Consider the following 57,671-nt stretch of genomic DNA (forward strand, 5'->3'; position numbering starts at 1 on the left):
CGCCTACTGCAAGATCGCCAAGGTCGTCGCCGTGGAGAAGAAGGTGCGCCGCCGGCGCGACGACATCATCGCCGCAGTCGAGCTCGGCATCAGCAACGGGCGCGTAGAGGCCATCAACAACAAGATCAAGGTGGCGGTGAGGATGGGCTACGGCTTCCGCAACACCGACAACCTCGTGGCCCTGCTCATGCTCAGGTGCGGCGACTGCCAGCCCCAGCTCCCGGGTCGCCCGGTGAAGGCGAGGAAGAAGGGCGTGAAGGGAGCGAAGAGCGTTGCTGCCTAGGCTAGCCCCTTGTCACACAAACTACCGAAGCCTCAAATTTTGTGCAGCGCCGCTTCTGGCGGGTGGCAGATGGGGCGGCCGGGCGGGCGGAGGGACCCAGGCTGCCCGGCCTCCAAAACTGCGGCTTAATTGCACCTCTCAGCGGAGCCCCAAGCCCGCTGCCTGCGGTTCTTCTCAGCAGACCCCGCCTTGGACTGCAATTAAGCCGCAGTTTTCCATTTCGGGGGAGGGGGGAGCAAGGGCGAGGGGAGGCGAGGAGAGGAGAGGGGGCGCCCCCCGCTTGGCCTCAGAGCACGATCGCCAGCATGATGCACAGCTGAGATATGGCGTTTACCGCCTGTTCCTTCCAGTTTGCCTTTGCGTTGCGGCCGTCAAGGTGACTGGCGAACCAAGCCATGAAGAACATCCCTGCAAGTCCCATGACGAGAAACAGCAACGAGGGCATTGCTGTTACGTGCGCTAGGACTGCGACGGGCGACCACTTGGCGCGGTCGACCACGAGCGACGCGAGCGCAAGCGAAAAGCCCACGGGCATCAGGTAGCGCAGCTGCCGGTTGAGGAAGCGCACGTCCCTTCTCGCCAGCGACAGCACAAGCTTCCAGCACACCTTGAGCGTGCCGGCAAGCACGACCAGCGCGACGCCAACGCGGAACAGAGTGCTGTCAAACCGCGTCGCCAGGACGCCAGCCCCCACACAGAAGAACGCCACGGGTAGGCAGTCCATGAGGGCCATCGAGAGCGTGAAGCCCTCCGGGATGGAATCGCTCTGTCTGTCTACGCGGGAACTCATGCGACCAGCCACGTGTGCTCCTTCACGGAATAGAGCGGGACGAGGGGAATCATGATCGGCGTCGTGGACTTGTACCTCCGGTATTCCGGGTCGTCTCCGTAGTTCTTGTCCTGCCTAATCTCCAGGCGGCGCGCCCCGCCAAACATGACGTAAATGATGCCCAGATAGCCGAGGATGGCGCAGATCCATTGGGCGGCGTTGGCGTACACGGAGAGTCCGGAGACAAAGACGCCGGTCCAGAAGACCATCTCGCCAAAGTAGTTGGGGCAACGCACCAGGCGGAAGAGGCCTGTGTCAACAAAGCGCTTGGGGTTTGCCTTCTTCGCGCGGTTCTTCTGGAGGTCCGCCGTCGTCTCGAGGACAAGTCCCGCCGCTGAGACAACCAGGCCAACTACGCAAAGGACATCGGTGCCTTTGCCGTCTGCCAGGCGAAACAGGACGGGCGACGTCTGCAGCACATAGAGCAGCGACGCAGAGACCCAGATGCCCACCTTGGCCACGACGGAAACGCCCTCGTTGGACTTGACCTCGCCCTTCATTCGCCTGTTGTACGCGGTCTTCATGTCACGGTACAGCAGGTACCCAGCAAGCCGGCACCCATAGACAACGAGCAGGACGCACTGGAGCGCGGTTCCCACGGTGAGGGAGCCCCCGAAGATAACCAGAAGGCCGATGCCTATGAGGGCGATGGCCGCGCCGTAGCCCAACGAAATGAACCACACGTACTTGCGGAAGCCGCAGGAGCTGGCGATAAGGGCCAGGACGAGAAGGATGAGGAAGCTCTGCATGTTTGTGCCTCGATGCTGAATTACGTAGGCCTGTAATGTGAAACCACCCCATTCTAGGGCCCGCCCGACCGGTGCGCCACCTTGCGGCGAACGGGACGTTGGACAGCGGCCGCATCGACGCCTTAGTAGAGGACCTTCCTAGCCAGGGCGACAAGGGGCTGACAGTCGTCTTGCCCAAGCACCAGGAGGACCACCAGCTGCTGGGTCACCAGCTCTGCAAAGCCTTCCCTGGTGAGGCCTCCCGTGAACGCGTCTTCTCGCACGCGCATGTCTGCATCCAAGGCATGAAGTATGTCATCCTCGATGTGCCCAAAGAACGAGTGCATCATCTCTCGGCCTTGAGCTCGTGGGCCCTGGTCGGCTGCAAGGTCCAGCACATGAGAGGGGAGAAACCCCGGGTAGCGCGACATGCCTGCCCGTGCACTATTGAAGGTCTTCTCGACGTGCGCGGCAAAGTCTTTCTCGGCGTCCGTGCCCTTGCGCGGGCCAAAGCTGAAGATGTCCGACCAGACGTCGGCGGTTACGGCAAGTACCAGCGCGTTCTTGCCGGGATAGTAGTTGTAGAGCGTTCCCGGCGCAATGCCGCAGGCCGAGGCCACCGTACGCATGCTTATGCCGGAAAGCCCCTGTTCCCGGACGATGCCGCGACACACCTCGAGGATGTCTTCTCTCGACGTTGCCTTTTGGTTCATCGCTATCCTTAGAGGACGTTGAGGAGCGAGAGCCCCATGCCAATGACCCACATGTACATGACGGTCTTGGGAAGCATCAGCGCTCCCACCGAGGGCTTACGCTTGGCAAGGAAGGTCACGGGAAGGTAGAAGCCAAAGCTCAGCGCGATGGCTATGCACATGCGCCAGAGGCCGTACCCACCGGTGTTGCCGGAGATGGCAAACAGGACAATCACCAGGATTCCGGTGATGGCAAAGGGGACGTTCCTGTAGAGCGACCAGCGGATGTTCTCCTTGCCAGAGAACCAGTCGTTCTGCGGGAAGAGGCAGAGGACAATGCGCACGGCTGCGGTGATGAAGATCAGCGTGGGAATGGCGGGGGAGACCTCGATGCTGGGGAAGATCTCTCTCCAGATGAAGTACAGCAGCACATAGAACACCGTCATGGTCACCGAGGTGATGGCAGTGCCCAGGCCAAGCTTCTTCTGGGTGTCTTCGCGTACCCCAAAGAGGTGCATCTGGACCCTGGGAATGAGGTGGAAGGCGTCGCCGCCCCCAAGGCACAGCGTGAGCCAGCCGTAGAGGACAAACACCAGGTGCCCATTGGAGTTTGCAAAGAAAATGATGGCTGCGACCAGGTCGAACACAAGGTACGCAATGTCAAAGACGCTCTCGCCGATGCGCATGCCGCGCGGCATGCCCTCCTGCTTTGGCGGCACTGCTTCCTGACTCATGAGTCTCTCCTCCTTGGCCGCGAAGTGCTTCCGCTGGACCATTTGACGCAACATGAACAGTGTTCATGTTTGCGCTTGATGCACGCCCCGTCAAGCCGACACGCGAGATGACTACATTATCCCTGCGACTCCCAGCAACGTTGAGTTCCCAATGATTCGCAACAAGGCAGCCGAGAAGCTCATTCTCCGCGCCTTTCGAATACCGGTGAGCCGTCCTGGGTCGCGATATTCCTTATTGCAGCGTCAAGCGCGCGCTGGAAGGGAATGCGGTCCAGGCTGGTCTCTACCTCGAGCCGCAGCGTGTCTCCTGCTGCGTGAGTGCCTCTCACTCGAGTGAGAGGCATGGTGTCGACCGCCTCAACGACCTGGCAATCGTTCGTGTTGGCGGCAGGGGAGAGGGAGAGCGAGACGTGGGCCGTCCACGCCTCGGATGTGGCCCAGAAGCCGTCAAGCGCCTGCGCCATGCCAGCCACGTTGTGGACTCGAAGGACACGGGCGCCACGAGCCACCGCCGCAAGAGAGATGCCAATTGTCGCGTCGTCGCGCGCCGCGGCATCTGCGACACCGCTCACGGTGCCCACAAAGCGCTTGCGCGACACCGCGCACATGAGGGGATATCCCAGGCTGGCAAGCTGTTGGGTGGCACGCAGGATTACAATGTTGTCCTCGGGACTCTTGCCAAACCCCACGCCCGGGTCCAGGCAGATGCGCGAGGCGTCGACGCCCTGCGCCTCGAGGTCCTTCGCACGGTCGAGAAGGTAGCCCTCGAGCAGCCCCAACACATGGTCAACCTGCGGCAGAAGCGGCTGGTCTTGCTCGTTCTCCCATGCACGGTCGCCCGCGGATGCGACGTTCATGAGCGTGGAGAGGTCGTCTCGGCCGGAGCTAGCCATAACAGCGGAGCTGCGCGTGGCCGCGCCAGATACGGGACCGGAGTGCATGACCACGCATCCGCAGGTTGAGTTTGCTGCTACCTGCACCATTTGGGGATCCGAGAAGCCCGTCACGTCGTTAATGATCTGCGCCCCAAGCTCAGTGCATCGCTGCGCGACCGTGGGGTGGCGCGTGTCGATCGAGACGAGCGCTCCTTCCTTTACGAGCCAGCGAACCACCGGCTCGAGGCGGTGGTACTCCTCGTCTGGCTCGACGGGGGTGAAGCCGGGGCGCGTGGACTCACCGCCCACGTCGATGAGGCCGGCGCCATCGGTGAGCATTTGCGCAGCAGTTGCAATGGCTGCCTTGGGGGCGTTGTGGGCGCCACCGTCCGAGAAGGAGTCTGGCGTGACGTTGAGCACGCCCATTACGCGAGGACGTGACAGGTCGAGTGCGACGTTCGAGCAGTTCCATGTGGATGCGATTGGCATAGCGGTCTCCCTGGGCGCGCGGCCGGACCGCCCCAGCCAGGCTGTTCGGCATGCGTGTGCCGGCCGGGCGCGGTTGGCCCAGCGGTGCAGATGATACAGGATGCGCGAGTGTGGGCGCAATGGAAGGCCTGAGACCGCGTGCCCTAGATGTCCTGGACAGCCTGCGATTCAGTCCAGATAAGCGCGCTAAGGCGGCTCCCAAGGTCCCCGAGACGGGAGAATCCGACCTTGGCGGCATTGCAGCTGCTCTTGCGGTTCTCGGTGCTGCAGCCCTGGCTGGCGTAACCGGCATTCGCTTCTCGTCTGATCGATGCTAGCCAAGCGTAAACGTCCTTAGCGCGTCTTTGTGGGGGATGCCCTTAGGGACATCCCCTTTTTGTGCAAGGGGGAGCCAACCGGGTTCTGCTGTTATCTGCGCACATAACAAAGCAGGCCACATGGCAAACACCATGTGGCCTGCGAAGTCTCTGGCTCCCCGGGCAGGGTTCGAACCTGCGACACGCTGATTAACAGTCAGCTGCGCTACCACTGCGCCACCGGGGAATGTTCAACGCGAGAAATAAGTATACGAATCGGCTCGAAGGATGCAAGTCTCATTTTGAAATTATCTCGCAACTTGGACGGCACTGGTTCGCTCGCTTGGTTTTGTCCTGAGTTTATAGGGAGATGGGGTTGCTGTCGCATGGATTCGCTGCGTCTTGGGTTCGCGGGGGTTCGCCGAGGGGTTGCTGCTACACATTCGGCACCCAAATCTGTATCGACCAGCGCGGGATACAAATTCGTTAACGAACCTGTGGCGAGCGGACACACGTTCGGCACCCGAATCTGTATCGGCCTCAGCCCTCTGCCTTTTGTGTGAGTGCGCGAGCCCTGTGCTAGCATCTTGAGGATATTCAACACAGGCGGGCGCCGCATGCCCGTACACTCCTTCGACGGGAGGAACCTTGGCATCAAACACTGAGCCTGCAGAGAAGGACGCGGCTTTGGCTGCACAGGAAGCATCGGCTCCCGCGACCCCCGTGCACACCACCTCGGCGCGCGACGCGTGGTATCCCGCCGGCAAGCGCGACCTTTTCATCCTCCGCGAACTTGTCACGAAGGACTTCAAGCTCAAGTACCGTCGCAGCGTCCTCGGCGTCATTTGGAGCGTGCTCAACCCGCTCCTCATGATGATTGTCATGTCGCTTGTCTTCTCGTTCTTCCTTCGCTACGACAACATTGAGCACTATCCGCTCTATCTCATCGTGGCCAACATCACCTGGCAGGTCTTCTCGGACTCCACCAATGCCGGCATGATGTCGATTATCGATGCGGCGCCCTTGCTCAAGAAGGTACGGGTGAAGAAGTTTGTCTTCCCTGTTGAGAAGGTCTTGTTCTCACTAGTGAACTTCCTCTTCTCGCTTATTGCCGTCTTTGTTGTCATGCTTTGGGAGGGCGTGGCCCCAACGCCCATGATGCTCCTTGCTCCTTTGTGCATCGTTCTGCTCATGTTCTTTTGCGTTGGCCTATCGCTGTTTCTTTCTGCACTTGCCGTCTTCTTCCGGGACCTCGTTCACTTGTGGAGCGTCCTCCTCATGGCTTGGATGTACGCTACGCCGCTCTTTTGGCCGGTCTCGATGATCGAGCAGGTGCCATATGCGTTTGTCCGTACGCTCATGTATGTAAACCCCATGTATAACTTTGTGACATTCATGCGCGACACCGTTGTCTACGCAACCATGCCCCCATCCTCGGTGGTCCTGAGCTGTGTCGTATGGGCGGCTGTGTCGCTGGCACTCGGTTACTGGGTGTTTCGCGCAAACGAGCGCAGGTTCATCCTCTTCATCTAAGGCAGATACGAGTTGGCTCTATCGTGCAATGGCATGAGAGCCGCAGGTTTAAGGGTCAGGTGGCACAAGTGCAGGACACGCTCAATCTGGACGGCGGTGGCAGCGTATTTCTCGGCCTCTCCTCGACCTCCATTCGTGTGGGCGATAAGGTCGTGGTAACTCCCAACTTCCGCGATGCAAACAAGGAAGACTTTCTATTCAACTATGTCTGGAATATCGACGGTAACTGGGAGGAAGGGCAATGGGGCTCTACCGTCAAAGAGCTTGGCCATCCCGTGGCGGATGGGTCATGGACTTTTGCCCCAGAGTCCCCAGGTAGGTACTGCATCATTGTTGACATAGAAGACCAGCAGGGCAACCTCCTCGGTAACGTCGAACGATGGCTCATCGTAGCTGGTCAGAACAGCTTCATGCGGCCGCCCGTGCCCCCTGCGGATGCCCCAACGGCGGTTCTCGCCGATGACGTGTCGATGATCTTCAACATCGCGTCCGAGCAGTTCAACTCCTTGAAGGAGTACTTCATCGCTGCCGCCAAGCACGAGCTCACCTTTAAGGAGTTCCGCGCGCTTGACCACATTTCGTTTGAGGTCAAGCGTGGTGAGGCGTTTGGCTTGGTGGGAACAAACGGTTCCGGCAAGTCGACCATGCTCAAGATCATTGCAGGCGTTCTCGAGCCCTCTGCTGGAAAAATCAGCGTCTCCGGCACCATCGCGCCTCTCATCGAGCTTGGTGCGGGTTTTGATATGGAGCTTACGGCCAAGGAGAACATCTACCTTAACGGAGCGCTGCTGGGCTACCGCAAGGACTTCATCGACGAGCACTTCCAGGACATTGTCGACTTTGCCGAACTCGACGGCTTCATGGATATGCCCCTCAAGAACTACTCCTCGGGCATGGTCGCGCGCATAGCCTTTGCCATTGCCACGGTGACCGAGCCCGACATCCTCATTGTCGATGAGACGCTCTCGGTTGGCGACTTCCTCTTCCAGCAGAAGTGCGAGCGCCGCATCAAGGAGCTCGTTGAGTCCGACAACGTGACCGTGCTTCTCGTGAGCCATGACATCAGCCTGGTGGAGCGCATCTGCGACCGTGTGTGCTGGATTGAGAAGGGCCATATGCGCATGATCGGTGAGACGGACGAGGTCTGCGAGGCGTACCGCTCCCTCAAGCGATGAGACAAAGGGAGTTTCCCTTTGTCTCATCTGTGAATCGCGCGGCCTTCATCAAAGTTGGCGCTCGTGCCACAGGTTCGTGGTAAAGTGTCCACGACCTTTAAGCGCGCACGAGATGCCCGCAAGGCTCAGGGGAGTTCGCACAGCCAACGCCTGCGACCAACCCAGACACATGGCCTTCCATCATGGGATGTCTCGTGCCGGCTTACGTCGGTTCGGGCATTTTTTTCTTGAAGGGAGTCCCATGGGAGAGCCAAGGCTCAAGGCCGTCATCATGGACGAGCAGGCCATGGAGCGTGCCATCACACGCATCGCTCACGAGATCATCGAGCACAACGAGGGCTCGGAGAACATCCAGGTGATTGGCATCATTCGCCGCGGAGAGACCCTCGCCAACCGCCTTGCGACAGAGATCGAGAAGATCGAGGGCAAGCGTCCCCCGGTGGGCTCGCTCGACATCAGCTTCTACCGTGACGACGTCATGCGTCACATCCAGCCGGTGGTCCACGGCACCAACATCCCCTTCGAGATCGACTCCAAGGACATCATCCTCGTCGATGACGTCCTCTACACCGGCCGCACCGTGCGCTCGGCGCTCGACGCCCTCATGGACTACGGTCGCCCCAAGTCTGTCCAGCTTGCCGTGATGGTCGACCGCGGCCATCGAGAGCTGCCCATTCGCGCTGACTACGTTGGAAAGAACGTCCCCTCCTCGCACGAGGAGGACGTGCGCGTGTGCGCGCGTCCGCTCGACGACCACGACGCCGTCGAGATCTGGGGCATCGAGGGAGGGGAGAGGTAATGCTCTCGGTCAAGCACCTCATTGACACCTACAGCCTCACGGCGGATGACATCACCCAGATTCTGGATACCGCCGCGTCGTTCGAGTCGGTGAACAACCGCGCCATCAAGAAGGTGCCGGCTCTGCGCGGTCGCACCATCGTGAACCTGTTCCTGGAGCCCTCCACGCGCACCAAGAGCTCCTTCGAGCTGGCCGAGAAGCGCCTCTCGGCAGACTCGCTCTCCATGGGTGGAAGCACCTCCTCGGTGGTCAAGGGCGAGAGCCTCGCCGACACCATCCAGACCATCTCCGCCATGAACGTCGACATGTTCGTGTGCCGCGCCAAGCTCGCGGGCACCCCGCAGCGCATCACCGAGAACACAGACGCTGTGGTCATCAACGCCGGCGATGGCAAGCACCAGCACCCCACGCAGGCAATGCTCGACCTCTACACCATCCGCAAGAACTTTGGCCACCTCGACGGCCTCAAGGTTGCCATCGTTGGCGACCTGGCGCACAGCCGCGTGTGCGGCTCGCTGGCCCCCGCGCTCAAGACCATGGGCGCCGAGGTCACGCTCGTTGGCCCTCCCACCTTCCAGGTGGACGACCCTGACTGGTTTGGCTGCCCGCAGACGGCGAGCCTCGATGACGTGATCGAGGACATGGATGTCGTCTATATGCTGCGCGTGCAGCTCGAGCGCATGGAGGGCGCGGCAATCCCGTCCCGCCGCGAGTACAACCGCCTCTACGGCCTTGACATGACGCGCGTGAACCGCATGAAGCCGGGCGCCATCATCTGCCACCCGGGCCCCATGAACCGCGGCATGGAGATCAACGCCGACGTTGCCGACTGCGCGCGCTCGCGCATCCTTAACCAGGTCAACGCGGGTGTCCTTACGCGCATGGCCGAGATGTACCTGCTTCTGGGAGGAGAGAACAATGGCCTTTCTGCTTAGGGGTGCGCACGCGGTCGATCCGCAGGTCGACCTCGATAGCGTCTGCGACGTGCTCATCGACGACGGCAAGGTCGCTGCCGTGGGGGAGGGCCTAGAGCCTCCCGAGGGCTGCGAGGTCATCGACGCCCGCGGCAAGTACCTGGTGCCCGGCCTTGTGGACATGCACGTGCACTTCCGTGACCCCGGCTTCGAGTACAAGGAGACCATCGAGACCGGCGCCCGCGCGGCAACGCACGGCGGATTCACCGACGTGGCGACCATGCCCAACACCGACCCGGTGACCGACACCGGCGCCGAGATCCGTTACCAGCTCGACCATGCCCGCCAGGCAGGCCTGTGCCACGTGCGTCCCATCGGAGCGCTTACGGCTGGCGAGAAGGGCGAGCAGCTCGCCGAGATCGGCGACATGGTCATGGAGGGCGCCTGCGCCTTCTCCGATGACGGCCACGGCGTGCAGAGCGCCGGCATGATGCGTACCTGCATGGAGTACGTCTCGCAGTTCGACCGCGTTGTCTCTGCCCACTGCGAGATCGAGACGCTCACCACGCACGGCGTGATCAACGAGGGCAAGGCCTCCACGCGCCTGGGCATGTTTGGCTGGCCCGCGCTTGGCGAGGAGCTCGAGATCTACCGCGACATCGAGCTGTGCCGTCTTACCGGCTGCCCGCTGCACATTGCGCACATCTCCACGGCCAAGGGACTTGACCTCGTGCGCAAGGCAAAGGCCGAGGGTCTGCCCGTGACCTGCGAGGTCACCCCGCACCACCTGTTCCTGAACGAGGACGACATCACCCCCGCCTACGACACCAACCTCAAGATGAACCCGCCGCTGCGCACCCCCGATGACATGGCCGCACTCGACGAGGGCATTCTCGACGGCTCGATCGACTGCGTGGTCACCGACCACGCGCCGCACGCCCCGCACGAGAAGGACTGCGAGTGGGAGATCGCTTTCTTTGGCACCGTGGGCCTCGAGACCTCGCTGCCGCTCATGCTCACCAAGCTCGTGAACCCGGGCCGCATGAGCTGGAAGCGTCTCGTGGAGGTCATGGCCGTGAACCCCAGGCAGATCCTGCGCCTTGCCCCCGTGCGCATCGAGCGCGGCTCTGCGGCAGACCTCACGCTCATCGACCCCACGGCAGAGTTCGAGGTCACGCCGGACTACCTGGTGGGCAAGTCCAAGAACTCCGCCTTCATGGGCTGGCACCTCACCGGCCAGGCGACCGACGTCTTCGTGGACGGCCGCCGCACGTTGGCCGACGGCGTGGTGGCCTAGGTGAAGGCGACAAGGGACAGCGCCCGCGCCCACCTCTTCGACTATGCCGTTGTCTCTAACGAGCAGGTCGCCGAGGGCGCTTGGTGCATGGTCTTCAAGAGCGAGGTGGCCGCACTTCTCGCGCCGGGCGAGTTTGTCGAGGTCTCGGTGCCGGGTGACCCCTCGCAGATGCTGAGGGTGCCCCTCTCGTTCTCTCGTGCAGACGCCGAGGCGGGAACCGTGCGCATCGAGTACGCCGTTGTGGGCGACGGCACGCGTCGGCTCTCGCTCATGCGGCCGGGTGACACCTCCACGCTGGTTGGCCCCTGCGGCCACGGCTGGAGGCTCCCTGGCGGAGAGGGACGCGCGCTTCTCGTTGCCGGCGGTATTGGGCTTCCGCCCGTGCTTGCCGCGGCAGAGATGCTGGCGGCTGCAGGGCGTACCTTCGACGCGGTGGTTGGCGCCCAGCGCGGCTCCAAGCTGGTGGGCGTTGACGTGGACCTGCTGAAAAAGGCCGCCTTAGCAGACCCCGCGAGCCGCGTGGTTGTGTGCACCGATGACGGCAGCCTTGGGCGCGCCGGCTTCACCACCGACGCGATGGCGGAGCTTCTCGCCGAGCGCAGCTACGATGCCGTGCTCACCTGCGGTCCTACCGTCATGATGGCGGGGGTGGCCCGTCTCGCCGAGGGTGCTGGCATTGCCTGCCAGGCCTCGCTCGAGCGCATGATGGGCTGCGGGTTTGGTGCCTGCAGCTGCTGCAACGTGGCCATGCGCGACGGCACGAGCCGCTCGTGCTGCATGGACGGGCCCGTCTTCGACGCCGGGGAGGTGGCGTGGTGAGCAATGTGAGCATGGCCGTTAACCTGGGCGGCATTCGCATGAAGAACCCCGTGAACACCGCCTCGGGAACCTTTGGGCACGCCTGGCAGTTCGAGGGGTTCTACGACGTGGCGCGCCTTGGCGCCGTTACCTGCAAGGGCGTGGCGGCCGAGTCCTGGCCCGGCAACCCCGCGCCCCGCGTGTGCGAGGTCTCCTCGGGAATCCTGAACTCCGTGGGCCTCGAGAACCCCGGCGCTCGCGCCTTCGCCGAGCAGTACGGTGACTACCTGGGCGAGCTTTCCTCGCGCGGATGCGCCGTGATCGTGCAGGCCGTGGGCCACTCGGTTGACGAGTGCCGCCGCTCTGTTGAGCTTCTGGACGAGGTTGCGCCGTGGGCCGCGGGCATCGAGGTCAACATCTCGTGCCCCAACCTTGCGCGCGGCGGCCGCCTGCTCGGCGGCACTCCCGAGGACGCGGAGGAGGTTGTCTCCGCGGTACGCCCGCTCACGAAGAAGCCGCTCCTCGTGAAGCTCGCGCCCGCGCGCGTGGGCGAGATTGCCCGCGCTTGCGAGGCTGCCGGCGCAGACGCGCTTTCGCTGGTCAACACCGTGAACGCCATGTCCATCAACGTACATACCCGCCGCTCAAGGCTCTCAAGGCCAACGGGCGGCCTCTCCGGCCCCGCCATCCATCCCATTGCCGTTCGCATGGTGTGGGAGGCCGCGCAGGCTGTGAGCATCCCCATCAACGGCATTGGTGGCGTGGCCACGGGCGAGGACGCCGCGGAGATGATCCTTGCCGGCGCCACCACGGTCTCTGTTGGCACCGCCAACCTCTACGACCCCGCCGCGGCCTCACGCGTCCTCGACGAGCTCGAGGCATGGGCTGTCGAGCAGGGCGTATCCGACATCAACGAGCTGATTGGAGCCTTCGAATGCTAAGCGAGAACGAGGCACGCGACGCCGTCATCGTCGCGCTGGACTGCGACCGCGACCGCGCCATCGAGCTTGCGGACACCCTCTCGGGCGTCGCCTCGTGGGTAAAGGTGGGCATGACGCTCTTCTTCCGCGAGGGTCCCTCCATTGTGCGCGCCATGCAGGACCGCGGGCTCTCGGTCTTTCTCGACCTCAAGGTCTTTGACATCCCATTTCAGGTGAGGGGCGCCGTGGAGTCCGCATCGCTCTCTGGCGCAGACATCCTCTCTATCCACGCACTGGGCTCCTCGACCATGGTTGCGGCCGCGCGCGAGGGCGCCGAGGCTGCAGCAAAGGAGCGCGGAGGCAAGCGCACGCAGCTTGTCTCGATCTCTGTCCTCACGAGCATGGACCAGTCCTCGCTCTCCGAGATTGGCATCGAGCGCCCGCTCAAGGAGGAGGTCGCACGCCTTGCGAGCTTGGCCATGGGCGCTGGCTCGGACGGTATTGTGTGCTCGCCGCAGGAGGCAGCCGAGATGCGCGCGCTTCTCGGGCCCCAGGCCCTTATCGTGACTCCTGGCGTGCGCCCTGCCGGCGCTGCTGTGGGCGACCAGCGTCGCGTTGCCACACCCGCCGCCGCCATTGCCGCCGGCGCCTCGAAGCTTGTGGTAGGACGCCCCATCACGCAGGCAGATGACCCGGCGGCCGCGATGGAGGCAATTGTCGCCGAGCTTAGCCACTAGCTGGGGCTATGCCTTCCCATTCGCAATACGACGTTCGTGCCATCTGATCTACCCTTTGTGTCGCTCTGATTGTGTGTAGGCTGCATTCCTGCTGCTAGTAGTCACAAAGGGCTTGTAAACTAGGCAAGGAATTGGCAAACTAGCTAGTTGTGTCGCTGGGGCGGCCCATAGGTTCCCTCCCAGCCCCTCACAGCAGTTTGTCTCGATGTTTGGAGGAACAATGGCTCTACCCCAGCTTACCGATGAGCAGCGCAAGGAAGCCCTCGAGAAGGCCGCCCAGGCTCGCCACGAGCGCGCCGAGCTTCGCGAGAAGATCAAGAGCGGCAAGGTCACCCTCGAGGAGGTCCTTGACTCGGACGACCCCATCGCCAACCGCATGAAGGTCTCCGCGCTCATCGAGTCCCTCCCTGGTTATGGCAAGGCCAAGGCAGCCAAGATCATGGACGAGCTTGGCATCTCTGCTACCCGTCGCGTTAAGGGCCTTGGTGCCCGTCAGCGCGAGCAGCTCATCGAGGCGCTCTCCAAGTAGTGGAGCGCTCCGCTAGGCTCTTCGTCGTATCTGGGCCGTCAGGCGTGGGCAAGGGAACGCTCGTCGCGAAGGTTCGCGGCGACCGCCCCTCGCTTGGCCTGACGGTTTCCGCTACGACAAGGCCTCCCAGGCCCGGGGAGGCCGATGGCGTTTCGTATTACTTCATGGATGACGCCGAGTTTTCTCGCCGGGTGAGCCAGGGCGAGTTCCTCGAGTGGGCCAATGTGCATGGGCACCGCTACGGCACGCTTGTCTCCGAGGTGAAGAGGAACCTCTCTGCGGGGAGGTCGCTTATCTTGGAGATTGATGTCCAGGGTGGTCTCAACGTACGTCGTATCCATCCGGATGCTGTGCTCGTCTTTATCGAGCCGCCCTCGATGGAAGAGCTGGAGCACCGGCTTCGCGGTCGCGGTACCGAGGACGAGGCATCTATCGAGTGCCGCCTCGAGAACGCGCGGCGCGAGATGGAGATGGGTGAGTCCTACGACGTGAGGATTGTGAACGACGACCTCGCGCGTGCCGCACAAGAGCTGGAGCGCACCATAGACCTGTACGAGTCAAATGGAGGATCTACCAAAGATGTCAGTGATTAAGCCCGAGATCGACACCCTGCTCGAGAGGACTGAGCACAACCCGTTCCTGCTCTGCTCCGTTGCGTCCAAGCGCGCCTGCGACATCAACAACATGCTGCGTGGCCAGCACCTTCGCGTGACGGCCATCCAGGATTTTGACGACATTACCACCGTCGCGTCCGGCAAGGACTCAGTCTCCATTGCCATGGGCGAGATTGCCGACGGCACCCTGGGCTTTGTTCAGGATGACTTCGACGAGGCTATCCGCGGCGAGAACGCGGGCATTCAGTAGGCCATGACCGAGAGACTCTGCCTGGTCCACTACCACGAGATTGGCCTCAAGGGAAAGAACCGCTCCACCTTCGAGAACCAGCTCGTGACCAATTTACACCGTGCGCTCAAGGCGTTTCCCATCGCCAACATTCAGCGCATCTCCGGCTACATTGTGGTCGAGTCCGAGGACCGCATGGCAACGCCGGAGATGGCGCATGCCATTGCCAAGGTGCCCGGCGTCGCTCGCGTCTCGCTTGCCTACAAGTGCGGGCTTGACGAGGGCGAGTACAACGCAGCTGCCATTCGTGCGCTTCGTGAGGCGGGGGACTTCTCCACCTTCAAGGTGCATGCACGCCGCAGCTCCACCACGTACCCGGTGCACAGCATCGACATGAACCACATTGTGGGGTCTGCACTCTGCGAGGCCTTCCCCGACAAGCTCGTGCAGATGCACGACCCCGACGTCACCGTGGTGGTGCACGTGGTGCAGGGGTCGACCTTCGTCTACGCCGCGTCCATGCCGGGTGTGGGCGGGCTTCCCGTAGGAACGGCCGGCAAGGTTGTGACGCTCCTCTCGAGCGGCTTCGACTCGCCGGTGGCCACGTGGATGGTGGGCCGTCGTGGCGCCACCTGCATCCCCGTGCACTTCTCGGGCAGGCCCATGACGTCGGACACCAGCGAGTACCTGTGCCGCGATATTGTTGATGCGCTGGCGCCGTCTGGCGTGGTGGGCCGCATGTACGTGGTGCCCTTTGGCGAGTATCAGCGGCAGATCTCCCTGGTGGTGCCTCAGAGCCTGCGCATCATCATGTACCGACGCGTCATGTACCAGGTATCCGAGAGGATCGCGCAGCTCGAGGGTGCAAAGGCCATCGTGACCGGCGAGTCTTTGGGCCAGGTGGCGTCGCAGACGCTCGACAATATTGCGGCGGTGAACCAGGCCGTTACCATTCCCGTGCTGCGGCCGCTCATTGGTTCTGACAAGCAGGAGATTATTCGTCGCGCGCAAGAGCTTGGGACCTACGATATCTCGTCCCAGACGGCGCCCGACTGCTGCACGCTGTTTATGCCCCGCCGCCCGGAGACACACGCGCGCATGCGCGAGGTTCTCGACGCCTGGGAGCTCTTTGACCACGAGGCCATGGTGAACGCGCTGGTGGCTTCCGTCGAGTACGAGGACTTCCCGCAGTGCCCGAGCTACCATGCGCCCAAGGGGCCGCTGCGCGCGCACCACTCATCGCTTGAGCCGAGGGATGACGCGCCCACCGAGTGACGACGTGCTTCTCTGCAAGAAATGCCGCTTCGGCGAGAATTTGGCGCCGAAGCGGCATTTTTGTACGTGGTTGCTGCGGTAACGCGCCCTACGGCGCCAGGGCGACGCCCGAAGGCCCGTCCCGTACGGGATCGCTGCGATAACGCGCCCTACGGCACCAAGTTCTCGCCTGAGGGGAAGTTTCCGTTGCCACCCAGACGTCCACGTGTGTCTCGCAGGAGAAAGGGACGTTGGTCGAGGACATCGTTGTACGCCAGAGGACGCGCCAAACCACCCCTTTTGTACTGTGGTGGTTCTCGACCGCTCACGCCTGCGCAAGCGCTGTGAACGGCGCCTTCAGATAACAGGAATCAACCAGGGCTCACCCCAATATTCATGCAGTAACAATGAAATCCGTCAGACGTGTGCCTGTGTCCTGTCAGAAGCCTGCAGGACTTTCTTAAATAGGCAGCCTGCCAGCACAATCACGCCTCCATCATTGGAATAGGGGGGTGGCCGTTATGGCACAGGTTTCTACAAGGCGCGGCGGCGTGGGCGCTAGTGTTCGGAGAAAAGCACGTGAGTTGGGGAGAAGGGTTGGCCTCTCTCCTGTTTCGAAGGCTGTTGCCGCTGGGCTTGTTCTTGTCGGTCTCTTTGTGACGCTTGCCTGTGTGCGCCTATTGTCTGGCCAGCCCACGCCCTCATTTTCCATTGAGCGTGGGGAGGCCGCCCCCGCTGCGGAAAGCGCGACTGACGAGGCCTCGGCTCAAGGCGAGAAGGACGCCGCGGAAGAAGCACCCTCCAATGGCCCTCCCGTTGTGGTGGTGCACGTTGACGGCATGGTCGCCAATCCAGGCGTCTATCAGCTACAAGGCGAATCGCTACGCATGAACGATGCGGTTGAGGCGGCTGGTGGGCTTGCGGATGGCGCAGACACTTCTCGCGTAAACCTTGCGGAGCCGCTCTCCGATGGTCAGAAGGTCCACGTGCCTGCCATAGGGGAAGAGGATGCAGGCACGGGAGGCGCCTCACCCTCATTGGGAACGATGCCCTCTACTGAGACCTCCGCTGCAAGTTCAGATGGCATCGTGAACATCAACACTGCGACGGCAGCCGAACTTACGACGCTTCCCGGAGTTGGCGAGGCAACTGCAGCGGAGATCGTTCGTGACCGAGAGGCCAATGGGGCGTTCGCGAGCATCGAAGACCTCATGCGCGTCTCGGGCATAGGAGAGAAGAAGTTCGCCAAGCTCAAGGACAAGATCCGTGTGTGAGGGAGAGGAGGGGGCCACGCGTGTCGCAAGCGTCTCGCGCGTGCCTGACTCAAGCGCTACTCGCATGCCCACGCGGCCAGCTATCCCCGTGACGCTCTGGTGCCTTGCGGCGGTCATCCTGGCAGAGCGCGCTGTCCTGCGCCATGGGATGTCGCCATCGTTTGACCTGCTTGTGACGCCGACGGGAGTAGCGGCGAGCCTCTGTCTGGCGGCGGTTATCATCACGATGCTCTTCAGAAAGCGGAGAGACCGTGGTCGAGACAAGCATCACGTGCCGGTCGCGGCATTGTTTGTCCTTGCAGCTGGCCTCGCCGGTGCGCTCCTGGGGTGGCTCGCGCTCGCGCGTGTAACCTCGGCAGCAGAGGCGCTTTCGACGTCACCTGTCTCGGCGTGGAGCCTCGAGGTCGAGGGTGACATGGCAGAGGGAGGTCGTGGCTGGTGGGGTCGAGCGGGCGTGTATGGCGAGAACGGTGCCAACGTTGGTACCGTCTGGCTCAGTTCCCCAAGCCGCCTCGAGTGTGGCTCCGTGGTCTCGTGCGTGGGTCGATTCAAGCCAAACGGCGATGACGAAAGGGGCGTCTCATCGCGCATGCAGGGGCTTGCGGGCACGGTGTCAGTCGTGCATGTGATTGCCTCGCGCGAGGCGGATGGCCCGCTCGGCTTCGTGCTTCGCGCGAGAAAGGCGGTGCTCGCGTCCTTCTCGCCAGACGAGTCTGACGGGGCGGCGGTGCTTGCCGGAAGCGTCTGCGGCGACCGGGCGCCGATACGCTCTCGCGGGCTGGATGGCGTATTTGCGACCTGCGGCGCCTCCCACTTGGTGGCAGTGTCTGGGGGACACCTGGCGATTCTTTCCGGAGCCCTTGCGGCGTTGCTCGGCAAGACGAGGCTGGGACCAGGCGTGCGGGGCTCTCTCGCCCTGGGTGTGATTGTGCTCTTTATCGTCTTCTGCGGGGCACCTGCGTCCGCCGTGCGCGCTGGCATAATGAGCTGCGTCTCGTTTGGCGGCTCTCTTGTGGGGAGAAGGTCCCATGCTCTCTCCTCCACATGTGCGGCTGCCTTCGCCATGGCCCTTCTCGATCCCTACGTTTCGGGACAGCTGGGGTTTCTCCTCTCGGTTGCCTCCGTGGTAGGAATCTGCCTCTTTGGGAGCTATGCCAGCTATGCGCTTGACGTGCTCACGCGATTGCCGAGGCATTCTGGTGGGCGCTCGCTTGCTTTGGCGCACGGCCTAGGGCGTTTGCGCTCCAATGCCTGTGACGCTTTGGGCGTCTCTCTGGTGGCTCAGCTCTTCACGCTACCGCTGACCTGTCCGACGTTTGGCGAGGTGTCGCTCATCGCGCCAATTGCAAACCTGGTGCTGGCCCCGCTCTTCGCAGGCCTCGTCTCCTTTGGGTTGGGGGCGGCTGTGCTTACGCCTCTGCCTGCCTTACAGTCCCCGGTGCTCGCTGCGGCAGAGGGCGTCTCACAGGCGTTCTGCAAGGTGCTTTCCACCCTGGCCAGGCTCCCCTTGGCCTGTCTGACCATGGAGGCAAGTGCAGCCCCCATGCTCGCAGTTCTCTGTGGCGCATGCGTGGCACTCTACGTGGTTTGGCCTGTACCGCGGCGACGTCTCCTCGTTCGTTTCGCTGCGGTTCTTGCCTGCGGAGCCGTCGCCCTCCTGCTGGGGCTTCGCCTCCTGCAACCTGCAAGGGTTTGCGTGTTCGACGTGGGACAGGGCGACGCCATTCTCGTGGCTGATGGGAGCGCGGCAGTGCTTGTGGACACGGGCCCAGACGAGGCGATTTCGCTGGCGCTGACGCGGCAGGGGGTCATCCACCTGGACGCGATTGTCCTTACGCACCTTCATGACGATCACGTGGGAGGCATGGATGACCTTGTTGGCCGCGTAGCCTGTGAGCGGGTGCTTGTGGCCAAAGGTGTTGCGGAGAAGATCCCTGCGGAGCTCTCTGCAAGCGTCAGCCGGCTCTCGGGGCATGAGGCAGAGGAGATTTCTTATGGGGACACCATTCGTGCCGGATCGTTCTCGCTACGCGTTGTCTCGCCAACCGAGCCTGTCGACGGCGGCGACAACGCGGACTCTCTGATGCTGGCGGTCTCCTACGAGCACAACGGCGACGAGCTCTCAGCCCTTCTCACAGGAGACGCCGAGAAGGACGAGACGGCTGCCTGCCTGGCGCGTGGCGATGTGGGGGACATCGACTTCCTCAAGGTGGGGCACCACGGCTCTGAAGTATCTCTCACGGCGGACGAGGCCGCGCTTCTCGACCCAGAGGCCTCCGTTGCAAGCGCCGGAGAGGGCAACAAGTACGGTCACCCGCGAAAGGAGTGCGTGGATGTGCTGGAGGCTGCAGGCTCGGTCTTTCTCTGTACCAAAGACGTGGGACCGGTCACGGTGAGGCCCGGCGCAAGGGGCCCTGTTGTCTCTGCGGAGCGAACGCCCGGTGGGGGCGCGGCGGCTCTGGCATCTGGCCTGTGAGGTGGTCCGGTTTGTGGCAAAGTAGGGAGGTCAACATGATGGAGGGAATGCATGGCAAAGACGGCAAAGCTGCTGCCAGCATATCTGGTGGTTGGTGCGGACGAGCTCAAGCGCAAGAGCGCAATCACGCGCCTCAAGGGCTACCTGGACGAGGGTCTGGCTGCCTTCAACCTGGACGAGATTGTGCCTACGGCAGACACCGACCCAACCAGCGTCATCTCGTCCCTCAACACGATGCCCGTGGGCAACTCGCCCCGCATCGTGATCATCAACCCTGCAGACAAGCTTCCCAAGCCCGTCTCAGAAGCCCTCGTTGCGTACCTGAAGGACCCCAATCCCGCCTGCACGCTGCTTCTCTCGGCAACCACGCTGGCAAAGTCGACGCGTCTCTACAAGGCGGTTGCGAAGGTTGGCCCTAAGGCGGTCATCGACTGCACGCCGGCAACGAGAAGGGACCTCCCCGGTTACGTGCAGAAGCTGGCGCGCTCGCATGGTCTTGCCATCGACCAGGATGCCGCCCGTGCGCTCGTGGATCGCGTGGGGGAGTCGACCACCATGCTCGATACGCAACTGCGCACGCTTTCGGCGCTCAAGGGAGGGCAGGGCCAGGTGACTCTTGCGGACGTCGAGGCTAGCGTCGCTCGCGTGGCGGAGGTCAAGCCGTGGGAGTTTCTCGATCGCCTGAGCGAGAAGGATGCCTGCCGTTCCTTGGAGCTCTACGCGCTTCTCAGGGGATCTTCGCAGGTGGGGCTCCTCACCCTTGTGACCATTCGTATCCGCGAGCTCATATGCGCACGGGCGCTTGACGCCCGCGGTGAGGGTAGTGGCGTTGCATGGGCGCTTGGCAAGCAGGACTGGCAGGTGAGGAATTACGTGCGCTGGGCTCGTCGCTTTGCTCCAGGCGAGCTGGAGCGTGACCTTGCGGCCTGCGCGTCTTGCGAGCGAGCCCTCAAGGGGTCGGCAGACTCGGATTCCGCGTTCCTCTCGCTTATCGCGACTATCTGTGGTGCTGCCCGGTAGAGAGCTCGTGGTTCCCGCCAGGGCGTCCGGTCCCCTTGTCGGCAAAAGAAAGAGCCCGGCGCATGGTCGGGCTCCCAAAGTTCAGTTCATCTCAGAGAGAGGCAACTCTACTTCATGGAGTTGACAAGCTTCTGGACGCCGGACTTGCGGTCGGCGGCCTGGTTCTTGTGGATGATGCCCTTGGCGGCAGCCCTGTCGAGCTTCTTGCAGGCGGCGTTTGCGGCAGCCTGGGCGGCATCAACGTCGCCAGCCTCGACGGCGGCGTGAACCTTCTTGACGTAGGTCTTCAGCTCGGAGCGGACGGCCCTGTTACGCATACGGGCCTTCTCGGCGGTGATGATGCGCTTCTTCTGAGACTTGATGTTTGCCACGGTGCGGATCCTTTCAAAAATCTTGTTCCTAGAGGCCTCTTAAGAACTAGGTAGGTGGGAAGTGGGGGTTCCGCACCAGACACGGCGAGGTCAACTAGAGCAGTATAGCAGAGCAAACGCCCATGGAACCATCTATTTGCCCCGATGTGCCCGCTTCGAATTTTCCACGAGCAATTTTCATATACGCATTGACGCAGGCAAGACGCACGGGGCATGCGCTATTATGTCTCGCATGAAGACGACAGACACCTCACACATCCGCAACTTCTCAATTGTTGCGCACATAGACCATGGCAAGTCGACCATCTCGGACCGCATCCTGGAGCTCACGCACACGGTGGACGAGCGCGACATGGCCGACCAACTCCTCGACACCATGGACATCGAGCGCGAGCGCGGCATCACCATCAAGTCGAACGCCGTGCGCGTGGTCTACGACGCCGACGACGGGGAGTCCTACCAGTTCAACCTCATCGACACCCCGGGGCACGTGGATTTCACGTACGAGGTGTCGCGCTCGCTCGCCGCCTGCGAGGGTGCCGTCCTGGTGGTTGACGCAACCCAGGGCGTGGAGGCCCAGACCGTCTCCAACGCCACCCTGGCGATGAACGCCAACCTGGACATCGTTCCCGCAATCAACAAGATCGACCTTCCCTCGGCGCACCCCGAGGAGGTTAAGAAAGAGATCGAGGAGGACCTTGCCATCCCCGCCGACGACGCCGTGCTCGTCTCGGGCAAGACCGGCGAGGGCATCCACGACCTTCTCGAGGCCATCGTCTATCTTGTCTCGCCGCCCAAGGGAGACGCAAAGGCGCCGCTCAAGGCCCTGATCCTGGATTCATATTTCGATGAGTACCGCGGTGTCGTGGCCACGGTGCGCGTCTTTGATGGCAGCATCAAGAAGGGCGACCACCTGCGCATGATGGCGCTTGGCGACACCTTCCTCTGCGACGGCGTGGGCTGCAAGCGCCCCCTCGAGACCCCGCTGGACGAGCTTGGCGTGGGCGAGGTGGGCTATGTGGTGACAGGCCTCAAGGACCCGGCCCTTGTGAAGACGGGCGACACTATCACCTACGAGGACCGTCCCTGCGCGGAGGCCTGTCCGGGCTACCACGAGGCAAAGCCCATGGTCTTCACGGGGCTTTTCCCCATCGACAACAAGCAGTACGAGAACCTGCGCGATGCGCTCGAGAAGCTCAAGGTGAACGACCCCTCGCTTATCTGGACTCCCGAGACGAGCGTTGCCCTGGGCTTTGGCTTTCGCGTGGGATTCCTTGGCCTTCTCCACATGGAGGTCGTGAAGGAACGCCTCGAGCGCGAGTTTGGCCTCGACCTTATCGCCACGTCCCCCTCGGTCGACTACCACGTCTACAAGACTGACGGCGAGATGGTTGACATTACAAGCCCGCAGGACCTGCCCGACGTCACCCGCATCGATCACATTGAGGAGCCCTACCTCAAGGCCAAGGTCATCGTGCCCCCAGACTTCATGGGCGCCGTGATGCAGCTGGTAATTGATCACCGCGGCGAGACCAGCGACATGGTCTACCTCTCGGAGAAGTCCGTAGAGATTCACTTTGACATTCCGCTGGCAGAGCTCATCCTCGACTTCTTTGACCAGCTCAAGAGCCGTACCAAGGGTTACGCCTCGCTTGACTACGAGATTGGCGACTACCGCACGAGCGACCTCGTGAAGCTGGACATCCTTCTTGCTGGCGAGGAGGTGGACGCACTTTCGTTCATCGTTCCGCGTGACCGTGCCTACGACATGGCCAGGAGCCTCTGCGACAAGCTCAAGGAGATCATCCCGCGCCAGCAGTTTGAGGTTCCCATCCAGGGGGCAATCGGCAACAAGATCATTGCCCGCTCCACGGTGAAGGCAGTGCGCAAGGATGTTCTCGCCAAGTGCTACGGCGGTGACATCTCGCGCAAGCGCAAGCTCCTCGAGAAGCAGAAGGAGGGCAAGAAGCGCATGAAGTCCATCGGCTCCGTCGAGGTGCCTCAGGAGGCCTTCCTTGCCGTCCTCAAGGTGGACGACGAATGACGCCTTCCCAAGTCCTGGCTGAATGGGGGCCGGCTGCGGGACTGCTTGCCGCACCAGCTGCTCTGCCAGCGCAAACAGATAGGCTTAATCTCAAGTCAAGGTTCAGACTTAACCCTTTCCTCATGGCTCCCATGGCGGGCGTCTCTGACGCCGCGTATCGCACCATGGCCCGTGCTGGCGGTGCTGGCCTTGCCTACACCGAGATGGTCTCCTGTGCGGGGCTTCATTACGGTGGCGAGAAGACCTGGGAGCTCGTCGAGCCTGCGGAGACGGAACCGGACATCGCGGTGCAGTTGTTTGGCTCCAAGCCCGAGCTCTTCCGAGAGGCTGCGGCAAGCGTTTGTGAGCGCCTGGGAAACCGTCTTGCCCTTATCGACATCAACATGGCCTGCCCCGTACCCAAGGTGACCAAAAAGGGGGAGGGGTCTGCGCTGCTCGACAACCCAGAGCTTGCGGCCTCGCTTGTGCAGGCATGCATCGAGGGCTCTGGTGCACAGGTGCCGTTGACGGTGAAGATTCGCCGTGGCAGGCGCATGGGCGAGGAGGTGGCGCCTGAGTTCGCCAGGGCAATGGAGGCCGCTGGCGCCTCGGCAATCGCCGTCCACGGGCGCTTTGCCAACCAGCTCTATCATGGCGAGGCGGACTGGGGGTGCGTGAGCCGCGTGGTCAAGGCGGTGAGCGTGCCGGTCATTGGGTCTGGCGACGTCTCGTCTGCCCAGGCGGGGGCACGCATGCTTGCGGAGACCGGTGCCTCCGCCGTCATGGTTGCCCGCGGGAGCTATGGTAACCCCTGGATTTTCCGCGATGCGGTGGCGCTGCATTTGGGCGAGAGCCCTGCGCCGCATGACGCGCGCGAGAAGATCGCTGCGTTCCGGTGCCACGTGCGGCTACTTTCCGCTACGGGAGCGAACCTCAAGCGGGCCCGGAGCCTTGCCGGATGGTACTTGCGTGGCATGCCGGAGGCGGCCCGCCTGCGTGGCATGGCCGTCACCTGCCTCACCCTTGAGGACTACCTAGCCGTTGCCGACGAGGCAGAGCGGATGCTTTGCGATGCCGAGTAGCGGTTCGGGTGGCATTGGGTCCGAGTGGCGGGCTCGCCTTTCTGCAAGCGGCGCGGATGCCCTGTACCTGCACATCCCCTTCTGTGCAAGGAAGTGCGCATACTGCGATTTTGCCTCGTGGGCTACAGCGCGTGGGGATGCGCTGTCTAGGCACTATGCCGAGGCACTGGAGAGGCAGGTTGAGGAGGTCTCTCACCTTGGGCTTCTCGCAGAGTGCGAGACTGCCTACATAGGCGGTGGCACGCCCACGTTTCTGGGAGAGGCGCTAGGTGGGCTCGTCCGCTGCGTTACGAGATGCGCGCCGAGGGTTTGCGAGCTCACCTGCGAGGCCAATCCGGATTCGCTGTCGGACGCCGTGCTAAGCGATGTTGCGGCGGCTGGCTGCACAAGGCTCTCAATCGGGGTGCAGAGCCTGTGCGACGCCGAGCTATCCGAGCTGGGCAGGCTTCATGACGCGGCGCGCGCACGCGAGCGTGTCTCTGTGGCAGTCGCGAGCGGGCTGGACGTCTCGTGCGACCTCATGTGCGCCATCCCCCTCCAGACGGCCGACTCATGGCAGGCAACGCTTGAGGGTGTGGCGTCTCTGGGTGTAGGACACGTGAGCGTCTACCCCCTCCAGATCGAAGACGACACGGCGCTTGCGCGGAGGGTTGGAGACGAGCAGCCCTTATGGAACTCTCCGGATACGCAAGCGTCGCGTATGGAACAGGCTCAATCTGTACTTGAGAGTTATGGGTTCCGCAGGTACGAGGTGGCGAGCTACGCTCGCCTGCCCGAGAAGGAATGCAGCCACAACAAGATGTACTGGACCGGACGGCCATACCTTGGATTGGGAACCGGTGCCGCATCAATGCTTACGGCAGAGGGTTACAAGAGGCTTCTTGAGGCTTGCCCTCAGCTTGGACCTCTACCAGAGGGTATGGCTCGTGCGCGTCTCAAGGTCGTCTCTGGTCGAGAAGAGGTTGCAAGGGGTGCCACCCTTTCGTCTTTGGCGTTCGAGGAGGAGTTCCTGACTGAGCGGCAGGCTGTCGCCGAGGACCTCATGCTGGGTGCTCGCCTCGCCTGTGGGCTTGACGCTGGGCTTGGTACCTATGCGCGCGAGCTTCTCGGCCCATGTGTTGACAAGACGCTCGACCGCCTTGTACGGGAGGGATACCTCGACGATGCCCTTGCGCCCACCCAGAAGGGCTGGCTTCTCGGCAACGAGCTTTATGGGGAGCTGTGGGACCTTGCGGGCGACACCGGGACGGCCACGAGGCGAAGCACGTAGCCTTGCCACCTGCTGCGATTCCCGCACCTCCACTCGCTACCAAAACCCGCCTTCGGGCGAGAAAATGCCGCCCGAGCGAGGGTTTCCGACGGAATCCCGTACGAGACGCGCGCCCCGGCGCCAAAACGGCGCCGGAGGGGCCGTTGCAGCAGCAACCCCGTATGAGACGCGCCCTTCGGCATCGCACGGGCGGCAACTACGTTTGCCCTGTCACATCACGGATGGGCGCGAAACATCTTGATTTGTTGCGGCGCGCGCGGCATGCTAGCTGCAGCTGCGCAGACATGCGCCTCAGCGGGAGACGGGTCAGGAAGGGGAGAACATGGCTGGTGAGCGCACCGATGTCATCTCGTGGGACGAGTTCTTCATGCGAGTTGCCATTGCGGCAAGCCTGAGGAGCAAGGACCCCAACACGCAGGTGGGAGCCTGCATCGCTGACACCAACCATAGGATCCTTTCTGTGGGCTACAACGGCACGCCGTCCGCCCTTGCCGACGCGGATTTCCCCTGGGGTACCTCGAACGACCCGCTCCATGACAAGCACAGCTACGTCATCCATGCTGAGGCCAACGCCATTCTCAACTACCGCGGCTCGCTCAAGGACATGGCCCATGCCACCGTCTACGTGACGCTCTTCCCGTGCCACGAGTGCGCGAAGACCCTTGTTCAGGCGGGTATCGGCGAGGTCGTCTACCTGGACGACAAGTACGAAGGCACCGAGGACAACCTCATCTCCAAGCATGTTCTCGACGAGTGCGGCGTGACCTATCGTCCCATCGGCATCGACCTCTCGGCCGCGTCGCAGCGATGAGACAAAGGGACTGTCCCTTTGTCTCACGTGGTAAATGCGTTGGGCTGGGAGGCACGCTGTATAGAATTGCTGCCTTCCGGCTACAATCGTGCGAAGTCGGACCCATGGAGGGCCCGCCCCAAGCATCGGCAGGAGACTTCGCATGGCTTCGATGAACGACAAGGATTATTACGCCATTCTCGGCGTCGAGAAGGACGCCTCCACAGAGGACATTCGCAAGGCCTTTCAGCAGAAGGCTCGCAAGCTTCACCCCGACGTCAACAAGGCGCCGGACGCAGAGGAGAAGTTCAAGGAGGTCTCGGAGGCCTACGCCGTCCTCTCTGACCCCGAGAAGCGCTCCCGCTACGACGCCATGCGTTCTGGCTCTCCGTTTGCCGGCGCAACTGGCTCGGCCGGCTCTCCGTATGCCGGCGGCTACGGCGGCGGAGACCCCTTCGGCTGGGGCTTCCCCTTTGGCTCCAACGGATATACGCGCCGCACCTCGACCCGCGGGCGCTCTCGTTCCTACAATCCGCGCGTTGGTGCGGACGTCGTCTTTGACCTCACGCTCGATGCGGCAACCGCCGAGAAGGGTGTCAGCCGTGGCGTCACCTACCAGCGCTACGCCGCGTGCGAGGTGTGCCACGGCAAGGGCTCCGTCCAGGCAGAGCACTCCGAGACCTGCCCGACCTGCCACGGAACGGGTCGCATCTCCGTTGACCTTACCGGCCTCTTTGGCTTTGGCGTCATGGATATGGAGTGCCCCGAGTGCGAGGGCACCGGTCGCGTTGTCGCGGACCCCTGCGACGCATGTGGCGGCTCGGGTCGCGTGCTTACGGCAAGCGAGGTTGTGGTCAACGTTCCTGCTGGCTCCCACGACGGCGACCTCGTTCGCGTGAAGGGCATGGGTAACGCCGGGACAAACGGCTCGGCCGCCGGTGACTTTGTCTGCAGAGTTGTAGTCCCTGAGGAGCGCCTTAACCCATACCAGGCGAACGGCTTCCAGATTCTCGGCTTCGACCTGCCGTTCCTAGTCTTTGGTGCGCTCTCGGGCACGCTCACCGGGCTTCTCGCGTTCATCATCGTGATTGCCGCGGTGGGCATTGCGTTCGTGGTGCGCGGCGGTGGCCTCAAGAGCAACTCGCGCTGGTGGAGAAATGCGCTCGGCTCCCTTGGCAACGGCGCTGCAACAGGCCTCATCCTGGCGCTGCTCATGGTCTCGATGTTCTCGTGCACGGCTGCTGGGCCCGGCGTGAGGTACTACGGCTACGTTTGGTAGCTCAAACATCGAAGTGCGCCTGGCTTTTCTCGCGTTCGCTTGGCGTGCCTTTGGGTAGAGAAGACCCTTGTACGTGCCGCTATGGCGGCGCCTTGTCTGCAGGTTGGCCCCGTGGGGTCGGGGCGATTTCGGGAGTTTGGTGAGAGTGGAATCGAAGAAGGACTACTACGAGGTCCTTGGCGTGCCTCGTGACGCGGACGCAAAGACGATAAAGCGGGCGTTTCTCAAGAAGGCACGGGTGCTCCATCCCGACGTTTCGGACGACCCCAACGCAGAGGAGAAGTTCAAGGAGGTCAACCAGGCTTACTCCGTTCTCTCCGACGAGCGCAAGCGCGCAAACTACGACCGCTATGGCGATGAGAACGGCCCCGCAGGCTTTGGCTCCGACTACGTCGATATGTCCGATATCTTCAACGGCTCGGGCTTTGGCATCGATGACATCTTCGACTCGTTCTTCGGTGGCGGCGCCTCTGGCAGTGCTGGCGGGCGTGCTGCTCGCACGCGCGGTCGTGACATGGGCATCCGCCTTACGGTCACCCTCGCCGAGGCTGCAGCTGGCGTCACCAAGACGCTCGCCTACGATCGCCTTGCCCCCTGCGATGACTGTGGCGGCACCGGCGTCGCCGAGGGTGGCCATGAGCGCACCTGTGACCGCTGCCACGGCACCGGCCGCGTCATCGAGGTCCAGCGCACCATCTTTGGCCAGATGCAGACCCAGACAACCTGCCCCGTGTGCCACGGATCAGGCAAGGTTGTCGACAAACCCTGCGAGACCTGCGAGGGCCAGGGTCGCACCCCCTCGCGTGAGACCGTCGAGGTCAAGGTGCCTGCCGGCGTCCACTCGGGTCAGACCATCCGCATAGCCGGCAAGGGCGAGGCGGGCGTGCGCGGCGATACCTCTGGTGACCTCGTTGTGAGCATCGAGGTCGCGCAGGACGAGCGCTTCGAGCGCCAGGGCGACGACCTCTACACCACCGTGCGCGTGGACGCGCTCCAGGCAATCGTGGGCACCACAGTGACGGTCGACGGCATCATGAGGGGCGAGCGCGTTAAGGTCGAGATTCCCGCGGGCTGCCAGTACGGCCAGCAGATCAAGGTGGAGCGCCGCGGTATGCCGCGCCAGGGCATGATCTCTCGCGGCAGCCTGATTGCCGTGGTGCAGGTGGTTGTCCCTACCGACCTCGACAAGCGCCAGCTGCTCGACATCGCAGGCATTGTCGCGGAGCGCACGCTTGGCGAGGAGGGCAACGCCTCCGAGGGCGAGACGCTCGCCGACGAGGAGGGCGACTCTCCCGCCAGGGACGAGGAAGCCGAGCACCTTGCCGGCGAGCGCTGGACCGCACCCAAGAACCCCTTCAAGGACGCCAAGCGCAAGTCGCGCTCCCGCGGCAGGGGCGGTCGCAGGTGAGCGCCGGGCCCTCTCACTCCGTGCGGCGTGGAGCTGCGGGCGCTGCCGGTGAGCAGAGCGCCCACGCTGGCCTCCCCTCCGTTGCCTACGTGAACCTTGGCTGCCGCGTCAATCGCGTCGAGACGGACCTCATTGCCGACGAGCTTACCCGCGCCGGCCTTGCGGTCTCGCCCGAGGAAGAGGCCCAGGCGGTGGTCATCAACACCTGTGCCGTGACGGCTGAGGCCGAGGCAAAGGCTAGGAAGGCCGTGCGCCATGCAGCGTCATTGCCCCAGGCCCCGCTCGTGGTGGCCACCGGATGCGTGGCAAACCTCTTTGCCGACGAGCTTTCCGCCCTTGCGCCCAACGTGACGGTCGAGCGGGACAAGTCGCGCGTGCCCGCCACGGTCCTCGAGGGGCTGGGTGCAGGAGCGCTGGCGGTGGGGGATGATGGCGAGCTTCTCGGCGGCGCCTCGGCATCGTCGGCCTCAACCCCCACGCCCACTGGTCGCACGCGTCCCGGCATCAAGATCCAAGACGGCTGCGACAACCGCTGCACCTACTGCATCGTGTGGAAGGCGAGAGGGGCTTCTCGCTCCGTGGACGCCGCTCGAGTGCGCGAGCTTGTGCTCCGCTCGCTCGAGCGCAAAGCCAGCGAGGTCGTGCTCACGGGCATCAACCTGGGCGTATATCGCTCCCAGCTGCCAGATGGCCGTGAGGTTGGGCTTCCCGGGCTTCTCGCCTGGCTGCTTGAGACCACGCCTGTGGGCCGCATAAGGCTCTCTTCCATCGAGCCGCCCGACGTCACCGACGAGCTCCTCTCGACTATGGCAGCATCCAGCGGCCGCATTGCGCCCTTCCTGCACATCTGCCTGCAGTCTGGCTGTGATGCAACGCTTGGGCGCATGGCGCGCGCCTATGACACTGCTTTCTTCCGCTCCGCCGTCGAGCGCGCCCACGAGCTTCTGCCCCAGGCGTCCCTGGGGACAGACCTCATCGTGGGATTCCCGGGCGAGACGGACGAGGAGTTTGAGCAGTCGCTCACGTTCTGCCGCGAGATGGGCTTCTCGCGCATGCACGTCTTTAGGTACTCCAAGCGCCCGGGTACGCCGGCCGCCACCGAAGAAGGCCAGGTAGACCCCCATGTGATGGCCGAGAGAAGCGCCCGTGCCCGCGAGCTTGCCCATGAGCTGCGCGCACAGGAGGCTGCTCGTCTTGTTGGCATGGAAGACCTCGTCTGCGTGCAGGCGCCGTTCCGCGGAGTCTCCGGTGGGCTCTTCGATGTCACGCTAGATGCCGAGGCTCCCATTGATGCCATCGTCCCCGTGCGCCTAACGGGTGTCTCGCCTGACGGGACCACCCTTCTGGGCCATGTGTGCTCGCAGGAGGAACGCACCCTGTGACGTGCCCCGAGCCATCCGTTTGGCTATGATTGGTTTCTGCGGCCGCGCACCCTAGCGCTGCGTGCCGCGCTTGACTGTCTGCACGTTCGCCTGCGTCTAGCCCGGAGGAGCATGGAACCCACCCGCGTCCGCCTCACGATACCCGATACTGTTGACCCCACGGCCCTCATGGGCCCGGCCGACAGCCATCTGCGCCGCATCGAGAGCGCGTTTGACGACGCCATGGTCGTGGTGCGCGGCAACCAGGTGCTCATTGTTGGCCCGGCAGATCAGGTCGAGCAGGTAACCTCCGTCTTCTCGCAGCTCATCAAGGCAGTCGAGGGAGGGGAGATCCCCACCTCCGATGAGGTCGACATCCTTCTTGGTCAGGTAACGCACGGCGTGCGCCACGACCGCGGGCATGCAGGCGACGTCATTCTCAGCCATCATGGGCGCCCCGTGCGGCCAAAGACCGCAGGGCAGCGTCGTTACGTGGAGGCCATACGTTCGAACTCCATCACCTTTGGCGTGGGGCCGGCCGGCACGGGCAAGACCTACCTGGCCATGGCAATGGCGGTTGCTGCCCTCAAGCGCCACGAGGTGAGTCGCATCGTGCTCACAAGACCTGTTGTTGAGGCGGGGGAGTCTCTGGGCTTTCTCCCTGGCACGCTCGAGGAGAAGCTCGACCCCTACGTGCGGCCGCTCTACGACGCCCTTCTCGACATGGCAGACGCCGAGAAGGTCGCCACCTACATGGAGCAGGGCACCATCGAGATCGCTCCTCTCGCCTTTATGCGCGGGCGCACGTTTAGCGACGCCTTCGTAATCCTGGACGAGGCGCAGAACACCACACCCCAGCAGATGAAGATGTTCCTCACCCGCATGGGCTTCTCGTCCAAGTTCGTGGTCACGGGCGACGCCACGCAGCGCGACCTGGTGGGCCCGGGCGGTCTTGACCAGGCGCGCGAGGTACTCGCGGGGATCGACGGTATCGAGTTTGTGGACCTCGATCGCAATGACATAGTGAGAAACGCCCTGGTAGCCCGCATTGTGGACGCATACGACCGCGCAGCGGCCGAGCGTGGTACAAAGGCGGCTGGAAAGGGGGCCAACCATGGCAAACGAGTATGACATCACTGCTGAGGAGGGCATGGACGCGCCCATTAGCGAGGACGAGATTCGCTCCGACCTCGACCGCGTGCTTGCGGAGGAAGGCGTAGACCGCGACTGCCTGGTCTCCGTCTCCATCGTGGGCGATGAGCGCATCCGCGAGCTCAATGTCGAGTGGCGCGGGCGTGACGTGGCAACCGACGTCATCTCGCTTGAGTGCGAGCGCCCGGATGACCCGGACCTTGCTCCCGGCGAGCCCTGCGAGCTCGGCGACATCGTCCTTGCCCCAGACTACATTGCTCGTCAGGCAACGCGCTTTGGAACTACGGCGGCAGACGAGTTCCGCCTGCTTCTTGTGCACGGAACCCTGCACCTTCTTGGCTACGACCACCTTGAGGACGATGAGGCTGAGGTCATGGAGGCGCGCGAAGATGCCCTTCTCGCCCTGCTCCCGCATGACGGCACCACGCGACCCGTCACGCTCACCAGGCACCGCGAGGGGGTAGACGAGTGATTCCCGGGTCGAACAACGACCATCCGTCGTTTCGCAAGAGCTTCCTCTTCGCCATCCAGGGCTTCAGGACGGCGGTGCGCACCGAGCGAAACATCAAGGTGATGATCGGCGGTGGCATCGGCGCCATCGTGGCTGGCTTTTTGGTTGGTCTCGACCCCCTGAGCTGGGCGATTGTGCTTGTGTGCTGCGGGGTGGTTATCTCGGCGGAGCTTCTCAACACGGCGGTCGAGACCGTGGTCGACCTGGTGTCTCCCGAGTTCCACCCGCTTGCCGGCCGCGCCAAAGACATTGCAGCAGCTGCGGTCTGGATACTCTCGGTGCTCGTGGCTGCGGTGGGCATCATCGTCTTTGCAAACGCAATCTTTTTCTAGAATGAGACAAATAGAAACTCCCTTTGTCTCATTGAGGAGCAGCACGTGGAAAACAACAACGACAGCAACACGCCTTTCAGGAGCGGCTTCGTGGCACTTGTCGGCAGGCCCAACGTGGGCAAGTCGACACTGGTCAACGCCTGCATGGGCGAGAAGGTCGCCATCACGAGCCCCGTGGCGCAGACCACGCGCAAGCGTCTTCGCGCCGTGGTGAACACGCCCAACTCGCAGCTCGTTATCATCGACACGCCGGGTCTCCACAAGCCCCAGGACAGCCTTGGCAAGGAGCTCAACCAGGCTGCCCTGGCCGAGCTCGCCGATGCGGACGTGGTCGCCTTTCTCGTCGACGCGACCAAGCCGGTGGGCACGGGCGATGCCTGGGTGGCGCGCCACGTCGACGGCTCCGAGGCAGACTTCAAGCTCCTGGTGATCACCAAGGCCGACAAGGCGACGCCCGAGCAGGTCACCTCGCAGCTTGCTGCCGCCCGCGAGCTTGCGCACTTCGACGACGAGCTGGTCATCTCTGCGCGCGAGGGCTTCAACGTGGACGCATTCGTCAAGCTCGTCTCGTCGCATCTGCCCGAGGGCCCCAAGTGGTTCCCGGATGACATGGACACCGACGCCACGCCAGAGGACCTCGTGGCGGAGTTCGTGCGCGAGAAGCTCTTCCTCAACCTTCGCCAGGAGGTGCCGCACTCGATTGGCGTTATCTGCGACGACATCGAGTACGCCAAGGACGGCCACGCCTCCGTCACGGCGACGGTGCTCGTCGAGCGCGAGGGCCAGAAGGGCATCGTGGTGGGCAAGGGCGGCTCCATGATCAAGCTCGTGGGCACCGAGGCGCGCCGCGACATCGAGCGCCTGCTTGGCTGCAAGGTCTACCTGGATCTCTCCGTGCGCGTCCAGCCCCAGTGGCGCCGTGATGCCAACGAGATCCGCCGCCTTGGCTACAGCGCCGAGGACTAGGGGAGCAGGCCACCCATGCCCGGCCGGCGTACCCACCGCACGCGCGGCATTGTGCTCGACCACGTAAAGCTGGGCGAGCAAGATCTCATCGTGACGCTGCTCACGGCCGATGGCGCCCGGGCGCGGGCCGTCGCCAAGGGTGCCCGCAAGCCCGGCGGTCGTCTGGCGGCGCGTGTGGAGCTCTTCTCCGAGACGGACCTCCTTCTGGCCTCGGGGAGAAACCTCGACATCGTCTCCGAGGCAACCCTTGTGGACCCGCACGAGCGGCTGCGCGGGGACCTGGAGCGTGTGAGCGCCGCCTCGGCCGCCTGTGAGGTGGCGCGCCTCACCTCTTTCGAGGACGCTGAGGACCCCTTCGTCTATCCGCTACTGTCTCGAGCGCTTAGGGCGTTGGAAGAGGCGGCTGACCAGGCGCACCTCGACCTCTCCGTTGCCGCTTACGTGTTTAAGGTGCTGGCGCATGAAGGCTGGCGGCCAGAGCTTGACCATTGCATTGCCTGTGGGGACCCATCCCCGCTGTGGTTCTCCGCAGCGGCCGGTGGCGCCCTCTGCGAGAGCTGCGCACGCGAGGTCCCAGGGGCAGAGCCCGTCTCGCCGTCTCAGCTTGCCTGGATGCGCGCGCTTATCGGCTTGACCTTTGACCAGCTCCTTGCCGCAGACGTTAGCGCCGAGTGCGCGCTTTGGCTTGTGGGGTGTGCCCACATGTGGGCGGCCACACACCTTGACGCACGTCTAAAAGCGTTTGAGTTCATGCTTGCTCTGTAAGGAACAAGGACGATGCTGCCACTCACGTCATCAACGCGATTGTTGAGAAATTATGCAGGTTTGAGTGCTTATACTTTCGTTCAGCTCGATGTCTGGCCATTTGTGACCCCGGAGGTAGCCCCAATGAGATCTGCGGCGAGATGCAAGAACGCGCTACTTGTCTTTGCAGTCATCTTGACCTGTGTGCTTGCGGTTCCTTCCATGGCGCTTGCAGCTGATTCTGTAGACGCGTCGGGAAAAGAGGCTTCGGTATCCGAAAGCGCTGATGCGACCAAGCCTATATGGGAGTTCTCCGGCGTCGAGCTCTCCTCCTCCAGCGTCACCTCCGGCGAGGCCGTGACGGTCACCCCGCAGGTCACCGGCGACCTCGGCGGCGCCGAGTACAACTACGTGTGGTCCTACGGGGGCGGCTGGGACCTCTGGGGCTCCACCGTCAGGGACACCGGGAGGGGCACCAATGAGGCCACGGGGACGCTGACGCTGACCAAGCCGGGCGCCTACACGGTCTACGTGGACGTGACCGACCGCGCGGGCGAGAAGAGGACGATGTCCGCGACGCTCGAGGTGGCCCCGCCCGAGTGGTCCTTCACCGGCGTGAGCCTCTCGGCCTCCAGCGTGACCTCCGGCGAGGCCGTCACCGTGACACCCGTCACCTCGGGCGACCTCGGCGGCGCCGAGTACAACTACGTCTGGCAGCGGGACGGCTCCTGGGCGGAGGGCGAGTGGGGCTCCACCGTGCTCTCGGGCGGCTCCGGCACGCCCGACTCCTCCGCGACCCTCTCCTCCGAGGTCTCCCGCCCCGGCACCTACACGATCTACGTCGACGTCACCGACCGCTCGGGCCAGAAGCGCACCATGTCCGCCGACTTCGAGGTGGCCTCGCCCGAGTGGTCGTTCTCCGGCGTCGAGCTCTCCTCCTCCAGCGTCACCTCCGGCGAGCCCGTGACGGTCACCCCGCTGGTGACCGGCGACCTCGGGGGCGCCACGTACAACTACGTGTGGCAGCGCAACGGCTCCTGGGCGGAGGGCGAGTGGGGCTCCACCGTGCTCTCCGAGGGCTCCGGCACGCCCGACTCCTCCGCGACCCTCGCCTCCGAGGTCTCCCGCGCCGGCTCCTACACCGTGTACGTCGACGTGACCGACCGTGCTGGCGAGAAGCGTACCATGTCCGCGACGCTCGAGGTCGCCTCGCCCGAGTGGTCCTTCACCGGCGTAGAGGTCTCCTCCCCGCGCGCCAGGGTCGACGAGCCCGTGACGGTGACGCCCGTCACCTCCGGCGACCTCGACGGCGCCGAGTACAACTACGTGTGGTCCTACGGGGGAGGCTGGGACCTCTGGGGCTCCACGGTGAAGGACGAGGGCAAGCCGACCGCAGACGCCACCGGCACCCTCTCCTTCTACCGCCCCGGCCGCTACGTGGTCTACGTGGACGTCACCGACCGCTCCGGGCAGAAGCGCACCATGTCCTCCGAGGTCGAGGCCTACGACGACTCCTGGTCGCTCGACGGCGTCACCGCCACGCCGGCGGAGGTCGTGGCCGGCGACGAGGTCACCTGCGCGCCGGTTGTCTCCGGCGACGCCTCCGGCCTCAGGTACAACTACGTCTGGCAGCGCGACGGCTCCTGGGCCGAGGGCGACTGGGGCTCCACGGAGCTCGACGAGGGCTCCGACACGGACGAGGCCTCCCACAAGGGGGCCCTCGGGACGCCCGGCCGCTACACCCTCTACGTGGACGCCGTCTCCGCGCGCGGCGAGAGGCGCACCGCCTCGGCGCAGGTCGTGGCCTGGGGCGTGACGGGGGTCTCCGCCTCCGGCTCCGCCGCCTCCGGCTGGACGGCCTCGACCGACCTCTTCGAGGGCCACGAGGTCCCCGGCGCGCTCTACCGCTTCCGCTGGGCCTCCGCCGACGGCTCCGCCTCCGGCACGCTTCAGGATTGGTCGAGCACGACTTCGGTGAGCTTCTCGCGTGACACCCTCAACTCCAGCTCTACGGCCTATGAGGTCTACCTTGACGTGAAGTATCCCAACGGCACGCAGCCGAGCTTCTCTGCCGATGTCCACAAGTCTGGCTGGTTCACCTCTGGTGGATCCTGGCATTATGCGTATGACTCCGGTGCCGAAGCAACCGGTTGGGCAAGCATCAACGGTTCCTGGTACTACTTCAATGGCTACGGCGCCATGCAGACGGGCTGGCTCAACTGGGGTGGGAAGTCGTACTACCTCGACCCATCAACCGGGAAGATGGCAACCGGGTTTGCTGCTGGGAGTTACTTTGACCCGGATGGCGCTTGGCTGTGCTACTCCTGGGAAGCCAGTTCTGCCGTGAATATTGCCAGGTCCGTGGGCAGCCCAACTAACTACCTTCTCCTCATTGACAACTCGAACTGCACGACATGGGTCTTCAAGTGGGTCAACGGCGATTGGTGCGCCATCTACAAGTGGGTTTGCTCGCCCGGAAAGGCATCGACGCCTACGGTCCGCGGCACCTACTACATTGGTTCTCGCGGCTATAGCTTTGGACAAGGCTTCACCTGCTACTACTGGACCCAGTTCTATGGAAACTACCTGTTCCACTCCGTTCTGTACTATGAGGGCTCTCGTACGGTGATGGATGGAACGCTTGGTGTCCCGGCCTCGCATGGCTGCGTCCGTCTCGACATCAACAACGCGTACTGGATTAACCAGAACATTCCCTCGGGGACCAGGGTCTATAGCTACTAGTCGGTAGCTTCACGCACCTCGTATGCGGCGATTGTGTGGGCACGACCGCCGCTGCGAAGTGCGTGCTATCATACCTAGGTCATTACCCCGCACCTAGCGGCCCGCCAACTGCCTGGCGACCGTCCCGGTCCGGGGCGTATCCAAAGAACGAAAGGGGTTCCACATGGCAGTCACCAAGGAGCGCAAGGCCGAGCTCATCAAGCAGTACGGCAAGGACGAGAAGGACTCCGGCTCCGCAGCCGTCCAGGTTGCCCTGCTCACGGAGCGCATCAAGGGCCTCACCGAGCACATGAAGAGCCACAAGAAGGACTTCCACACTCGTCGCGGCCTGCTCATGCTCGTCGGTAAGCGTCGTCGCCTGCTTTCCTACATCAAGGCTCAGGACATCGAGGAGTATCGTTCCCTCATTAAGAGCCTCGGCATCCGCGACAACATCCAGTAAGTGTTCTAAGGGGGCGCCTGCGGGCGCCCCTTGCTTGTGCGCCCGAGAGAAGCGAGGGCGCGCCGCGGGCGTGCGATGCGTCGCACACGCTTTTATCGTCCCCGCGCGTGGTGCGGGGGCCCGCAAGACGGCCCGTCTGCAATGGGGCAGGCGGAGATAAGAGGAAACGTATGACAAAGGTTACACACGAGTTCGACCTCTACGGAAAGCACTACGCTCTCGAGGCGGGCGAGCTCGCAAAGCAGGCCACGGGCGCCTGCCTGGTGAAGTGCGGGGACTCCACCGTCCTCGTGACCGCCGTGGTCTCGAAGGAGCGCAAGGACTACGACTTCTTCCCCCTGACGGTCGACTTCATCGAGAAGATGTACGCCGTGGGCCGCATCCCCGGCGGATACCTCAAGCGTGAGGCCAGGCCCTCCGAGAAGGCCACCCTCACGGCCCGCATGATCGACCGCCCGCTGCGCCCGTCCTTCCCCGACGGCTTCCGCAACGAGGTGCAGGTTGTTGCCACCCCGCTCGTGGCAGACCAGATCCACTCCGTCGACACCATCTGCGTGATGGGCGCCTCTGCAGCCCTCACCGTCGGCGGCGTGCCCTTCGAGGGACCGCTTGCCTGCGTGCGCATTGGTCGCAACCCCGAGACGGGCGAGTTCCTCGTGAACCCCACCTACGAGGAGCGCGACACCTCCGACCTCGACCTTGAGCTTGCCGGTTCGTCCACGTTCATCTCCATGCTCGAGGCTGGCGCTAAGGAGATTAGCGAGGAGGACATGCTCGCCGCCATGGCGTTTGGCCAGGAGGCCATTGCCGCCTTCTGCGAGGAGGAGAAGAAGTTCTTCGCCAAGTGGGAGGAGGCCAACGGCCCCATCGTCAAGAAGGAGTACGTCCTCGACGAGCCCATCCCCGAGGTCCACGACCGCATCTTCGCGCACTTTGACGAGATGAGCGCCGCCCTCAAGGACGCCGACAAGCTCTCCCGCATGGGCAAGGTCGAGGCCCTCAAGGAGTCCATCAAGGCCGAGTTCACCGAGGACGAGCAGGCTCAGTGGAGCCGCGCCATCGCCGTCGAGCTCAAGGGCCTCGAGAAGCACGCCATGCGCAAGATGGTCGTTGAGACCGGCGAGCGCGTCGACGGCCGTACGCCCACCGAGATTCGCCCGATCATGGTCAAGCCCGACTACCTGCCCCTGGTCCACGGCTCCGGTCTCTTCCAGCGTGGCCAGACCCAGGTGCTCTCCATCTGCACCCTCGGCATGCTCAACGAGTGGCAGCGCCTTGACACCATCGAGCCCGTCGATGGCAAGCGCTACATCCACCACTACAACTTCCCGCCCTACTGCACGGGCGAGACCGGCCGCATGGGCAGCCCTAAGCGCCGCGAGATTGGCCACGGTGCGCTGGCCGAGCGCGCGCTGCTTCCTGTGATTCCCTCCGAGGAGGAGTTCCCCTACACCATCCGCGTGGTCTCCGAGGTCATGGAGTCCAACGGCTCCAGCTCGATGGCTTCCACCTGCGGTTCCACGCTGGCGCTCATGGATGCCGGCGTGCCCATCAAGCGCCCGGTCTCCGGCGTTGCCATGGGCCTCATCCAGGAGGAGGGCAAGACCGTTGTCCTCACCGACATCCAGGGTCTCGAGGACTTCCTCGGCGACATGGACTTCAAGGTGACGGGCACCACCAAGGGCATCACCGCCATGCAGATGGACAACAAGGCCACCGGCCTCACGCCCGAGATCCTGCGCAAGGCGCTCATGCAGGCTCACGAGGGCCGCATGTTCATCCTCGACAAGATGCTCGAGCAGATCCCCGCACCTCGCGAGCACGCCAAGGACACCGCTCCCCAGATCATCAGCCTCCAGATCCCCACGGACAAGATCCGCGACGTCATCGGCTCCGGCGGCAAGGTTATCCGTGGCATCCAGGAGGACACTGGCGCCACCGTCGACATCCAGGAGGACGGTACCGTCTTCATTGCTGGCACCAACGGTGCGGGCGAGGCTGCTGCCGAGCGCATCAAGGCCATTGTCAAGGTCCCCGAGGTGGGGGAGGAGTACACCGGTCGCGTCGTGGGCATCCAGCCCTTCGGCGCCTTCGTCGAGCTGCTGCCCGGCAAGGACGGCCTGCTCCACATCTCCCGCGTTGCCAAGGGTCGCGTCGACAAGGTCGAGGACGTGCTCAACATTGGTGACGAGGTCCGCGTGAAGGTCCTCGAGGTCGATGAGAAGGGCAAGATTTCCCTCGACCGCCTCGACAAACCCGAGGCTCCTGCCGGCTCCGGCCACAACGGCCACGACGAGGGCAACGGTCACGAGCGTTCCGAGCGCTCCGGCGAGCGCCGTCCCCGCGCGCGTCGTCACCCCGGCGACCGTGGCGAGGGCTCCTCTCGCACCAACAACGGCGGCGAGAATGGCGAGAAGCGCCAGCCGCGCCGTCACCACGAGGCTCAGTAGGCTTTTCTCGGTTCATTGCTTTACGTGGCGGGCGGTGCTCCTTTGAGTGCCGCCCGCTTTTTTTGTGGCTGGTGCTACTTCCCATTGCGCTGTGGGGCTGAATCTAGACATTTCATTGGCCTGGGTCATCGGAAAATGTCCAATTTTTGCCCCATAGACGCGGTGAGCGCCTGTAGGGTGTGACACCACGCGCTGGACTGTTGTCGGCAGTCCACTTGTCTCACTCCGCAATCATCGTGGAGCCTCGTCACGCCTTCATCGTCTTGGTTACAATAGGTAGGCTAGAGTGCCAATGCGCCTTCTTCCCGCATTGGCTCACAAATTCGTAGCTGTTGCGGCTGGTGGTATTCGGCCACCAGGACCGCTCACTAGATAACGGCGCAAGCCGCACGTATAGACCACGAGGAAAGGATCCCTCCAGCAATGCCAAAGAAAGATACCGCCCTCAAGATCATCCCGCTTGGTGGTCTTGACGGGATCGGCAAGAACATGACCGTTTTCGAGTACGGAAACGACATGGTCATGATTGACGCCGGCCTCATGTTCCCCGATGACGAGCAGCCAGGCATCGACCTCATACTCCCTGACTATACTTACGTCCTGGAGAACGAGGACAAGCTGCGCGGCATCATCATTACCCACGGCCACGAGGACCACACGGGTGCGCTTCCGTACTTGCTGCAGGATCTCACGCACAAGGTGCCTATCTACTCCAGCAAGCTCACACTTGGCATCATCGAGGGCAAGCTCGCCGAGCACAACATCAAGAGCCCCAAGTTCCGCGAGGTCCAGGACGGCTCTACCATCACGCTTGGCGCCTTCAACATCACGTTCTTTGCCATGACGCACTCCATCCCAGCCGCGTTTGGCGTCTTCATGAACACGCCTGCTGGCAATGTGATGCACACCGGAGACTTCAAGCTTGACCAGACGCCCATCGACGGCGTGCGACCCAACTATGCCGCCATCAACCGCTTTGCTGCCGAGGGCATTGACGTCCTGCTCTCCGATTCCACTAATGCAACGCGTCCTGGCTTCACCCCTTCCGAGGCGGCCGTGGGACCGGCGCTGCGTCACATCATCAAGAACGCACCCGGCCGCGTCTTTGTCGCCTCGTTCTCCAGCCACATCCACCGTCTGCAGCAGATCTGCGATGCCTCCGTGGCGGTTGGCCGCAAGGTCGTCGTGACGGGCCGCTCGATGGTCACCAACACCAAGGTTGCTCGCGAGCTTGGCTACCTGCGCATTGCGGACGAGAACATCATCGATGCCTACGACCTCGAGAAGCTTCCGGACGAGCAGATCGTGGTCCTCTGCACCGGCAGCCAGGGCGAGCCACTCTCGGCACTTGCCCGCATGGCCAACGGCGAGCACAAGAGCCTCTCCATCCACGAGGGCGACACGGTCATCATCTCCGCCAACCCCATTCCTGGCAACGAGAAGAGCGTTCAGGCCATCATCAACTCGCTTTCCAAGCTGGGCTGCGACATCTACGACAAGAGCCAGGCCCTTGTCCACGTCTCTGGGCACGGCTCCCAGGAGGAGCTCAAGCTCATGCTCGCCATGGTGAAGCCTCGCAACTTCATGCCGGTCCACGGCGAGGCCCAGCACTTGCGTGCGCACGCCAAGCTTGCCCAGCAGGTTGGCATTCCCGAGAGGAACATCTTCATTCTCGACAACGGCGATTCCCTCGAGGTGCGTCACGGCAAGGCACGTCGCGGTCCCTCCGTCGACTCCGGCGTGGTCTACGTCGATGGTCTTTCCATAACCGATGCCAACCCAGTTGTACTTCGCGATCGCCAGCGCCTCGCACAGGATGGTGTCATCACGTGCGTTGTTGCTATCCGCTCGAGGAACCACTCCGTCGACACCATCGACCTCTCTGGGCGCGGTGTCTCCTTTGCCACGGACGAGGTACTCATGGGCGATGCCCGTGACCTTGTGCGATCGCAGGTCGAGCGTCTTGAGAAGGGTAACGGCGCGAGCATTGACACCGTTCGCAAGGGAGTGAGAAACTCGCTCTCTAATTTCCTTTGGAGCAAGACGCACACGCGACCGATGGTGATACCGGTCGTGATGGAGGTCTAGGCACATGCCCTCGAATCGCAGATCAAACGCAGCAGGCAAGGCAGCAAAGAAGGGGTCAAAGTCGCGGGGTGCCGGCGCACGCCAGGCATCGCGCGGCCGTGCCGCCGACAAGGCCGCGCAGGGTCTCTCATCCACGCAGAACGACATCCTCGGCGTGGTCTTGGCCGTTGTTGCCGTTGCCATGTTCGTTTCGCTGGTTGCACCAACCTCGGCCATCGTGACGAGCATGGTTGGCCATGCGCTTACGCTGCTCTTTGGCACCGGTGCGATTCTTGCCCCCATAGCCCTCTTCATCTTTGCGTGCACGTTCTTCATGGACGAGGACGGCCCCATCTCCGGTCGTGTGGCGGCTGGCCTTGTGCTCATTGTTCTTGCCATCTTGGCGATGCTCTCCCTCAATCATCCTGGCGTTGCGGATAATCCCCAGATTGCACTGGCGGAGTACACGCTTGAGTCCGCCGGCGGCTATGTGGGCGGCGGCATTGCCTATGTGCTCGTGCGTCTTGTGGGCCTCATCGTTGGCAACGTCATTCTCGTTGGCGTCATCATTGCCGGTGCCGTGGTCTGCGGATTCTCGATCTCTGGTGCTGTTGCCAGGATTCACCTGCGTGCCCAGGAGGCGTCCGAGAGCCGCCGCATTGCCCGCGAGGAGCGCGCGGCCGAGCGTGAGGCTGCCCGCGAGGTAGAGCCGGCGGCACCGCAGGCAGCTGTCCCCGCAGCGCGAACGCAGGGCTCGCTCTTTGACGAGACGGGCGAGGGTGAGACGTCCTTCATTGGCGCGCGCAAGACCAGCGTTCTTCGGCGTGGACGCTCCAAGAAGCCTGACGCCGCGGCAACCGAGGCGGGGGAGCTGGACAGCGGTGCCACGACGCTTCTTGACGCTGCTCCCACGACCCTCCTCGACATCCCCGAGAAGGCCCCAAAGGCGCGCGCTTCTCGTGCGCCTAAGGAGAAGGGAACAACCCCAGCGTTTCTGGCTGGCGGCAATGTCGCATCCAAGCGCGCGCAGGCGCCCGAGCCTGCCGTTGCCGAAGATGGCAAGGAGCTTCCGCCCGCAGACATGCTCAAGGTGAACCCCAACTCCGGCGTGAGCGCCGAGTCCGACGAGGAGCTCTCCTCCGTTGCGGCCAAGCTCCAGGGCACGCTTGAGGAGTTCGGCCTCACCTCGCGCGTGGTCGGTTGGGTTGCCGGTCCCTCGGTCACCACGTTCAAGATCGAGATGGGCGAGGGCGAGCGCGTAAGCAAGATTACCAACCTCCAGGATGACATTGCGCTCTCGCTTGCCTCCCGCTCGGTGCGCATCTTCGCACCCATCCCGGGCACCTCGCTCGTGGGCATTGAGATTCCCAACAAGACAACGCAGCCTGTCTATCTTGGAGACGTGCTGCCCTACGTCAAGGGTGGCCCGCTCGAGGCTGCGTTTGGCCGCGACTCCGAGGGCAACCCCGTTGTGGTGGACATTGCCGGCCTGCCGCACCTTCTGGTTGCAGGAACCACGGGCTCCGGCAAGTCTGTGCTGCTCAACAGCATCGTCATGACCATCCTCATGCGCGCAACACCCGAGGAGGTCCGTCTCATCATGGTGGACCCCAAGCGCGTCGAGTTCACCTACTATGCCGGCCTGCCCCACCTCTACGTGCCTGTGGTGACCGAGCCAAACAAGGCAGCAAGCGCCCTCTCCTGGGGCGTCACCGAGATGGAGCGCCGCCTCAAGGTCTTCGAGCACTACAAGGTCCGCGACATCAAGTCCTACAACCGCGACGTTGACGGTGACAAGTACGCCGACATGGAGAACCCTCCAAAGCACATGCCGTATTTCGTCATCGTGATCGACGAGCTCTCTGACCTCATGATGGTTGCCGGCAAGGACGTCGAGGCCTCGATTGTGCGCATCGCCCAACTGGGGCGCGCTGCCGGCATACACCTCATCGTTGCCACGCAGCGCCCCTCGGCAGACGTCGTGACGGGCCTCATCAAGGCAAACATCGACAACCGCGTGGCGCTTTCGGTCGACAATGGCATGAACTCTCGCATCATCCTCGACCAGACGGGTGCCGAGCGCCTCCTTGGCCACGGCGACATGCTCTACAAGCTTCGCGGCAAGCGCCCGCGCCGTGCCCAGGGCTGCTTTGTCTCGGAGGAGGAGGTCGAGCGCGTGGTTAACTTCATCAAGGAGCACCACGACACCGACTACCACGACGATATTCTCACTGCCGTCTCGCCCATGTCACCCGGCGGCCCCAGCGAGGCTTCTGCTCCGGCGGATGACCCCCTTCTCTGGGAGGCTGCCGATATCGTTGTGAACTCTCAGCTTGGTTCCACCTCCAGCCTTCAGCGAGCGCTCTCGGTGGGGTACGCTAGGGCGGGGAGAATCATGGACATGCTCGAGAACAAGGGCGTCGTGGGGCCCGCAAACGGTTCGAAGCCGCGCGAGGTGCTTCTCGACAAGGAGGGCCTCGAGGACCTTAAGGCCGCCGAGCAGGATTTTGAGGAGGTGTAGCCCACCATGCCGTCGCGTCCGCGCTTCAGCGAGATGCTGCTTGACCGCCGTCGCCAACTTGGACTCACGGTGGGCCAGGCCTCTCAGGTCCTAAAGCTCAAGGAGCAGGTCCTCATTGCCTTCGAAGAGGGTGACTTTGAGAACATCCCCCAAAGCGGCTATGCCCAGGGCATGCTTTCGTCGTATGCCCGCTACCTGGGCCTCAATCCCCGTGAGATTGTTGACCTCTTCCAGGAGGAACTCTACGAGCACGTGCATGGCACCTCCTCGCACGAGCTGCGCCGTCGCACGCGCGACACGCAGTCTGGTCGCGGAGTCCAGGGCTACGACGTAGTCAACGAGGCCGAGTCGCGGCCCAAGGCATATGTGCAGTATCGAGGGCTGCTTCCCACCTCCGGCGGACCCGCGGGTGACATGGGTGCCTTTGCCACTACCTCTGGGCCCAGGCCCCGCACGCCATCCTCGGTGCCGCTCGCTGGCTCGAGCTACCCCGCTGGCTCCCGTAGCCAGTCACCGTCCTACTCTCATGCCGAGTACGTCTACGGCAGGCCGTACAACTCCACGTCCGAGCGCGAGCGCGACGACAGCCGCGAGCGCGACAGGGACCGTTACGCCTCGCGCCAGCGTGGCAGGTACGCCCAGCAAAGGCGCCGCGTCGACGATCCGGCGAACCGCCTCTTGCGCGAGGGGCAAAACGGCGTGGAGGAGAGGCGCGAGACCGCGCGGGCTTACCGTCGCGATACGTCCCGAGCCCAGCGCCTCTACGAGCGAGACAGCGTAAGCACGAGGAGCGTGCGCGCCGGCGAGTACACCGACGACCTTCGCTACGACGACGGGGCCAGGCCCTATGATCGCGCGTCGACCATCTCCGGCAGACGCTCGTCGAGAAACATCGCCAGCGTTGACAGGCCCAAGGTACGTCGCCGCGATGACCAGCGCGGTCGCCTCTCCGGGCGCGCCCGTGGATGTGCATCTCAGGACAACCGCCGCACGACGCTCCTCGTGATCTGCGCTCTTGCGCTGGCGCTCACCCTCATCTTGGTCTTCTCAGTGCGCTCGTGCGTGAGCAACCGGTCAACGTCTCAGGAGAACAAGACGACAGTTCCCGTGAGCACCACGTCCACGGACTCCAGCTCGACCAATTCGACGTCCACGGACACCTCGTCAACGCCAACCACTACGACGACCACCCAGGGGACGGCGAGCTCTGACACCACCGCAAGCGATTCCACCACGACAACCGAGACGGATGTCACGGTCTCCGTTGCCAGCGGGGAGACCTCGTGGCTCGAGATCACAAACGATGGCACCAGCGAGGTCGCAAGTACCGTTACGGGGCCATGGGAGCAAACCTACACTGTCACGGATTCGATTACCATCCGAGCTGGCAATCCTGGGGCAGTCACTGTCACCGAGAATGGCACGCAGAAGAGCTTTGACTCTAAGGCGTCCGGCATTGGCTCTCTCACCATTCAAGGAACGCCTGCCGCCACAATCGACGGCAGTACCAAGGACTCCACGACGGGCACCACCGGCGACTCATCGAGCAGCACGAGCACTACAAGCTCCACAGGCAGCACGAGCACGTCAGGCTCGCGGACGTCTGGGGGCACCACCTCGACGTCATCCAAGACGTCTGGCACTACGAGTACTTCCACGAGCAACTAGGGCAATGGGCCTCATGCGGGCCCATGGTTACGACAATCGTTTGCTGCGGGCAGAATGGTTGCGCAGCGAACGGGGGAGGATATGGCATGGCCAAGGATTCGAGCTTCGACGTCGTCTCTGTCGTTGACATGCAGGAGGTCGACAACGCCTACCAGCAGGCTACCCGTGAGATCTCGCAGCGCTACGACCTCAAGGGAACCGGGGCATCGCTCACGCTCGCTAAGGGCGAGGGTACGTTTACGGTTGAAGCTCCGTCTGACTTTGTTGCTGGCCAGGTGCGCGATATTCTCGGCTCCAAGCTCGTGAAGCGTGGAGTAGACCTCACGGCGCTGCGCTGGGACAAGCCCCAGGCGGCCTCCGGCATGAGCGTTAGGCAGCAGGGCCACCTCGTGCAAGGCATCGATGCGGATCTGGCAAAGAAGATCTCCAAGGACATCCGTGACTCCAAGATCAAGGCAAAGGCCGCAATCGAGGGCGACAAGCTTCGTGTGAGCTCTCCTTCCAAGGACGCGCTGCAGCAGGTCATCGCCCTGCTTCGCGACAACGACTACGGCCAGCCCCTCCAGTACGTCAACTATCGATAAGGTCAATACATGCCCAGCATTCTCTTCATTACCCGCGGGTGCGCCAAGAACGAGGTCGACACTGACCGCATGCGCGCCCTTCTCCTTGGTGCCGGATACGACGAGACGGACGATCCGGACAAGGCAGATATTGCACTTATCAACACCTGCTCCTTTCTCGTCTCTGCTACGCAAGAGTCGCTCGATACCACCCTCGAGCTTGCACAGCAGGAGGAGGGGGAAGGGCATGCGCTTCCCATCGTCATGTGTGGCTGCGTGCCATCCCGTTACGGTGCCCCCCTCGCGGAGGAGCTTCCCGAGGTATCCGCCTTCGTGAATGCCGACGACGAGGACGGGATCGTGGACGTCGTTGATAGCGTGCTGGGGCTCGAGCGCGACGTTGCGCCAGGCGTCCCCCAGGGCGTGCTGCGCACCGTGGACGGTGCCAGCGCCTACGTGAAGATTTCCGAGGGCTGCGATAGGTTCTGCGCGTTCTGCGCCATCCCGTACATTCGCGGGCGCTACCACTCACGTGATGCAAAGGAGATCTGTGAGGAGGTCCACTCCCTCATGGAGGGCGGCGTGCGTGAGGTCGTGCTCATTGGGCAGGACACCGGCATCTGGGGCTCTGACTTCGCCGAGCCGCGCACCCTGGCATCGCTCCTTCGCCAGGTTGCCGAGGTCGTGCGTCCCTACGGTGGCTGGGTACGCGTGCTGTACCTGCAGCCCGAGGGCATGACTGAGGAGCTCATCTCCACGATTCGCGACGTCCCCGAGGTGCTGCCCTACATCGACATCCCCATTCAGCACTGTTCGGCCACTGTGCTCGAGCGCATGGGCCGCAAGGGTTCGGCAGAGGAGTTCTCTGCTCTCTTTGCGCACCTGCGTAAGGAGATTCCCGGCATGGTCCTTCGCACGACGGCCATGGCGGGCTTTCCCGGCGAGACGGACGAGGAGGCTCAGGAGCTGCTCGACTTCCTCCAGGACGAGGAGTTCGACTACTGCTCCGTCTTCACGTACTCCCCCGAGGATGGCACGCGTGCTGCAACCATGCCCAACCAGGTTCCCGACGAGGTCAAACTCGAGCGCACGCAGCGCCTCATCGACCTCACTGAGCAGCTTGGCTTTGCCGCTGCCGAAAGGCACGTTGGGGAGCGTGTGCGCGTCATCGTTGATGGCATTGAGGACGGACCCGATGGTGCCGAGTTTATCGGCCATGCCTGGTTCCAAGCTCCGGACTCTGACGGCGTCGTTCATATCGCGAGTGGCGAGCTCTCCGTTGGCGACATTGTGACCTGCGACCTTGTCGACTCCTTCACGTACGACCTTGTCGGTGAGGTTGTTGATGGCAAGGAGGGCGTGCGATGAGCGCCGCAACCTCCAAGGGGGACGCGCCATCCATCTGGACCCCAGCTAACGTTGTGACCTGCATCCGCGTGGCCGCTGTCCCCCTGTGGCTTCTCGTCGCCGAGATGTCTCCTGCTGCTGGCGTGGGTTCCGGGTGGTCGCTTGGCGTCTTTCTCTTCTTTGTGGCGCTTTCGCTCACCGACAAGCTCGATGGCTACCTTGCGCGCAGCAGGAACGAGGTCACGACCTTTGGCAAGTTCCTTGATCCCATAGCTGACAAGCTCGTCGTTGTGGTTGCCCTCTGCTTTCTCCTCGAGCGGGGAGAGGTCTCCTCGTGGGTTCTGCTCGTTATCGTTGCGCGCGAGTTCCTCGTTTCTGGGCTGCGCATGGTTGTGGCCTCGTCCGGCACCGTCATCGCGGCCTCTCCTCTGGGCAAGGGAAAGACCGCGGTTACGATGGTTGCCATCTCCGCGCTGCTCCTTGCCATGGCGCTTCCCACAGGTGGCGCAGCGGACGCCTTTGAGCTGCTCGGGCAGGTGCTTATGGTCGCAGCGGTTGTACTGACGGCTTGGTCGGGCATTGACTACTTCGTAAAGGCATGGTCATACGTAGTGGGGGAGCGATAGCCATGGCACCTTCCGTGATTTTCGACGGCGAGACGCTCGATGCGTGCGAGGCACTTGTCGCTGCGTGCCGGGCATCTGGCATAACAGTTGGCACGGCAGAGTCCTGCACCGGTGGGCTGGTGGCATCGGCTATCACGGCCATTCCGGGCTCCTCCGAGGCCATACGTGGTGGGGTCGTTAGCTATGCGATACCCGTCAAGCACGAGGTGCTGGGGGTCTCGAACGACATTCTCGATGCCCCTGGCGTTGGTGCCGTTTCAAGCGAATGCGCGGCAGCCATGGCAGAGGGGGCTCGTCGCGTGCTTGGGTGCGACGTTGCCGTCTCTGTAACCGGTATAGCGGGACCAGGTGGCGAAGAGCCCGGCAAGCCCGTTGGAACCGTGTGGATGGGCTTGGCAACGCCCTTCTCCACGCAAACGTTCCCAAACCTCTTTGAGGGGGACCGCGCTGAGGTGCGCGCGCGTGCCGTGAGGCGTGCGCTTGAACTTCTCATCCAGGGCGTTAGAGATTCTGCCGAGAAGCGCTAACTTTTTTCTTTCTCGCTACGCGTTTCTGCTAGACGCGCCAGTCCTTGGGCGATGCTGTTTATGCAGGTAGATATCTGTGCACGTCAGAGACGTGACTGCCCTGTGAAAGAATCCTGTCCGTGCAGCGTCAAAATGGTGCAAGCCCTTCCTCGTAAGCTATGTCCAGCGATGTTGACTACGAACGGGTGTTCGTATATCATCGGTGGCAGCCAATAGATGAGGAGCAAGCATGGCCAGGAGTAAGGGTACTGTCAAAGAGGTCAACCACCCCGAGACTACGGAGGAGCGCGACAAGGCGCTCGAGGTTACCACGCAGGAGATAGAGAAGAAGTTCGGCAAGGGCGCCATCATGCGCTATGGCGATGACAACGCCAGCCTTGAGGTCGAGGCCATTCCTACTGGTTCTCTGGCTCTTGACGCCGCGCTTGGCATAGGGGGCGTCCCGCGTGGGCGCATCGTCGAGATTTACGGTCCCGAGTCATCGGGCAAGACTACGCTCTCGCTTGAGATTCTTGCAGAGGCCCAGGCCATGGGTGGGGTCGTGGCGTTCATCGACGCAGAGCATGCGCTTGACCCAGGATACGCGGCGCGCATTGGCGTAGACATCGATGAAGTTCTCATCTCGCAGCCAGATACCGGCGAGCAGGCCTTGGAGATCTGTGACATGCTTGTGCGCTCGGGTGCCATTGACGTCGTCGTCATCGACTCCGTCGCCGCGCTTGTTCCTCGTGCCGAGATTGAGGGTGAGATCGGAGACACTACGGTTGGCCTTCAGGCCCGTCTCATGAGCCAGGCACTCCGCAAGCTCGCAGGCTCCCTCTCCAAGTCAAACACCACCTGCATCTTCATCAACCAGCTGCGTGAGAAGATTGGCGTCATGTTCGGCAACCCCGAAACAACCCCCGGTGGCCGCGCACTCAAGTTCTTCTCGTCGGTGCGCATGGACATCAGGCGTGTTGATAGCATCAAGGTCAACGGCGAGGTTGTTGGTAACCGCGTAAGGGTGAAGGTTGTCAAGAACAAGGTAGCCCCTCCCTTTAAGTCGGCAGAGTTCGACATCATGTACGGCACGGGTATCTCCAAGGAGGGCTCGGTGCTTGATATGGCGGTTGAATATCAGATTGTCGACAAGTCTGGCTCCTGGTTCACCTACGAGGGAGAGCGCCTTGGCCAGGGTCGCGAGGCGGCAAAGGCGTTTCTTGCTTCCAATCCGGACCTCATGGAGGAGATTGACCACAAGGTGCGCGTTGCCTGTGGGCTTGTCCTTGGGGACGAGCGTGTGGGCGAGCCTGTAGACGGTGCCGCTCCAGACTCTGAGGACGTTCAGCAGTGACGCGTTCCGCCAAGAGAGAGTGGCCAAAGACGGCTCTTGACTGGGAGGTCCACCTGCCGCAGCGCGGATCACGCGGCCTGGGGCAGGCCGCTCCTCGCGGTGAGGTCGTGGTTAGAACGCCCAAGCACGGGGAAGAGCACATTAGCGTCCCCGTTGCGGTGGCGCGTTCGCTAGACGCCAAGGCCAGAGGCCGAGAGCTTCTTCCCTCGTCACGTGCCGAGCTGTTGTATTCGATGGGGGAGGTCTCTCGCAAGTGCGCCATGGAGCGGACGGCCTCCCTCATCGACCGAAGGGACTACTCCGAAGGCGAGCTCTCTGAGCGGCTCTTGAGGGATGGTTATGCACCTCAGACCGTCGAGCACACTTGCAAGAGGGCAGTCGAATGCGGCCTTGTGGACAACACCCGCTTTGCCGACGCCTTTATCCGCTCGAAGCTATCCCAGGGCTGGGGAAGGGTTCGGATTGAGCGGGAGCTTTCGCGCCGCGGCATAGACATTGGTGATGTTCCTGGTTGGCCCGAGCTCTACCTCACACAGGAGTCTGAGGAGGAGACGGCCTACGAGCTTGCTTCCAGGCGTCGCCTTACTGGCAAAAACGACTACGAGAAGATTGTGCGTTTCCTGTCTACGCGGGGATTTCCCTTGGGCCTTGCCACTAGAACAGCCAGACGCGTCCTAGATGAGCGCCAAGAGGAGATTTAACCGTTCTGCGGGCTCGTTGCATTCTGCGGCGAGCCCGCAATCGATACCCGTTCTCTCCACAGTTCGTCTCGCCTCTTGCTTCTCTCGTATATTCCGTGGAGCGGGGCTTGTTTGAGCGCAGACGGTACCCTAACAGTTTGACAGGTATCAAATGCGAACATATGATTGAAAGGCCTGAGAGCGTATCTTCCGCTGGTTTACCAGCTGTGCATTGAATTTGTTTCACCGTGTCAGCATCATGGAACGTCATGTTTTTGGCATCTGCGGCCGGATACCCCGATGGCGGGTTCCCCAGCGCTATGCGTTGGGGTCTCCTGAACAATCTCGTGAATTCGTCATCTGAGGAGCGGCTATGGAAATTGTTATAGGAATTATCTGCCTAGCGGTGGGAGCTGGTTTGGCGTACTTCTTCCTTGCCGGGAAGAGCAACTCCAAGCTCAAGTCTGCTAATGAGCAAATCGAGAGCGCGCGCGGCGAGGCAGAGCGCATCACGTCTGAGGCCCGCCGCCAAGCGGACACTGCCAAGAAGGAGGCGGTGCTCGAAGCCAAGGAGGAGATTCTCCAGCTCAAGCAGAACTCCGAGGCGGAGGAGAAGAAGCGCAAGGGCGAGCTGCAGTCCATGGAGGGCCGCATCATGCAGCGCGAGGAGTCCCTCGACCGCCGCAACGACGCCCTTGACAAGCGCGAACGTCAGCTCTCTGGTCTTCAGAGCCAGCTCGACCGTCGCAAGAACGACCTCGATGCCCTCGAGGGCAAGCAGACCACCGAGCTCGAGCGTATCGCCGGCCTCTCGAAGGACGAGGCTCACGACGAGCTCATCGCTCGCGTTCGCGCCGAGAGCGTGCGCGACGAGGCCCAGATTCTCCGCGAGTCCGAGCAGAATGTGCGCGCAAAGGCCGACAAGACCGCCCGAGAGATCATCTCTACGGCAATCCAGCGCTGCGCTGCCGACCAGGCGGGCGAGATAACCGTCACCACCGTCCACATCCCCTCCGACGACCTCAAGGGCCGCATCATCGGCCGTGAAGGCAGGAACATCCGCACCTTCGAGCAGGTCTCGGGCGTCTCCCTTGTCATTGACGACACGCCAGAGACCGTAGTCCTCTCGAGCTTTGACCCCGTCCGCCGCGAGACGGCCCGCGTGGCCCTCGAGAACCTCATCGCCGACGGGCGCATCCACCCCGCGCGCATCGAGGAGCTCTATAAGAAGGCCGAGGACCTTGTCAACGAGCGCGTTCGTGAGGCTGGCGAGCAGGCTGCCTTCGACGCAGGCATCCATGACCTCCACCCCGAAATCGTGAAGACCCTGGGTGCGCTCAAGTACCGTACCTCCTTTGGGCAGAACGTCCTCTCTCACTCCATCCAGGTCTCCGCGCTCTGTGGCATCATGGCCTCAGAGCTGGGAATGGACCCCGCCTCCGCTAAGCGCGCAGGGCTTCTCCATGACATTGGCAAGGCAATCGACCATGAGGTCGAGGGTCCGCATGCCGTTATTGGCGCCGACCTCGCCCGTCGCTATGGAGAGCGCCCCGAGATCGTTCATGCCATCGAGGCACACCATGCCGACGTCGACCCAGATACCGTCCTCGATGTCCTCGTGCAGGCGGCAGACGCCATCTCCGCCGCACGTCCCGGTGCTCGTCGTGAGTCAGCCGAGACCTACATCAAGCGCCTCGAGAAGCTTGAGGAGATTTCCAATGCCCACGAGGGAGTCGAGCGTACCTATGCCATGCAGGCAGGACGCGAGCTCCACGTGATGGTCGAGCCCGAGAAGATCTCCGACGCCCAGGCAACCGTGCTCGCGCACGACATCGCCAAGCAGATCGAGGACGAGATGGAATACCCCGGTCAGGTGCGCGTTGTGGTTATCCGCGAGTCCCGCGCGGTTGACGTCGCCAAGTAGGCGAGAGGCACCACCGTGGCAGGCAATCAGGACTCCAGCGCGGCCGGCCTTGCCGACTTCGTCGCCCGCATGGGCGGCGAACGCTCGCTCCGCGTAGAGGAGAACCTCGGCGAGGGCTATGTCCGCCTCCGCGTTGCGGAGGCGGAGCGTCGCCAGGCAAAGCACGACATCCGCTGCGTCGAGGACATGGTCATCGAGCTTCTACGCAACTCTAGGGATGCCGGTGCAAAGCGCATCTACCTTGCCACGTCTCGTGAGGGGGACCTTCGTACCACCACCATCCTCGACGATGGCTCTGGCATTCCGGATGACATGCAGGAGCACATCTTCGAGGCACGCGTTACCTCCAAGCTCGAAAGCGTCCACGTTGATCGCTGGGGTGTCCATGGGCGTGGCATGGCGCTCTACTCGGTAAGGGAGAACGCTGAGTCAGCCCGTGTTGCCTCGTCTGCCCCGGGGAAAGGGGCGTCTATCACGGTTGTGACTGACGCCACCAAGCTCGCCGAGCGTGCCGATCAGTCCACGTGGCCCGCGCTGGGTGAAGACGAAGACGGAAGGCGCACCTGCGCTCGGGGACCTCACAACATTGTGCGTACGTGCTGCGAGTTCGCGCTCGAGGAGTATGGCAGCTGCGAGGTCTATGTTGGCTCTCCTGCAGAGATTGCCGCCACTGCTCGCGCTCGCGTCACCCCTTCGGTTGACGGCTCAGATCTGCTCTTTATCGATGACCTCACAGCCCTGCCTGTGCTTGAACGACTTCGGGTAGCTGCGGATGCGAGGGAGCTCCTCTCGGTCTGCCAGGGCCTTGGACTTGAGATGAGCGAACGCACGGCGCACCGTGTGGTGTCTGGGCAGATTCGCCCTCTGAGAAGCGTCGCCTCGCGCATGCTCCGCAAGGCGGATGCCCCCACGGGGCCCAAGCCGGTTGACCTTTACCGTGACCGTCGCGGCCTTAAGCTCTCAAAGCCTGACGCAGAAGAGTTCTCTCGTGTCCTTGCGAAGGACTTCTCGTTTATCGAAGACCGGTATTACGTTTCTCTCGTCAACAATCCAAAGGTGAGGGTTGGCAAGGGTCGCATTACCGTGACCTTTGACCTTGAAGAGGCGGATTAGACGTATTCGCGTATCTGTCACTACGCTTGATTCACTTTGCATTTGCATTAGCTAGCTGGGACATTACAATCGTTGCTATATAAACTCTCATCAGCGAAGTCAAACGCACCACACCGATAACCACCGCACCATTGGAGCATCAACAGCATGGATTTTCTGAAGGTCTCGAGCAAGTCATCTCCGGCGTCTGTCGCCGGAGCAATTGCCGGCATGGTTAAGGACGGGGTTCCCGTCAACATGCAGTGCGTCGGAGCTGGTGCGGTCAACCAGGCCGTGAAGGCGCTTGCCATCGCACGTGGGTTTCTCATCCCTACCGGTGTTGACATCTCCTGTGCGCCAACGTTCTCGGACATCGACATCGGGGGCGAGAAGCGCACAGCAATCCGCTTTGCCGTTTACGTCCACAGGCTTACGCCCCAAAGCACCTCGGCAGACGCTATGGACGACAGGGGAGTGGTCGCGTAGATGGCATCTTCTGACACCCAGGTGCTCGTCGGCAAGACGTACAGCATCAAGACCTTCGGCTGCCAGATGAACATGCACGACTCCGAGAGGGTCTCAGGCCTTCTCGACTCGTGCGGGTGCATTGAGGTCGCAAGCCCCGATGACGCTGACATCGTGGTGTACATGACGTGTTGCGTCCGCGAGAATGCTGACCAGCGCCTCTATGGTCAGGCGTCTGCCATGGTCTCTGCTCCCACGCCTCCTTCCGGAAGGCGTGTCGTCGCTGTTGGTGGCTGCATCGCGCAGCGTGACGGAGAGCGGCTGCGAGCCCACATTCCCAACGTCGATGTGGTATTTGGCACAAGCGCCCTGGCAAGCCTCCCTAGACTCCTCTCTGAGGCCTTTGGCGATCAGCCCGGTGCCATCGAAGTGGACACAGAAGAGCCTGGCACGGGCTTCTCGACCGATCTGCCCAGCCACCGTGCGGAGCGCTACCATGCTTGGGTGCCCATCATGAGCGGCTGCAACAACTTCTGCACCTACTGCATAGTCCCGTATGTACGTGGTCGTGAGCGCAGCCGCACCATCGAGAGCGTTGTGGCGGAGTGCCGCTTGCTCGTTGCCGATGGCGTGCGGGAGATCTGCCTCCTTGGCCAAAACGTCAACTCCTATGGCAGAAACATTTACGGTGAGCCACGCTTTGCCGAGCTGCTGCGTGCGGTGGGCGAGACGGGCATCGAGCGCATCCGTTTCACCTCCAGCAATCCAAAGGACCTCTCGGATGAGACCATCGCTGCCATGGCGGAGGTGCCTGCCGTGATGCCGCATCTCCACCTGGCGGTGCAGTCGGGTTCCACGCGCGTGCTCAAGGCGATGAACCGTAGCTATACAAGGGACGAGTATCTGGCGCTTGTGGGGCGTCTCCGCGCCGCAATCCCTGATATTGCGCTCTCCACCGACATCATCGTTGGCTTCCCAGGCGAGACCGAGGAAGACTTCCAGGAAACGCTCTCCCTCGTGCATGAGGCTGGCTTCTCGTCTGCCTTCACGTTCATCTACTCGCCGCGTCCTGGAACCCCCGCCGCCAAGATGGTTGACAACACATCACACGAGGCCATCCAGGATCGCTTTGACCGACTTGCCGAGCAGGTCGCCCAGCAGGCCCACGATGCCAACCAGGAGGACCTGGGGCAGCTCGTTGGCGTGCTGGTCGAGGGTCCGTCAAAGCGAGACGACTCTGTGATGGTGGGTCACAGTGAGAAGAACCGTACCGTCCACTTCCGGCTACCCGAGGGAGTTAGTGCACAGGACGCCGTTGGCAAGATTGCTCGCGTCCGCGTGAAAGAGGCGCGTACCTGGTACCTGCGTGGCACCGTCGAGGGCGACCTTACGTGAGTGAGCCCATGGCTTCTCGACGCGTCGTCTGCATCGTCGGGCCCACGGCATCTGGGAAGAGCTCGCTCGCCGAGCTTGTTGCCGAACGCCTGGGGTCCTCTGTTGTCTCGGTTGACGCGATGCAGGTCTATCGAGGGATGGATGTGGGAACCGCCAAGACGCCAAGAGGCGAGAGGCGCGTTCCCCTTCTCATGGTGGACGTTGCAGACGTAGACGAAGACTACTCGGTCCAACGATTTCAGAAGGATGCCCGCGCCTGCATTGATGGGCTCCTTGGGCGCGGTGTGGTTCCTGTGCTCTGTGGTGGTACTGGGCTCTATCTTGATGCGGTTATTGATCAGATGGACTTTCCCGCTGGTGTCATCGGCGACGAACGACGGCAGAGCTATGAGCGAATAGCGGCTGAGCAGGGACCGGAGGCGCTCCATCGCCTTCTTGCCGCGCGGGACCCAAAGAGCGCTGCGCTCATTCATCCCAATAATGTTCGCCGCTGCGTGCGCGCACTTGAGATGCTTGATGAAGGCGTGAGCTATGCCAAGAACAACGAGGGCCTCAAGCGCCGAGAACCTCACTACGATGCCCGCATCTGGGCTATCTCCATGCCACGCGAGAGGCTCTACGAACGCATTGACACGCGTGTCGACAAGATGTTCGACTCTGGTCTTGTGGAGGAGGTTCGTGGGCTGAGGGAGTGTGGCCTCAATCGATCTCACACTGCAGGCCAGGCGATCGGCTACAAGGAGCTTCTCGCCGCCCTTGCGGGGGAGAGCACGCTCGAGGAAGCAAGGGACCAGATTAAGCGACGCACGCGCCACTACGCCAAGCGTCAGCTCTCGTGGCTCAAGAGGGATGGCCGTGCCCGGTGGATCGATGTGGACGAGATCGGCCGGGACCATGCTTGTGACCTTATCGTTCATGATGTCTTGGGCCAGTTCGACGCCTCCAGCAGCAATCAAGAGGAGGTCGATTAGCTATGGCGCGCTTTGAGCCCAAGTCCACGGCCCCTGTGCGAGAGAGGGCCATCCTCGTGGGGGTCGACTTTGGCAAGAATGACGACTGGACGCTTGAAGAGTCCATGGCTGAGCTTGGCCGCCTTGCTGAGACGGACGGCGCAGACGTCGTCTTTACGCTCACGCAGCGCCTAGGCGCACCGGTGCCACGCACGTTCATTGGTAAGGGCAAGGTTGAGGAACTCGTCTCCTACGTGCGCAACCTTGACGCCGACGTTGTGATCTTCGATGATGAGCTCACCCCCTCGCAGCAGTCAAACCTCGAGAAGATCGTGGGTGAGCCAGTAAAGATTATCGATCGTACCGCGCTTATTCTCGACATCTTTGGCGTTCACGCAACAACGCGCGAGGGGCGCCTGCAGGTTCAGCTTGCTCAGCTTCAGTACGTCCTGCCCAGGCTACGCGGCATGTGGAGTCACCTCGTGGGCGAGCAGACCCGTGGCGGCATTGGCTCGCGCTTTGGCCAGGGAGAGAGCCAGCTCGAGGTGGATCGCCGCCTTGTGCGCAAGCGCATCTCGACGCTTCGTGACGAGCTCGCACGGCTCGAGACTAGGCGAGAGGTACAGTCGAAGGCCCGCTGGGACTCTGGCGTCTATCGCGTGGCCCTTGCCGGATACACCAATGCAGGCAAGTCTACCCTGCTCAATGCCCTCACTGGCTCCGAGGTGTACGTGCGAGACGAGCTCTTTGCCACGCTTGATCCCACGACGCGCTCGATTGAGCTCGAGGAGGGGCGCAAGGTCACTCTTACGGATACCGTGGGCTTTATCCAGAAGCTCCCGACAACGCTCGTCGAGGCGTTTAAGTCCACGCTTGCTGAAGTGCGTGCCGCAGACCTCATCCTCCTTGTTGCCGATGCTTCGGATTCTGGGGTTGAGCGTCAGGTGCGGGCGGTACGCTCCGTCCTGGATGAGATTGGCGCAAGCCAGATTCCATCGGTGCTCGTCCTCAACAAGTGCGACCTCCTTACCCCCGAGGCATTTTCGGATCTTCAGGCCAGCCACCCCGATGCGGTAACCATCTCTGCACGCGAGG

General features: G+C 62.9%; 52 protein-coding genes, 1 tRNA gene and 1 pseudogene (1 of these 54 running past the window's edge). 47 read left to right on the plus strand and 7 right to left on the minus strand.

Features of this window, described 5'->3' with window-relative positions; genetic code table 11:
- Window positions 1–283 (plus strand): transposase (locus tag BT122_RS03395; protein ID WP_218161955.1); only part of this gene is annotated, 283 nt, incomplete at its 5' end.
- A gap of 286 nt (window positions 284–569) precedes the next feature.
- On the opposite strand, the gene BT122_RS03400 is transcribed toward BT122_RS03395, so the two are convergent.
- The 5 genes from BT122_RS03400 to folP form a co-directional block, all read right to left on the minus strand.
- Complete coding sequence (locus tag BT122_RS03400; RefSeq protein ID WP_072354620.1) at window positions 570–1,085, minus strand: hypothetical protein; 516 nt, start codon at window positions 1,083–1,085, stop codon at window positions 570–572.
- Window positions 1,070–1,861, minus strand: a complete 792-nt coding sequence (locus BT122_RS03405; RefSeq protein ID WP_072354621.1) for a DUF1295 domain-containing protein — start codon at window positions 1,859–1,861, stop codon at window positions 1,070–1,072. The genes BT122_RS03400 and BT122_RS03405 overlap by 16 nt, the downstream gene beginning before the upstream one ends.
- A gap of 122 nt (window positions 1,862–1,983) precedes the next feature.
- On the minus strand, window positions 1,984–2,553 hold the full coding sequence (locus BT122_RS03410; protein WP_072354622.1) for a TetR/AcrR family transcriptional regulator: 570 nt from the start codon (window positions 2,551–2,553) through the stop codon (window positions 1,984–1,986).
- A gap of 8 nt (window positions 2,554–2,561) precedes the next feature.
- The gene (locus BT122_RS03415; RefSeq protein WP_286130296.1) at window positions 2,562–3,266 is read right to left on the minus strand and encodes a hypothetical protein; all 705 of its coding nucleotides are present in this window, start codon (window positions 3,264–3,266) and stop codon (window positions 2,562–2,564) included.
- A gap of 179 nt (window positions 3,267–3,445) precedes the next feature.
- Window positions 3,446–4,630 carry a dihydropteroate synthase gene (gene folP, locus BT122_RS03420; RefSeq protein WP_072354623.1) on the minus strand — a complete coding sequence of 395 codons (1,185 nt, stop codon included), beginning with the start codon at window positions 4,628–4,630 and terminating at the stop codon, window positions 3,446–3,448.
- A gap of 119 nt (window positions 4,631–4,749) precedes the next feature.
- On the opposite strand from folP, the gene BT122_RS10835 reads away from it, so the two are divergent.
- Window positions 4,750–4,947 carry a hypothetical protein gene (locus BT122_RS10835; RefSeq protein WP_143189968.1) on the plus strand — a complete coding sequence of 66 codons (198 nt, stop codon included), beginning with the start codon at window positions 4,750–4,752 and terminating at the stop codon, window positions 4,945–4,947.
- 151 nt (window positions 4,948–5,098) lie between these two features.
- Here BT122_RS10835 and BT122_RS03425 read toward each other — a convergent pair.
- Window positions 5,099–5,173: transfer RNA gene (locus BT122_RS03425), tRNA-Asn, on the minus strand.
- A gap of 401 nt (window positions 5,174–5,574) precedes the next feature.
- Between BT122_RS03425 and BT122_RS03430 the strand changes: the two genes are divergently transcribed.
- The 15 genes from BT122_RS03430 (at window position 5,575) to holA (ending at window position 20,495) form a co-directional block, all read left to right on the plus strand.
- Window positions 5,575–6,459: an ABC transporter permease gene (locus BT122_RS03430; protein ID WP_353612543.1), complete on the plus strand. Its 885-nt coding sequence runs from the start codon at window positions 5,575–5,577 to the stop codon at window positions 6,457–6,459.
- Window positions 6,460–6,518: 59 nt separating this feature from the next.
- The gene (locus tag BT122_RS03435) at window positions 6,519–7,634 is read left to right on the plus strand and encodes an ABC transporter ATP-binding protein (RefSeq protein WP_286130297.1); all 1,116 of its coding nucleotides are present in this window, start codon (window positions 6,519–6,521) and stop codon (window positions 7,632–7,634) included.
- A gap of 241 nt (window positions 7,635–7,875) precedes the next feature.
- Window positions 7,876–8,433, plus strand: coding sequence for a bifunctional pyr operon transcriptional regulator/uracil phosphoribosyltransferase PyrR (pyrR, locus tag BT122_RS03440; protein ID WP_072354624.1), 558 nt, complete (start codon window positions 7,876–7,878; stop codon window positions 8,431–8,433).
- The gene (locus BT122_RS03445) at window positions 8,433–9,368 is read left to right on the plus strand and encodes an aspartate carbamoyltransferase catalytic subunit (protein WP_032111710.1); all 936 of its coding nucleotides are present in this window, start codon (window positions 8,433–8,435) and stop codon (window positions 9,366–9,368) included. The genes pyrR and BT122_RS03445 overlap by 1 nt, the downstream gene beginning before the upstream one ends.
- Window positions 9,352–10,644, plus strand: coding sequence for a dihydroorotase (locus BT122_RS03450; protein WP_059054183.1), 1,293 nt, complete (start codon window positions 9,352–9,354; stop codon window positions 10,642–10,644). Before BT122_RS03445 ends, BT122_RS03450 begins: the two co-directional genes overlap by 17 nt.
- Window positions 10,645–11,463 carry a dihydroorotate dehydrogenase electron transfer subunit gene (locus tag BT122_RS03455; protein WP_072354625.1) on the plus strand — a complete coding sequence of 273 codons (819 nt, stop codon included), beginning with the start codon at window positions 10,645–10,647 and terminating at the stop codon, window positions 11,461–11,463.
- Window positions 11,457–12,383 (plus strand): dihydroorotate dehydrogenase, encoded by a 927-nt coding sequence (locus tag BT122_RS03460; RefSeq protein WP_072354626.1) that lies wholly within the window; start codon window positions 11,457–11,459, stop codon window positions 12,381–12,383. The genes BT122_RS03455 and BT122_RS03460 overlap by 7 nt, the downstream gene beginning before the upstream one ends.
- Window positions 12,377–13,099, plus strand: a complete 723-nt coding sequence (pyrF, locus tag BT122_RS03465) for an orotidine-5'-phosphate decarboxylase (RefSeq protein WP_072354627.1) — start codon at window positions 12,377–12,379, stop codon at window positions 13,097–13,099. The genes BT122_RS03460 and pyrF overlap by 7 nt, the downstream gene beginning before the upstream one ends.
- 220 nt (window positions 13,100–13,319) lie before the next feature.
- Window positions 13,320–13,628, plus strand: a complete 309-nt coding sequence (gene mihF / locus BT122_RS03470) for an integration host factor, actinobacterial type (RefSeq protein ID WP_059054191.1) — start codon at window positions 13,320–13,322, stop codon at window positions 13,626–13,628.
- The gene (gene gmk / locus BT122_RS03475; RefSeq protein WP_072354628.1) at window positions 13,628–14,221 is read left to right on the plus strand and encodes a guanylate kinase; all 594 of its coding nucleotides are present in this window, start codon (window positions 13,628–13,630) and stop codon (window positions 14,219–14,221) included. Before mihF ends, gmk begins: the two co-directional genes overlap by 1 nt.
- Window positions 14,208–14,492 (plus strand): DNA-directed RNA polymerase subunit omega, encoded by a 285-nt coding sequence (locus BT122_RS03480; protein WP_032111716.1) that lies wholly within the window; start codon window positions 14,208–14,210, stop codon window positions 14,490–14,492. Before gmk ends, BT122_RS03480 begins: the two co-directional genes overlap by 14 nt.
- A 3-nt stretch (window positions 14,493–14,495) precedes the next feature.
- Window positions 14,496–15,746 carry a tRNA uracil 4-sulfurtransferase ThiI gene (gene thiI, locus BT122_RS03485; RefSeq protein WP_072354629.1) on the plus strand — a complete coding sequence of 417 codons (1,251 nt, stop codon included), beginning with the start codon at window positions 14,496–14,498 and terminating at the stop codon, window positions 15,744–15,746.
- A 500-nt stretch (window positions 15,747–16,246) separates the two neighbouring features.
- Window positions 16,247–16,999, plus strand: a complete 753-nt coding sequence (locus BT122_RS03490; RefSeq protein WP_072354630.1) for a helix-hairpin-helix domain-containing protein — start codon at window positions 16,247–16,249, stop codon at window positions 16,997–16,999.
- Window positions 17,000–17,063: 64 nt separating this feature from the next.
- Window positions 17,064–19,475, plus strand: coding sequence for a ComEC/Rec2 family competence protein (locus BT122_RS03495; protein WP_177242187.1), 2,412 nt, complete (start codon window positions 17,064–17,066; stop codon window positions 19,473–19,475).
- Window positions 19,476–19,526: 51 nt separating this feature from the next.
- The gene (gene holA, locus BT122_RS03500) at window positions 19,527–20,495 is read left to right on the plus strand and encodes a DNA polymerase III subunit delta (protein ID WP_072354631.1); all 969 of its coding nucleotides are present in this window, start codon (window positions 19,527–19,529) and stop codon (window positions 20,493–20,495) included.
- Window positions 20,496–20,602: 107 nt separating this feature from the next.
- On the opposite strand, the gene rpsT is transcribed toward holA, so the two are convergent.
- On the minus strand, window positions 20,603–20,866 hold the full coding sequence (gene rpsT, locus BT122_RS03505) for a 30S ribosomal protein S20 (RefSeq protein WP_059054204.1): 264 nt from the start codon (window positions 20,864–20,866) through the stop codon (window positions 20,603–20,605).
- Window positions 20,867–21,098: 232 nt separating this feature from the next.
- Between rpsT and lepA the strand changes: the two genes are divergently transcribed.
- From lepA to hflX, 30 genes and pseudogenes are all read left to right on the plus strand, one after another.
- Entirely contained in the window at window positions 21,099–22,910 is a 1,812-nt protein-coding gene (lepA, locus tag BT122_RS03510) for a translation elongation factor 4 (protein ID WP_072354632.1), read from the plus strand.
- Window positions 22,911–23,032: 122 nt separating this feature from the next.
- Window positions 23,033–23,971: a tRNA dihydrouridine synthase gene (locus tag BT122_RS03515; protein WP_286130298.1), complete on the plus strand. Its 939-nt coding sequence runs from the start codon at window positions 23,033–23,035 to the stop codon at window positions 23,969–23,971.
- Window positions 23,961–25,241: a coproporphyrinogen-III oxidase family protein gene (locus BT122_RS03520; protein WP_083432289.1), complete on the plus strand. Its 1,281-nt coding sequence runs from the start codon at window positions 23,961–23,963 to the stop codon at window positions 25,239–25,241. The genes BT122_RS03515 and BT122_RS03520 overlap by 11 nt, the downstream gene beginning before the upstream one ends.
- A gap of 322 nt (window positions 25,242–25,563) precedes the next feature.
- A complete protein-coding gene (locus tag BT122_RS03525) occupies window positions 25,564–26,052 on the plus strand; it encodes a deoxycytidylate deaminase (protein WP_059054210.1) in 489 nt (162 codons plus the stop codon).
- A 142-nt stretch (window positions 26,053–26,194) separates the two neighbouring features.
- Window positions 26,195–27,310, plus strand: coding sequence for a DnaJ domain-containing protein (locus BT122_RS03530; protein ID WP_072354634.1), 1,116 nt, complete (start codon window positions 26,195–26,197; stop codon window positions 27,308–27,310).
- 145 nt (window positions 27,311–27,455) lie between these two features.
- On the plus strand, window positions 27,456–28,718 hold the full coding sequence (gene dnaJ, locus BT122_RS03535; RefSeq protein ID WP_072354635.1) for a molecular chaperone DnaJ: 1,263 nt from the start codon (window positions 27,456–27,458) through the stop codon (window positions 28,716–28,718).
- Window positions 28,715–30,100 (plus strand): MiaB/RimO family radical SAM methylthiotransferase, encoded by a 1,386-nt coding sequence (locus BT122_RS03540; RefSeq protein ID WP_286130299.1) that lies wholly within the window; start codon window positions 28,715–28,717, stop codon window positions 30,098–30,100. Before dnaJ ends, BT122_RS03540 begins: the two co-directional genes overlap by 4 nt.
- A 111-nt stretch (window positions 30,101–30,211) precedes the next feature.
- A complete protein-coding gene (locus BT122_RS03545; RefSeq protein ID WP_072354636.1) occupies window positions 30,212–31,210 on the plus strand; it encodes a PhoH family protein in 999 nt (332 codons plus the stop codon).
- Entirely contained in the window at window positions 31,194–31,703 is a 510-nt protein-coding gene (gene ybeY, locus BT122_RS03550) for an rRNA maturation RNase YbeY (protein ID WP_072354637.1), read from the plus strand. The genes BT122_RS03545 and ybeY overlap by 17 nt, the downstream gene beginning before the upstream one ends.
- The gene (locus tag BT122_RS03555) at window positions 31,700–32,074 is read left to right on the plus strand and encodes a diacylglycerol kinase family protein (protein WP_072354638.1); all 375 of its coding nucleotides are present in this window, start codon (window positions 31,700–31,702) and stop codon (window positions 32,072–32,074) included. The genes ybeY and BT122_RS03555 overlap by 4 nt, the downstream gene beginning before the upstream one ends.
- 45 nt (window positions 32,075–32,119) lie before the next feature.
- Window positions 32,120–33,040 carry a GTPase Era gene (gene era / locus BT122_RS03560; protein WP_072354639.1) on the plus strand — a complete coding sequence of 307 codons (921 nt, stop codon included), beginning with the start codon at window positions 32,120–32,122 and terminating at the stop codon, window positions 33,038–33,040.
- A 15-nt stretch (window positions 33,041–33,055) separates the two neighbouring features.
- Entirely contained in the window at window positions 33,056–33,805 is a 750-nt protein-coding gene (gene recO, locus BT122_RS03565; protein ID WP_072354640.1) for a DNA repair protein RecO, read from the plus strand.
- 123 nt (window positions 33,806–33,928) lie between these two features.
- On the plus strand, window positions 33,929–36,526 hold the full coding sequence (locus BT122_RS11315; RefSeq protein WP_072354641.1) for a L,D-transpeptidase: 2,598 nt from the start codon (window positions 33,929–33,931) through the stop codon (window positions 36,524–36,526).
- Between the two features lie 163 nt (window positions 36,527–36,689).
- A complete protein-coding gene (rpsO, locus tag BT122_RS03575; RefSeq protein WP_032111731.1) occupies window positions 36,690–36,968 on the plus strand; it encodes a 30S ribosomal protein S15 in 279 nt (92 codons plus the stop codon).
- Window positions 36,969–37,138: 170 nt separating this feature from the next.
- Complete coding sequence (locus tag BT122_RS03580; RefSeq protein WP_059054227.1) at window positions 37,139–39,418, plus strand: polyribonucleotide nucleotidyltransferase; 2,280 nt, start codon at window positions 37,139–37,141, stop codon at window positions 39,416–39,418.
- Window positions 39,419–39,841: 423 nt separating this feature from the next.
- Window positions 39,842–41,506 carry a ribonuclease J gene (locus tag BT122_RS03585; RefSeq protein ID WP_072354642.1) on the plus strand — a complete coding sequence of 555 codons (1,665 nt, stop codon included), beginning with the start codon at window positions 39,842–39,844 and terminating at the stop codon, window positions 41,504–41,506.
- Window positions 41,507–41,510: 4 nt separating this feature from the next.
- The gene (locus tag BT122_RS03590; RefSeq protein WP_072354643.1) at window positions 41,511–44,006 is read left to right on the plus strand and encodes an FtsK/SpoIIIE family DNA translocase; all 2,496 of its coding nucleotides are present in this window, start codon (window positions 41,511–41,513) and stop codon (window positions 44,004–44,006) included.
- A gap of 6 nt (window positions 44,007–44,012) precedes the next feature.
- Window positions 44,013–45,674, plus strand: a complete 1,662-nt coding sequence (locus BT122_RS03595; protein ID WP_072354644.1) for a RodZ domain-containing protein — start codon at window positions 44,013–44,015, stop codon at window positions 45,672–45,674.
- An 86-nt stretch (window positions 45,675–45,760) separates the two neighbouring features.
- Complete coding sequence (locus BT122_RS03600; RefSeq protein ID WP_072354645.1) at window positions 45,761–46,258, plus strand: YajQ family cyclic di-GMP-binding protein; 498 nt, start codon at window positions 45,761–45,763, stop codon at window positions 46,256–46,258.
- Window positions 46,251–47,605: pseudogene (gene rimO / locus BT122_RS03605) on the plus strand (30S ribosomal protein S12 methylthiotransferase RimO). The gene BT122_RS03600 and the pseudogene rimO overlap by 8 nt, the downstream one beginning before the upstream one ends.
- A complete protein-coding gene (gene pgsA, locus BT122_RS03610) occupies window positions 47,602–48,210 on the plus strand; it encodes a CDP-diacylglycerol--glycerol-3-phosphate 3-phosphatidyltransferase (protein ID WP_072354647.1) in 609 nt (202 codons plus the stop codon). The pseudogene rimO and the gene pgsA overlap by 4 nt, the downstream one beginning before the upstream one ends.
- 2 nt (window positions 48,211–48,212) lie before the next feature.
- Complete coding sequence (locus BT122_RS03615; protein WP_072354648.1) at window positions 48,213–48,737, plus strand: CinA family protein; 525 nt, start codon at window positions 48,213–48,215, stop codon at window positions 48,735–48,737.
- Between the two features lie 229 nt (window positions 48,738–48,966).
- A complete protein-coding gene (recA, locus tag BT122_RS03620; protein ID WP_059054244.1) occupies window positions 48,967–50,070 on the plus strand; it encodes a recombinase RecA in 1,104 nt (367 codons plus the stop codon).
- Entirely contained in the window at window positions 50,067–50,771 is a 705-nt protein-coding gene (locus BT122_RS03625) for a regulatory protein RecX (protein WP_072354649.1), read from the plus strand. Before recA ends, BT122_RS03625 begins: the two co-directional genes overlap by 4 nt.
- Before the next feature lie 352 nt (window positions 50,772–51,123).
- Window positions 51,124–52,674, plus strand: a complete 1,551-nt coding sequence (gene rny, locus BT122_RS03630) for a ribonuclease Y (RefSeq protein ID WP_059054248.1) — start codon at window positions 51,124–51,126, stop codon at window positions 52,672–52,674.
- Between the two features lie 69 nt (window positions 52,675–52,743).
- Window positions 52,744–53,787 carry an ATP-binding protein gene (locus tag BT122_RS03635; protein ID WP_072354866.1) on the plus strand — a complete coding sequence of 348 codons (1,044 nt, stop codon included), beginning with the start codon at window positions 52,744–52,746 and terminating at the stop codon, window positions 53,785–53,787.
- A gap of 147 nt (window positions 53,788–53,934) precedes the next feature.
- Window positions 53,935–54,252: a stage V sporulation protein S gene (locus tag BT122_RS03640; protein ID WP_059054250.1), complete on the plus strand. Its 318-nt coding sequence runs from the start codon at window positions 53,935–53,937 to the stop codon at window positions 54,250–54,252.
- On the plus strand, window positions 54,253–55,626 hold the full coding sequence (gene miaB / locus BT122_RS03645; protein ID WP_072354650.1) for a tRNA (N6-isopentenyl adenosine(37)-C2)-methylthiotransferase MiaB: 1,374 nt from the start codon (window positions 54,253–54,255) through the stop codon (window positions 55,624–55,626). It begins immediately after the preceding gene.
- Between the two features lie 8 nt (window positions 55,627–55,634).
- Window positions 55,635–56,597 (plus strand): tRNA (adenosine(37)-N6)-dimethylallyltransferase MiaA, encoded by a 963-nt coding sequence (miaA, locus tag BT122_RS03650; protein ID WP_072354868.1) that lies wholly within the window; start codon window positions 55,635–55,637, stop codon window positions 56,595–56,597.
- A gap of 2 nt (window positions 56,598–56,599) precedes the next feature.
- Window positions 56,600–57,671, plus strand: the 5' portion of a protein-coding gene (gene hflX, locus BT122_RS03655) for a GTPase HflX (protein ID WP_072354651.1). The gene runs 269 nt beyond the window's last position; the window shows 1,072 of its 1,341 coding nt (coding positions 1–1,072); the start codon lies at window positions 56,600–56,602; its stop codon lies off the right edge, out of view.

Origin of the sequence: Olsenella sp. kh2p3 (assembly GCA_900119625.1) — a bacterium.
In the GTDB taxonomy this organism is placed as follows: Bacteria; Actinomycetota; Coriobacteriia; order Coriobacteriales; family Atopobiaceae; genus Tractidigestivibacter.

Bases quoted from the DNA above. Each gene is read 5' to 3' on its own strand.
- BT122_RS03530 (WP_072354634.1), top strand. From the start codon at position 26,195: ATGGCTTCGATGAACGACAAGGATTATTACGCCATTCTCGGCGTCGAG.
- BT122_RS10835 (WP_143189968.1), top strand. From the start codon at position 4,750: ATGGAAGGCCTGAGACCGCGTGCCCTAGATGTCCTGGACAGCCTGCGA.
- BT122_RS03580 (WP_059054227.1), top strand. From the start codon at position 37,139: ATGACAAAGGTTACACACGAGTTCGACCTCTACGGAAAGCACTACGCT.
- pgsA (WP_072354647.1), top strand. From the start codon at position 47,602: ATGAGCGCCGCAACCTCCAAGGGGGACGCGCCATCCATCTGGACCCCA.
- BT122_RS03600 (WP_072354645.1), top strand. From the start codon at position 45,761: ATGGCCAAGGATTCGAGCTTCGACGTCGTCTCTGTCGTTGACATGCAG.
- BT122_RS03480 (WP_032111716.1), top strand. From the start codon at position 14,208: ATGTCAGTGATTAAGCCCGAGATCGACACCCTGCTCGAGAGGACTGAG.
- BT122_RS03635 (WP_072354866.1), top strand. From the start codon at position 52,744: ATGGGCGGCGAACGCTCGCTCCGCGTAGAGGAGAACCTCGGCGAGGGC.
- recO (WP_072354640.1), top strand. From the start codon at position 33,056: ATGCCCGGCCGGCGTACCCACCGCACGCGCGGCATTGTGCTCGACCAC.
- BT122_RS03640 (WP_059054250.1), top strand. From the start codon at position 53,935: ATGGATTTTCTGAAGGTCTCGAGCAAGTCATCTCCGGCGTCTGTCGCC.
- BT122_RS03525 (WP_059054210.1), top strand. From the start codon at position 25,564: ATGGCTGGTGAGCGCACCGATGTCATCTCGTGGGACGAGTTCTTCATG.
- recA (WP_059054244.1), top strand. From the start codon at position 48,967: ATGGCCAGGAGTAAGGGTACTGTCAAAGAGGTCAACCACCCCGAGACT.
- BT122_RS11315 (WP_072354641.1), top strand. From the start codon at position 33,929: ATGAGATCTGCGGCGAGATGCAAGAACGCGCTACTTGTCTTTGCAGTC.
- BT122_RS03545 (WP_072354636.1), top strand. From the start codon at position 30,212: ATGGAACCCACCCGCGTCCGCCTCACGATACCCGATACTGTTGACCCC.
- BT122_RS03445 (WP_032111710.1), top strand. From the start codon at position 8,433: ATGCTCTCGGTCAAGCACCTCATTGACACCTACAGCCTCACGGCGGAT.
- BT122_RS03615 (WP_072354648.1), top strand. From the start codon at position 48,213: ATGGCACCTTCCGTGATTTTCGACGGCGAGACGCTCGATGCGTGCGAG.
- rpsO (WP_032111731.1), top strand. From the start codon at position 36,690: ATGGCAGTCACCAAGGAGCGCAAGGCCGAGCTCATCAAGCAGTACGGC.
- folP (WP_072354623.1), bottom strand. From the start codon at position 4,630: ATGCCAATCGCATCCACATGGAACTGCTCGAACGTCGCACTCGACCTG.
- BT122_RS03405 (WP_072354621.1), bottom strand. From the start codon at position 1,861: ATGCAGAGCTTCCTCATCCTTCTCGTCCTGGCCCTTATCGCCAGCTCC.
- BT122_RS03515 (WP_286130298.1), top strand. From the start codon at position 23,033: ATGGCTCCCATGGCGGGCGTCTCTGACGCCGCGTATCGCACCATGGCC.
- BT122_RS03585 (WP_072354642.1), top strand. From the start codon at position 39,842: ATGCCAAAGAAAGATACCGCCCTCAAGATCATCCCGCTTGGTGGTCTT.
- rny (WP_059054248.1), top strand. From the start codon at position 51,124: ATGGAAATTGTTATAGGAATTATCTGCCTAGCGGTGGGAGCTGGTTTG.
- lepA (WP_072354632.1), top strand. From the start codon at position 21,099: ATGAAGACGACAGACACCTCACACATCCGCAACTTCTCAATTGTTGCG.
- BT122_RS03490 (WP_072354630.1), top strand. From the start codon at position 16,247: ATGGCACAGGTTTCTACAAGGCGCGGCGGCGTGGGCGCTAGTGTTCGG.
- thiI (WP_072354629.1), top strand. From the start codon at position 14,496: ATGACCGAGAGACTCTGCCTGGTCCACTACCACGAGATTGGCCTCAAG.
- BT122_RS03495 (WP_177242187.1), top strand. From the start codon at position 17,064: ATGCCCACGCGGCCAGCTATCCCCGTGACGCTCTGGTGCCTTGCGGCG.
- BT122_RS03520 (WP_083432289.1), top strand. From the start codon at position 23,961: ATGCCGAGTAGCGGTTCGGGTGGCATTGGGTCCGAGTGGCGGGCTCGC.
- pyrF (WP_072354627.1), top strand. From the start codon at position 12,377: ATGCTAAGCGAGAACGAGGCACGCGACGCCGTCATCGTCGCGCTGGAC.
- miaB (WP_072354650.1), top strand. From the start codon at position 54,253: ATGGCATCTTCTGACACCCAGGTGCTCGTCGGCAAGACGTACAGCATC.
- BT122_RS03410 (WP_072354622.1), bottom strand. From the start codon at position 2,553: ATGAACCAAAAGGCAACGTCGAGAGAAGACATCCTCGAGGTGTGTCGC.
- BT122_RS03450 (WP_059054183.1), top strand. From the start codon at position 9,352: ATGGCCTTTCTGCTTAGGGGTGCGCACGCGGTCGATCCGCAGGTCGAC.
- BT122_RS03415 (WP_286130296.1), bottom strand. From the start codon at position 3,266: ATGAGTCAGGAAGCAGTGCCGCCAAAGCAGGAGGGCATGCCGCGCGGC.
- pyrR (WP_072354624.1), top strand. From the start codon at position 7,876: ATGGGAGAGCCAAGGCTCAAGGCCGTCATCATGGACGAGCAGGCCATG.
- holA (WP_072354631.1), top strand. From the start codon at position 19,527: ATGGCAAAGACGGCAAAGCTGCTGCCAGCATATCTGGTGGTTGGTGCG.
- mihF (WP_059054191.1), top strand. From the start codon at position 13,320: ATGGCTCTACCCCAGCTTACCGATGAGCAGCGCAAGGAAGCCCTCGAG.
- miaA (WP_072354868.1), top strand. From the start codon at position 55,635: ATGGCTTCTCGACGCGTCGTCTGCATCGTCGGGCCCACGGCATCTGGG.
- ybeY (WP_072354637.1), top strand. From the start codon at position 31,194: ATGGCAAACGAGTATGACATCACTGCTGAGGAGGGCATGGACGCGCCC.
- BT122_RS03590 (WP_072354643.1), top strand. From the start codon at position 41,511: ATGCCCTCGAATCGCAGATCAAACGCAGCAGGCAAGGCAGCAAAGAAG.
- BT122_RS03595 (WP_072354644.1), top strand. From the start codon at position 44,013: ATGCCGTCGCGTCCGCGCTTCAGCGAGATGCTGCTTGACCGCCGTCGC.